Below are 57,671 nucleotides of genomic sequence, written 5' to 3'. Positions count from 1 at the left end.
CAGGGACAGGCCCGCGTGTGGGCATGAGGGGCGACATGAATACGATCTATCTGCGATTTTCCGACCGTGCCGATGCGCTGGCGGTGCTGGCGAGCGTGCTCAGTTATGAGAGCACGGCGCGGGTGCCGGGCGGCATGGAGGAAGGATCCGTCGGCTGGTGCGACGGCGTGCGCTATGACCTGTGTTTCCTGAGCGACCAGGGCGTGGCGAGCGCGGGCGAGGGGGACCTCGTCAATGTGCTGTGGTGGGGCGAGGGGGCGAGCGCACCCGACTTCGGCGGTCATGGCGTGACACCGTCGACGCCGCGCTGCGGCTTTGCGGCGTGACCGCGCGGCCGAGCCGGACGCGACATCAATAGAACCAATACAGCAGAAACCAGAACACAAGGGCCAATGTGAGCGCTGTGACCCGCATGTCGTCCATGGCGCTCTCCTTCCGCAACGGCGACGCGCGGCGACAGAAAACCCGTGCGCCCGGCGGGCCAAGTGGGGGCAAGGCCGTCCGCGGGGCGGGTGCAATCCGCAAAATTTACCCTGCGGCATGGTAGGGCGGTCCCGCCTGGAAGCCAAGCCTCCGTTGGATCCCCCCACGCCAGTGCATCCATGCGAGCAGGCCGCCGCCTCGGTGGCCTTTTTTGTTTCAGGCGCAAGTCCAAGGACCTATCATGGCACAAAGCTATTCCTTTGCCGCACTGGAGGCGGAGTATATCCGGCGCTGGCGCGCCATGGCCTTCGCTCCGGCGCGCGGCTCCGCCATCGACGCCATGGCGCGCAAGGTGGTCGCCGGGACGACGCGCTATCGGATGGTGGAGGCGGTGACCGGCGTGCCCTGGGCCTTCATCGGCGTGCTGCACGCGCGGGAAGCGGGCTGCGACTTCCGCGGCGTGCTGCACAATGGCGAGAAGATCCTCGGCACCGGTCGCATGACCCGGCAGGCGCCCGCCGGTCGCGGCCCGTTCCAGACCTGGGAGGAGGCGGCCATCGATGCGCTCCGCCTCAAGGGCTTTGCGCCGGGCTTCGCCTGGAGCCTGCCGCGCTGCCTTTACGAAGGCGAGCGCTTCAACGGCTTCGGCTATCGCATGCATGGCGTGCCGAGCGCCTATCTGTGGAGCGGCACGGACCAATATGCGCGTGGCAAATACGTGGCCGACGGCGTGTGGAACGCCGCCGTGGCGGACAAGCAGGTCGGTATCGCGCCCATCATGAAGCGCCTTCTGGAGCTTGAGCCCGAGGCGGGCTTCGGCCTTGCGGTGGAACCCGCCGCGGCGGCGCCCGTGGCTGGCGCGCCCGGCGCCGGCCTCGATCCGGGCGAGATCCGCGCGCTTCAGCAGCGCCTGCGCGATCTCGGCTATGCGGAGGCGGGCCGGGCGGACGGACTATGGGGCCCGCGCACCACCGCCGGTGTCGCGGCGTTCCAGGCGACGGCGGGCCTGCCGGTGAGCGGCGGCCTCGACACCGCCACCGCCGCGGCCCTGGCCACCGCCGCCCCTCGGCCCGTGAGCCCGATGCGGGCCGCCATCACCGCCGGCAACCTCGCGGTCGCGGGCGACGCGGTGGCGTGCGCGACCGGTTGGAGCAAATGGGGCGCCCTGCTGCTGGGCCTGCCGGCGGTGCTGCTCGGGGTCTTGGATCAGGTGCCGCTGGCGGTGGGCAAGGTGGCGGTGCTGCGCGACGCAGTGGGGGCGCTGCCGTCCTGGCTGGGACCGCTGGCGGTTGCCGTCGTGGCGGTGGCCCTCTACGCCCTCGCCCATCGCACCGAGGTGGCGCAGGTGGACGCGGTGCGGACCGGCCGTGACGCCGGCCCCGGCTGATCCCCGGCGCCGGTGTTTGACGGGCCATCTTTCCCCCTGACTTCCCCCCCCCTGACTTTCCCCCCCTGACTTGCCGCGCGACTGCTGGCATGCTGTCAGCCGACGGTGGGGGAGGGGGCGGTGCGGCTGCTGGTGGTGGAGGACGATCCCGATCTCAATCGCCAGCTTGCGGCGGCGCTCGGCGACGCCGGCTATGCTGTTGATCGCGCCTTCGACGGGGAAGAGGGCCATTTTCTCGGCAATACCGTCCCTTACGACGCGGTCGTGCTGGATATCGGCCTGCCCAGGATGGACGGGCTCTGCGTGCTGGAAAACTGGCGCCGGGCGGGCCGGACCATGCCGGTGCTCATCCTGACGGCGCGAGACCGATGGAGCGACAAGGTGCAGGGCTTCGATGCCGGCGCCGACGACTATGTGGCGAAGCCGTTCCACATGGAGGAGGTGTTGGCACGCCTGCGGGCCCTGCTGCGCCGCGCCGCCGGGCATGCGTCGAGCGAGCTGGTCTGCGGCCCGGTGCGGCTCGACACCCGCACCGGGCGGGTCAGTGTGGACGGCGCCCCGGTGAAGCTCACCTCTCACGAATATCGTCTGCTCGCCTATCTCATGCACCATGCGGGGCGGGTGGTGTCCCGCGCGGAACTGGTGGAGCATTTGTACGATCAGGATTCCGATCGTGATTCCAATACGATCGAAGTGTTCGTGGTCCGCCTGCGCCGGAAGCTCGACTGCAACGTGATCCAGACCGTGCGCGGCCTCGGCTATCTGCTGGGCCCGGCGCCGGAGATCCTTTGAGCCATGGGCGCGCACCATGACATCCGCCGCGACCGTCCCCCGGCGGGGGGCGCCGGGCGGCCATGAAGGAGGCTTCCGATCCCGGCTCCCTTGCCTTTCGGCTGGTGCTGTCGGCGCTCGCCATCATGGTGCTGGTGCTGGTGGTGGTGGGGTTGGTGCTCTCCACCCTGTACGCCCGTGCGGCGGAACGGGCCTTCGACCGGAGGCTCGACGTCTATCTGAAGACCATCGTCGCCGAGGTGGCGAATGCCCCCGGTGCCGGCATACCCGAACCGCAGGCCCTCGCCGATCCCCTGTTCGTGTTCCCCTATTCGGGCTGGTACTGGCAGATTGTCCACGACCGGGACGGCGCGCGCACGGTGCGAGCCTCCCGTTCCCTGCGCGACGACAGCCTGCCCGCCCTGGGGTCGGCGGTGGGCCGGAGCGGCTGGGGCGCCATGCGGCAGGGCTATGGCGCCGGACCCCAGGGCGAGAGGCTGCGCGTGGTGGAGCGGGAGCTGGATTTCGGCCCCGATGGTATCTATGTGGTCTCGGTGGGGGCGCTGTCCGGCGAGCTGGAGCGGGACATTTCCGGTTTCGACATCGTGCTGGTGGGCACCTTGATCGTGCTTGCCCTGGCGTTCCTGCTGGTGGTGCTGTTGCAGGTCCGGTTCGGGTTACAGCCGCTGTCACGGGTGTCGCAGGCGCTGGCCGATGTGCGATCCGGCAAGGCCGAGCGCCTCGAAGGGCGGTATCCGGTGGAGATCGTGCCCCTGGTGCGCGAGGTGAATGCACTGATCGAGGCGAACCAGGAGGTGGTCGAGCGCGCCCGCACCCATGTGGGCAATCTGGCCCACGCGTTGAAGACGCCGCTGTCCGTGCTCCTCAACGAGGCCGGCACCCGTGAGGATCCCCTCGCGGTTCGGGTGCGCGATCAGGCTGGGGTGATGCGCGACCAGGTGGCGCACCATCTGGAGCGGGCGCGCATGGCGGCGCGAGCCTCCATCGCGATCCATGTGTGCGACGTCGCGGCCACCGTCACCGCGCTCGCCCGCACCATGGAGAAGATCCACCGCGGGCGGGATCTCGCCATCGACGTGCGCCTCGCCGGGGCGGCGCGGTTCCGCGGCGAGGCGCAGGATCTCCAGGAAATGGTCGGCAATCTCGTGGAAAACGCGTGCAAGTGGGCCGCGTCGCGCGTGGAGGTATCGATATGTCGTGATCCCCCCGAAAGGGCGGGCGCGCGTGCCTTCTTCCGGGTGGTGGTCGATGACGATGGTCCGGGCCTTGCGCCCGCCCGCCGCGCGGATGTGGGTCGGCGCGGGCGCCGGCTTGATGAATCGAAGCCGGGGTCGGGGCTCGGCCTTTCCATCGTCCATGAGCTGGCGTTGCTCTATGGCGGGCGTTGCGAGCTTGGAACGGCGTCCATCGGCGGCCTGCGGGCCGAGCTGGTGTTGCCGCTGGTGACGGGCGCCGGCCCCTCCGGCGCGGACTGAGCCCGGCCATATGCCCCTGCGTGCGGCACGAGGCTGCGCCGCGGGTGCTTTTCCTTCCAGGAGAGTCCAACTAAGACTGTGCAGCGGCCTTTTTGCGGCTGCAATATGCTCCCGTAGCGTAAGGCTCAGGCGTCGAAAGATCACGCGCAATGTCCGTCCGCAAGGTGTCCGCCGCTCTCCATACCCTGGTTCTTGGAACGCTTCTGTCTGGTTGCGCCAGCGATGCCAATTCCAACCTGAAGGGGCCGGGCAACATCGCCTTGCCCACCGCCCCGGTGATGCGGGGCGCGGTGTCCGGTGGCCTCATCAGCGGAGCTATCGGCAACGGCCTTGATGATGCCGACCGCCAGAAGGCCTATGACGCGGAGATCGCCGCCCTCGAAACCGGCGGGCCGGGCTATCCGGTGGGCTGGAAGAGCGACGACGGCGCGCGGGGCACGGTCATCGCCGGGCCGCCCTATCACCGGCCGGGGTTCCAGACCTGCCGCGATTATTCCCACACCATCTATATCGACAACCGCCCGCAGATCGCGCGCGGGGCCGCCTGCCGCAATGCCGATGGCAAGTGGCAGGCGGTGAGTTGAGTGGGTGGCTCCGAGGGTGGGGCCGCCTCAATAGGACATGAACAGGGGAACCGTGCTGGCCTTGAGCAGGGATTGGGTGACGCCGCCGAGCACCCATTCGCGCACCAGGGAATGGTTGAAGGCGCCCATCACCAGCAGGTCGGCATTATAGAGAACCGCCTGTTCGCGCAGGGTGCCGGCGATGCCGTCGGGATGAATCACCAGATCCTTCACGGTCACGTTCACCCCGTGCCGCGCCAGATGGGGCGCGATGTCCGCCCCCGGAACCACGCCCGCCAATTCCTTTTCGCTGCCGATGGACACCACTTCTACCGCCGCGGCGGACTTGAGGATGGGCATGGCATCGTTGATGGCGCGCGCGGCGCGCGCGCTGGCATCCCAGGCGATGAGCACGCGCTCGTGCTTGAAGTCGTCCCATCCCGCCGGCACCACCAGGACCGGACGGCCGCTCTCGAACAGCAGCGCCTCGATCAGGCCGCGGTCGGTGTTGATGGCGGCGGATTCCGCGTCGAGCACGCAGAGATCGTGAAGCCGGGCCTGGGTGACGAAGGTGTCCACCAGTTCGTCATAGGGAAGCTGGGGCGTGATGACCGAGCAGGACACCCCCAGCGCCGCCGCGTCGCCGCGCGCCCGGTCGGCGAAGGTGGCCGCCAGGGCGCGCAGGCGCCGGTTGTGATCGGCGACGATGCCGGCGGCCATGTTGCTGATGAAGGCGGTGCCGAGCACCACCTTGAGCGAGGCGGCCTGAATGGTGGCGTGGGCGCCAGCCTGCCGGGCCAGGGAAAGGCCGTAGCCGAGGGCCGAGGAGGGCTCGTCGGTGCCTTCCTCCGTCATGCCGATGAGGACGCTTCTGATGTTCTGGAGCATGGGCTTTCCTCGCGTGTGACGTGCCGCAGGTGGCAGGACGACGCCGCGTGGGCATGACACTAGAACTCCGGCATCGCGCCGACGTTGCGTCACGTCAAGACTTGTTTCGGCCCTTGGGGGGCCTCACTCCGCCCGGCCCGCCAATGTGTGGTAGCGGCCGCGGTAATACAGCAGCGGGGCATCCTCGCCCTCCGCATGCATGTGCACCACGCGGCCCACGAAGATCACATGGTCGCCGCCGTCATAATGGGCATAGGGCACGCATTCGAAGCTGGCGTGGGCCGGAATGAGGCGCGGCGCGCCGCTGGGGCCGGACTCCCATTGCGTGGCGGCGAACTTGTCCTCGCCGGCGGTGGCGAAGCGGTTGGACACATCCTGCTGGCTCTCCAGCAGGATGTTCACCGAATAGGCCGTGACCTTTTCCAGCCGCGGCAGCGACTTGAGCGATCGCGCCATGCAGAACAGGATGAGCGGCGGATCGAGCGAGACGGCGGAGAATGAATTGACCGTCACGCCCATGAGACCTTCGGAATCGCGGGCCATCACCACCGCGATGCCGGTGGCGAAGCGGCCGAGGGCATTGCGCAATTCGCGCGGATCGAAACGGGCGTCGAGATCAACGGTCGTCATGGGGCAAGGCTCGCATGGGCATGAATCGGATTTCCCGGCGGCCATCTTAGCGCGCCGGGTTCCGCGTTTCGATGTCGGCGCGCGCGCTTCCCCCGGCGACGGGATGGCGCTAAAGGCATCGGCCCATGGCGTATGCAGTCAAAGAGATGTTCAAGACCCTCCAGGGCGAGGGCGCCCAGGCGGGCCGCGCGGCGGTCTTCTGCCGCTTTGCCGGCTGCAACCTGTGGTCCGGCCGCGAGGCGGATCGGGCGACGGCCGACTGCCGCTTCTGCGACACCGATTTCGTCGGCATGGATGGGGCCGGCGGGGGCCGCTTTTCAACCGCGGACGCTTTGGCCGCGGCCTTGGCTCGGGTCTGGGGCGAGGACAAGGGCCGTCGCTTCGTGGTGTTCACCGGCGGCGAGCCCCTGTTGCAGCTTGATGCGGCGGTGATCGCGGCCGCCCATGGGCACGGCTTCGAGATCGCCGTGGAGACCAACGGCACGGTGGCCGCGCCCGCCGGCATCGACTGGATCTGCATGAGCCCCAAGGCCGGCGCCCCCCTGGTGCAGCGCCAAGGCCAAGAGCTGAAGCTCGTCTTTCCGCAGCCGGGTCTCGACCCCGAAACCCTGGCCGGGCTCGACTTCGCCCATTTCTTCCTGCAACCGATGGATGGACCGGACCGGCTGCGCCACACGGAGGCGGCGGTGGCCTATTGCCTCGCGCATCCGCGCTGGCGCCTGTCGCTCCAGACCCACAAGATGATCGGCATTCCATGACCACACCCGCGCCCACCTTGCGCATCACCCAGGGCTTCACCTTCGAGGCCGCCCATTTCCTGCCCCGCGTGCCGGATACCCACCGCTGCCGGCGGATGCACGGCCATTCCTACAAGGTGGAACTGACGCTGGAAGGCGCGGTCGATCCGGCGACGGGCTTCGTGGCCGATTTCTTCGACATCGAGGCGGTGTTCGCGCCGCTGCTGGCGCGGCTCGATCATTATTGCCTTAACGACGTGGAGGGACTGGACAACCCCACCGCCGAGAATATCGCCGTGTGGATCTGGGCGCGCGTGAAGCCGGCCTTGCCACAGCTCGCCGGCGTGCGCGTCTACGAGACGCCCCTGTCGTTCGCGGAGTATGCGGGCGGCTGAGCGGGCCCGGCTTCGGGTCTCGGCCTCAGCTCGCGGCACGCGGCAGCGACACGGGTTTTCGCCCGCGCGCCGCGCGCGGGCTCACATCTGCCGCGCGATCGCCGCGTCCCCGTCGTGGACGTTGCTCTCCGAGCCGGCGGCGGCTTGCAGCGCCGGCAGGATGTCCTCGATGCGATCGGCGGTGAGGATCTTCAGCGGTCGTTCGGCGGGCAGGAAGCCGGCCGCCTGCATGTGCGACACGAGGTCCAGGAACGGGTCCCAGAAGCCGCCGAGATTGGCGAGCAGGATCGGCTTGCGGTGACGGCCGAGCTGCGCCCAGGTGAGCTGTTCGACCAGTTCCTCCAGGGTGCCGATCCCGCCCGGCAGCGCCACGAACGCGTCCGCCTTCTCGAACATGAGCCGCTTGCGCTCATGCATGCCGTCCACCTCGATCATTTCCGCAGTGTGGCGGAAGGCGCGCTCGGCGCGGACGAGGAAGGTGGGGATGATGCCGGTGACGCGCCCACCCGCCAGCGCGACCGCCGTCGCCACCTCTCCCATCAGTCCCACGCCGCCGCCGCCATAGACGAGACGGATGCCGTTGTGCGCCAGGATCTCCCCGAATCGGCGCGCGCCCGCCACCACCGCAGGGTCGCGACCGAAGGAGGAACCGCAATAGACACAGACACTTTCTATTCTAGCCATGGCCCCAACATACCATCGTTTCGCGCCGTGCGCGGCCTCAGCTTCACCGCGCGCCGCGACGGCCCGGTGACAGGGGTGCCTTGAAAAGGGGCGCCTTGAAAAGGTCATGGCCATCGTTTATCGTCGATGAACGATGATCGATCCACCTTTCCTGCCCGCTGGTGACGATGCCGCGCCCGATCCCGCCGCCTTCACCGCTCTGGCCGATCGGCTGCGCGCGCTGGGGCATCCGGCGCGGCTCGCGGTGCTGCACACCTTGGCGCGCGAGAACCGCTGCGTGTGCGGCGAGATCGTCCGCGAGCTGCCTTTAGCCCAATCCACCGTGTCGCAGCACCTCAAGGTGCTGGGGGAGGCCGGGCTGATCCGCAGTCGCGCGGAGGGTGCGCGAACCGCCTATTGCCTCGACCACGCGGCGCTCGCGGCGCTGCGCGCTGAAATTCATGCCGTGTTCGACCTGCTGCTGCGGCAGGGGGCGAACGAGCCTGCGGCGGAAAGCTAGGTTTTCATGTCTGACAGTTCCCCTGTGAACGGCGCCGGCCTCCCGGCCGCCGGACGGCCCGCCTCCAGCCCGGCGGAGGAGCGCCTGTTCGGGACCCTCGCCCGGCTGTGGCCCTATCTGTGGCCCGCCGATCGGCCGGATCTGCGCTCCCGCGTGGTGGTCACCACGGTGCTGCTGTTCGGCTCCAAGGGCGCCACCATGGTGGTGCCGTTCGTGTTCAAATGGGCCACCGATGCCCTCACCGCCGAGACCAACGGCGCGGCCGTGCCGTCCGGCTGGGTCTATCTCCTGGCGGCGCCGGTGGCGCTGACCCTGGCCTATGGTTTCGCCCGCATCGTCATGGCGGCGATCACCCAGCTGCGCGACGGCATCTTCGCCAAGGTGGCGCTCAACGCGGTGCGCAAGCTCGCCCTCGAAACCTTCCGGCACATGCATGACTTGTCCCTGCGCTTCCATCTGGAGCGCAAGACCGGCGGCCTCACGCGGGTGCTGGAGCGGGCGCGCAACGGCATCGAGACCATCGTGCGCATGCTGGTGCTCCAGCTCGCCCCAACGGTGGTCGAGCTCGTGATGGTGCTCGGCGTGCTGCTGTTCGCTTTCGACTGGCGCTATGTGGTGGTGGTGGCGCTCACCATCGCCGCTTACGGGGTCTTCACCTACCGGGCCAGCGAGTGGCGCCTCGCCATCCGCAAGGAGATGAACGACAGCGACACCGAGGCCAACACCAAGGCCGTGGACAGCCTGCTTAATTATGAGACGGTGAAATATTTTGGTGCCGAGCGCTGGGAAAACGCCCGCTATGACCGGTCCATGGCCCGCTACGAGACGGCGACCGTGCACACCTATACGTCGCTGGCGTGGTTGAATGCGGGGCAGGCAGTCATCTATTCCATTGGTCTTGCACTCATTATGGTGATGTGCGTGTACGACATCCGCGCCGGGCGGCAGACGGTCGGCTCGTTCGTCATGATCAACGTCATGATGCTTCAGCTCTACGTGCCGTTGAATTTCCTGGGCTTCATCTATCGCGAGATCAAGCAGGCCCTGCTCGACATCGAATCCATGTTCGCGGTGCTCGCCCGCGATCCGGAGATCAAGGACAAGCCGGGCGCGCCCGGCCTCGTGGTGCACGGCGGCACGGTGCGCTTCGAGAACGTGCGCTTTTCCTATGAAGGCGACCGGGAGATCCTGAAGGGGGTGTCGTTCGAGGTTCCGGCGGGGCGCACGCTGGCCATCGTCGGGTCGTCGGGAGCGGGCAAGAGCACCCTGTCGCGCCTGCTGTTCCGCTTCTACGACATCTCGTCCGGGCGCATCCTCATCGACGGGCAGGACATTCGCGACGTTACCCAGTCGTCGTTGCGGGCCGCCGTGGGCATGGTGCCGCAAGACACCGTGCTGTTTAACGACACCATCGCCTACAACATCCGCTATGGCCGCCAGGACGCCACCGACGCCGAGGTGGAGCAGGCGGCGCGGCTCGCCCGCATCGACGATTTCATCCGCTCCACCCCCAAGGGCTACCGGACCGAGGTGGGCGAGCGCGGCCTGAAGCTCTCCGGCGGCGAGAAGCAGCGGGTGGCCATCGCCCGCACCCTGTTGAAGGCGCCGCCCATCCTGGTGCTGGACGAGGCCACATCGGCCCTCGACAGCCACACCGAGCGCGACATCCAGGACGCTCTCGACACCGTGTCCCAGGGGCGCACCACTTTGGTCATCGCCCATCGCCTGTCCACCGTGGTGGGGGCGGACGAGATCCTGGTGATGGCCGATGGCCGGGTGGCCGAGCGCGGCAGCCATGCCGCTTTGCTTGCCCAGGGTGGACTTTATGCCGACCTGTGGCATCGCCAGCAGGAGGCGGAGGAGGCGGCCCTTGCCGCTTCTGATGTGGAAGCGACGGTGGAGACCGACGCCAGCCTCGATCCGGTGCGGTTGGAGGATGCCGTGGAAGACTACCAGGACAATGCCGCGCGCGCGGCCGGTTGAGTTAGGCCCGCGCGCGGCCTGGCTTGAAGAGAGGGTCAGAGCCGGGCGGCGCCCGCCGGTGGGGGATCCTCGAAGCGCTGGTACACGGCCTCGGCGATCGGCAGGAGCGCCTCCCGGCCGATCGGGCCGGTGACGGCGAACCCGAACCCCTGGTCGATCCAGGCGAAGGTGCGCGCCTCTCCGTCCTCATGGAAGCGGAAGGCGGTCTGGCTGCCACGGCTCGCCTCCACATAGAGCGTGAGCCGGCGGCCGCTGGGATCGTCGTACATGAGCTGCGCCGCGGCGCCACCGCTGCCCGGCAGCAGGCGCCCGCCCATCAAGCGGTAGCCGAAACGGGTCAGGTCGGGCGCCGCCAGCGGCCGCCCCAGCCGCTTCGACAGCCATTGCAGAAGATGGGCTTCGCGCGCCGTATCCACTTCCACCGGATGGGCCACTTCCACCACGAATGTGCGATAGGCGGTGGCGGCCTCGGTGGCCACCGTCACGACCGCGCCGGGGGCCGACGCCGGGGCGGACCGCGCCGCGAGCCAGCCGCCGATTGCCCCGGTCGCCAGTAGAGCGACGCCCGCCGCCACCGCGCGCAGGTGCCGCCACTGTCGTTCCCGCCGTTGCGCCCGCAGATGGTCGAGCCGCAAACGGTGCGGAATGGGGGCATCGGCGATGGCGGCGAGCTGGCGTCGCAGGGTGTCCGCGTGCGCCTGATCGAGGGCGACCTCCGCCGCGAGGGCGGGATCGGCCGCGAGGGTGGCGGCCATCCGCTCCCGCGCGGCAGCGTCGAGGCGACCATCGATGAAGGCCTGAATCTGGGCCTCATCCCGGGTGGCCGGGTCCTTGCTCATTTCACTCTCCGCAGAAGGGGGGCGTGCTCCCGGTCCATCAGCGCGCGCAGGCGGCGGCGGGCGCGCGACAGGCGCGACATGACGGTGCCGACGGGGATGCCGAGCACCCGCGCGGCGCCGTCATAGGACAAGTCCTCCACCGCGATCAGCAGCAGCAGGGATTGCTGCTCCTCCGGCAACTGGTCGAGCGCGCCCAGGGCATCGCGCGCCACCAGGGCGCGTTCCTGGTCGGCGGGCTGGCCGGGGTCCGTCTCCGCGTCGAGCGGGGCGGTCTCGCCCCGCCGCCGCGCGCTGCGCCAGGCGGAGATATGGAGGTTGCGCAGGATGGTGAACAGCCAGGCGCGTAAATCCTCCTCGTCCACGGGCCGGCGGGCGTGGGACAAGGCGCGCTCAAGGCAATCCTGCACCAGGTCGTCGGCCCGATCCCGGTCCCGCACCAGCGCGAAGGCGTAGCGGCGCAGGCCCGGAATCTGGGCTTCGATCCGCGCATCTGCGTCGCGTGCCATGCTTAATCCCCGCTGCCGCCTCGGCGTGACGCCGTCACGGATGGGCCACCGACCAGGCACCGTTGAGAAAACCGTCGCCGGTCACGTCGCCCGGCTTCTGGTCCTTGGTCCAGGTGTAGAGCGGCTTGCCCTTGTAGGCCCATTGGTGGGAACCGTCGTCGCGGGTGATGAGGGTCCATTCGCCCGCGGCCTTTGCGTCGGCGGCGGCCTTCAGGGGCGGCCAGTTGGTGGCGCAGGGGCCGGTGCAGGCGGATTTGCCGCCTTCGTCCTTGGCGAAGACGTAAAGCGTCATGCCGGCGGAATTCACCAGGGTCTTGCCCTTGGCGGTCTCGACCACCTTTGCCGGCTCGGCGGCGGCGGCAAAGCTGGTGGACAGGGCAAGGCTGGCGGACAGGGCAAGTGTGGTGGCGGCGGCAAGCAGGAACGTGCGCATGGGTGGGATCCTCCAGGGCCGGAGGCGTCATGGCGACCCTCCTGCCGGGATCAACGCCGCCGGGCGCAATTTATTCCCGTGCTCCACGCTCGTTTTTTTGGCCTGCGCTCCTCGCGGCGCTGTGAGCGACATTACCGAACCGTAATGCCCTCGCCAGGGAACCGTAAGGCACGGGCCTCTACCTTCACTCTCGAACCTGCCGGTGACGCAGGACCCCGATGGCAAGAAGTGAGACCTGATCGCATGACCCGCACTGACAAGACCCCCTCCGTGACGAAGCGTCGCCGCCAGGCTCTGCTCGCCGGCGTGTTCGGCCTCGCGGTGGCCGGCATGGTGGCCGGTGAGTTCCTGCCGGGCACCGCGACTCCGGCCTTCGCCCAGATCACCACCAGCCAGCCGGCCGGTACCTTCTCCTTCGCCGACATCGTCGAGAAGGTGTCGCCCGCCGTGGTCTCGGTGAAGGTGAAGAAGGACGGCGGCGACCAGGTGGCCATGAATGATGGCGAGGGCCTGGGCGGCGGCAACATCCCGCCCCAGATCGAGCAGTTCATGAAGCGCTTCGGCTTGGGCGAGGGCCGCGGCCCGATGGGGCCGATGGGTCCGCGCGGCCATCGCGGTCCGGGCGGTGAGCGCCCGGTGGTGGGCCAGGGCTCCGGCTTCATCATTTCCGCCGACGGCTATGTGGTGACCAACAACCATGTGGTGGACGGCGCCGACGAGGTGGATGTGACCACCACCGACGGCAAGGAACATGTGGCCAAGGTGATCGGTACCGATCCGCGCACCGACGTGGCGCTGTTGAAAATCGCCGACGCCAAGGATCTGCCGTGGGTGAAGCTGGCCGACAGCGCGCCGCGCGTCGGCGACTGGGTGATTGCGGTGGGCAATCCGTTCGGTCTCGGCGGCACGGTGACGGCCGGCATCGTTTCGGCCCGCGGCCGCGACATCGGCTCGGGTCCCTATGACGACTTCATCCAGATCGACGCCCCCATCAACCGGGGCAATTCCGGCGGGCCGACCTTCTCGCTGAACGGCGAGGTGATTGGCATGAATACCGCCATCGTCTCGCCCTCGGGCGGCAACGTGGGCATCGCCTTCGCCATTCCCTCCGAGACCGTGAAGACGGTGGTGAACCAGCTGCGCGAGAGCGGCGCGGTGGCCCGCGGCTATATCGGCGTGCAGATCCAGCCGGTGACCGAGGAACTCGCCTCCGGCCTCGGCATCAAGGACGCCGAAGGGGCCCTGGTGGCCCAGGTGCAGCCCAACACCCCCGGCGCCAAGGCCGGGCTCAAGGCGGGCGACGTGATCATCAAGCTCAACAATGAGCCGATCAAGGATGCCCGCGACCTCACCCGCAAGGTGGGCATGCTGAAGCCCGGCACCGAGGTGCAGCTCGCGGTGCTCCGCGACGCCAAGCCCCTCACCGTGGCGGTGAAGCTCGACCAGCTCCCCACTGAGCAGGTCGCCCGCGCCGACCAGGGGGGTGAGGATGCGGCCGGCAAGGACATGCCGCGCCTCGGCCTCCAGCTCGCCCCGGCCAAGGGTGTGGACGGCGCCGGCAACGAGGGTGTGGTGGTCACCGGTGTCGATCCGAACGGTCCGGCCGCCGCCCGCGGCTTCCGCACCGGCGACGTGATCCTGAAGGTCGGCGACAAGACGGTCGCCACCCCCAAGGATGTGCGCGACGGGCTTGCCGCGGCCAAGGCCGAGAACCGCAAGGCGGTGCTCATCCAGGTGAAGAGCGAGCAGGGCGTGCGCTTCGTCGCCATCACCCTGGACGGCAAGGCCAAGGGTTGAGCGCACCCGCGCGGCATTGAGTTCCCGAGCCGGTCGTGAACCGGCTCGGCCTGAGCCGACCGGCGGGGTTTTGCCCCCACCCCCCGCCCCGCCGGTCGGTCCGTTTCCGGCGCCGTGCCCGACGATCCCCGTCGCCCCCCATCGTCGGCCGGCCCGCAGGCGCGGGAAGCTCCAGAGGGCTTCCCGCGCTTTCTTTTTGGGTCGCCCCCTGGCGCCATGGGCTGCCTCCCACGGTGGCCAATTCCGGTGTTCGGCGGAGCCGGTGCCCTTTCGCTCGAAATCGCTTTAGAGTGACATGAACGCGAATCTCGATCCGGATACACTCACCGCCATGCGCCTCCTCCTTGTCGAGGACGACCGCGACGCCGCCGAATATCTCCGCAAGGCTTTCCGCGAGGCGGGCCATGTGGTGGACCATGCCGCCGATGGCGAGGAAGGGCTCGCGCTCGCCCTTGCCGACAAATACGACGTGCTGGTGGTGGACCGCATGCTGCCGTTGCGGGATGGCTTGTCCCTGGTGGCTGAACTGCGCGGCCGTGGCCATGCGACCCCAGTGCTGATCCTCTCGGCGCTCGGCCAGGTCGACGACCGGGTGCAGGGCCTGCGCGCCGGCGGCGACGATTATTTGCCCAAGCCTTATGCGTTCACCGAGCTGCTGGCGCGGGTGGAGGCGCTCGCCCGGCGCGGCGGGCCGCAGGCGACGGACACCCTCTACAAGGTGGCCGACCTGGAGCTGGACCGGCTTGCCCATCGCGTTACCCGTGGCGGCAAGGAGATCGCATTGCAGCCGCGCGAGTTCCGCCTGCTTGAATATCTCATGCGCCACGCGGGGCAGGTGGTGACCCGCACCATGCTGCTGGAAAACGTGTGGGACTACCATTTCGACCCGCAGACCAATGTCATCGACGTGCATGTGTCGCGGTTGCGCTCCAAGGTGGACAAGGGCTTCGAGGTGCCGTTGATCCACACCGTGCGCGGCGCCGGCTACATGGTGCGCGCGGGGCTGGCGTGAGGTGGCCGGTTGGCGCGGGGGTGGTTGCGGGGCGCGCGATGAGGATTTTCAGGCATCTCGCGCGACTGGTGCGCACCACCGCCTTCAAGTTGCTGGCGGCCTATCTCGCGGTGTTCGCTATCTTTGCCGTGTCGGTCATCGGCTATACGGCGTGGCACACCCGTGAGCTGATTCAGAACCAGGTGGCGGACGATCTCGACCGGGAAGTGCGCTATCTGGCGGAGCAATACCATATCGGCGGCATCCAGCGGCTCGTCTATGTGATCGACCGGCGGTCCCGGCGGCCGGGCTCGTCCATCTACATGCTGGCGAATTTTCAGGGCGAGGTGCTGGCGGCCAATGTGTCCGACCTCTCCCTTGGGCTGCTGGACGCGGCCGGCACCCGCTTCACCACCTACAATCGACAGGACGACAGCGGGGCCGGCCGCAGCCATGTGGCCTTCGTCCAGGTGTTCATCCTGTCCGGGGGCTACCGCCTGCTGGTGGGGCGCGACATCGAGGAGCGCGACACCTTGCGCGACCTCGTGGCTCGCCCCGCGCAATGGGCGGTGGTGCTCATCGTGGTGCTGGGGCTCGCCGGCGGCGTGTTCGTGACGCGTCGGGTGCTGAAGCGCATCGACGCCATGACCGCCACCACCGAGACCATCATGGCCGGCGACCTCACCGGCCGGCTCGCGGTGTCCGGGGCCGGCGACGAGTTCGACCGGCTGGCCCATTCCCTCAATGTCATGCTGGAGCGCATCGAAGCCCTGATGCAGGGGCTGAAGGATGTTTCCGACAATATCGCTCACGATCTGAAGACGCCGCTCACGCGTCTGCGCAACCGCGCCGAGGAGGCCCTGCGCACCGCCCGCACGGAGGAGGACTGGCGCGGGGCGCTGGAGACCACCATCGAGGAGAGCGACGGCCTGATCCGCACCTTCGACGCGCTGCTCATGATCGCCCGCGCGGAGGCCGGGCAGGCGCGCGACACCATGACGGACGTGGATCTTGCCGATCTCACCGAAAACGTCGCCGAACTCTATGAACCCCTGGCGGACGAGCAGGGGCTCGACCTGACGGTGACGTCGGAGCCGGTGGTGGTGCACGGGGTGCGCGAACTCCTGGCGCAGGCGCTCTCCAACCTCATCGACAACGCCATCAAATACGGTCGCGTTCCCGATGGCGGGCGCGGCCGCATCGCGGTGCGGCTGGCGCGGGCCGGGAGTGATGCCCTCTTGACGGTCGCCGATTCCGGTCCCGGCATTCCGGCCGCCGACCGGGAGCGGGTGGTGGAGCGCTTCGTGCGGCTGGAGGCGAGCCGGACCCGGCCGGGCTCGGGGCTTGGCCTTTCGCAGGTGGCGGCGGTGGCCCGGCTGCACGGGGGCGACCTCTCCTTCGCCGACAACGGGCCGGGTCTGGTCGCGGTCCTGCGCCTGCCGGCGAAGGCCGGGCGGGACGGCGGCGGGGCCGCGACCGACACGGCCAGCCGACGTTAACCCCGGTCGGGGCACAAGGAACGGGGTCGGCCGCCGATTCGGCTCCGTTTTCGAAGTGGCCGCCTCGCGTTCCTTTGTAGGGGCTTGCACATTGTGCGCCCCCGTGCCTTTAGGTCAGTCCATGCGCGCGCCCCAAGCTCCGGACCACGTGTCGGATTTATCCGAAGGACCCGCCCTTGCCGTCATGATGCGGGAAGCGCCCGTCATTCATGATGCGGCCGCGGCGGGGCTGCGTCTGTCTCATGCTCTGGAGCGGCTGGCGCCGGAGCAGCGGGAGGCGCTCGACGCTTTGTTCGCCGCCGGTCCGGCGGCCCGCGACGCGGTGCTCGGCGTGGCGGAGGGCTCCCCCTTCCTGCTGGAGCTGATCCGCTCCGAGCCCGCCCGCCTGCTGCGCATCCTCGCCAGCGCGCCGAGCGCGCATCTTCGGCGGTTGATCGCGGCCGGCGCCGGCGTGTGCCTCGCCACCACCGACGAAGGCGAGGCCATGCGGGCGCTCCGCCAGATGCGCAGCGAGGCGGCGCTGCTGATCGCACTGGCGGACATTGGCGGCGCCTTCGATCTGGTGGCGGTCACGGCGGCCCTGAGCGAGGTGGCCGACGCGGCGGTGCGCGGCGCGCTCGACTTCCTGCTGGCGGATGCCGCCCGCGCCGGGCGGCTGCTGCCGCAGGACATGACACAGCCCGCGCTGGGCTGCGGCCTCGCCGTGATCGCCATGGGCAAGCACGGCGCGCGCGAACTCAATTATTCCTCCGACATCGATCTGATCGTGGTCTACGACCGCGAGCGCGCGCCCCTGGCGGAGGAGGTGTCGGCCTCCCCCTTCTTCGTGAAGATCACCAAGGGCCTGGTGCGGATGCTCCAGGAGCGCACCGGCGACGGCTATGTGCTGCGGGTGGACCTGCGCCTGCGTCCTGATCCGGGTTCCACGCAGGTGGCCCTCTCCATTAACGCGGCCCTCGATTATTACGAACGGGAAGGCGCCACCTGGGAGCGCGCGGCCTATATCAAGGCGCGCCCCGTGGCCGGCGATCTCGACCTTGGCCGGCGCTATCTGGCCGATCTGCTGCCGTTCGTATGGCGGCGGGTGCTGGATTTCCAGGCGATCGCCGACGTCCATGCCATGAAGCGGGAGATCCACGCCTTTCGCGGGCACGACGTGGTGGCGGTGGAAGGGCACAATGTGAAGCTCGGCCGCGGCGGCATCCGCGAGATCGAGTTCTTCGTGCAGACCCAGCAGCTCATCGCCGGGGGGCGCGATCCCCTGCTGCGCACCTCACGCACCCTGGAGGCGCTGGAGGCGCTCACCGCCCACCGCTGGATCGCGCCCCAGGTGCGGGACGAGTTGACCGAGGCCTATCTGTTCCTGCGCCGGGTGGAACACCGCATCCAGATGGTGGCGGATGCGCAGACCCATGAATTGCCGGAGAGCCGGGCGGCGATGGAGGGCTTTGCCCGCTTCATGGGCTATGCCAGCCGCGACGCCTTCGCCGCCGCGCTGGTGGAGCGGCTGCAGCGGGTGCAGGGCCATTACGCCCAATTGTTCGAGGATGCGCCGCCCCCCGCCGCGCTCGACGCCGATCTGGTCTTTCCGCCGCAGGAGAACGATCGCCAGACCCTGGCCGCGCTTGCACGCCTGGGCTTTCGTGAGCCGGCCGCCGCCAGCGGCATCGTGCGCGGCTGGCTCGCCGGCGGCCCGCGCGCGCTCAAGGGGGAGACGGCGCGCGCGCATCTCGCCCGCATCGTGCCGTTGCTGCTGGAATCCCTGGCGCGCGGCGGCGATCCCGACGGCGCCCTCATCGCCGCCGACCGGTTCCTCACCGAGCTGCCCGGCCCGCATCTTTTGACCGCGCTCGACCGTCATCCGGATCTGGTGCGCCTGCTCGCCACCATCCTCACCGCGGCCCCCCGGCTGGGCGAGACCCTGGCCCGGCGCCCCTCTCTTGCCGACGCGTTGCTCGACCCGGCCTTCTTCGACGTGTTGCCGGACGCGAAAAGCCTCGAGACCCATCTCGATTTTCTGCTCGACGGCGCCGAGACCGACGAGGAGCAGTTCGACCGGGCGCGGCGGTTCCGGCAGGAACAGCATGTGCTCATCGGCGTGCGCATTGCCTCGGGCACCTTGCCGGCGGCGCGGGCCGGGGAGGCTTATGCCCGGCTCGCGGAGGTCATCATCCGCGCCCTGCACCGGCGGGTGTGGGCGCGCTTCGTGGAGGCTCACGGTCGCATCGCCGGGGGGCGCACGGCGGTGCTCGCCATGGGCAAGCTGGGCGGGCGGGAGATGACCGCCGGTTCCGATCTCGACCTGATCGTGCTCTACGATTTCGACCCCGCCGCCGACCCCGGCTCCGACGGTGCGCGACCCCTTCAGGGGGCGCAATATTTCGCCCGCTTCACCCAGCGCCTGGTGACGGCTCTCACCTCCCTGACCAATGCCGGCAAGCTCTATGACGTGGACCTGAGGCTGCGCCCCTCGGGCCGCTCGGGGCCGCTCGCCACCCGCCTGACCTCCTTTGCCACCTACCAGCGCGAAGAGGCCTGGACCTGGGAGCACATGGCGCTGACCCGCGCGCGCGTCATCGCCGCCGACGGGGATTTCCGCGCCCGCGTCGAGGCGGTGATTTGCGCCGTGATGCGCCAGCCGCGCGATCGCCGCACCCTTGCCCGCGACATCCTCGACATGCGCCGCGCCATCGCCGCCGAGAAGGGCGAGGGCGACAAATGGAACCTCAAGCATGCCGCCGGCGGGCAGGTGGATGTGGAGTTCCTGGCCCAATATCTGGTGCTGGCCCACGCCGAGGCCCATCCCGAGATCGTGGACACGGCCACCGCCCGCATCCTCGCCCATGCGGAGCGGCTCGATCTTCTGGAAGCCGAAGATGCCCATGTGCTCATCCGCGCCTGCCGGCTCTACCAGGACATGACGCAGGTGCTGCGGTTGGCGGTGGACGCCCATGTGGTGCCGGCGGATGCCAGCCCGGCGCTCCGGGCACTGCTGGCACGGGCCGGCGAAATGCCTGATTTCGCCACCCTCGAAGCCCATCTCACCGAGACCCAGGAGAAGGTGCGCGCCATTTTCGAGCGCATCCTGCAGGCCGGCGCGACCTGACGGCTCCCGTCCTCGTCTCGATCGCCCCCATTCGGCGCCGGTCGAAGACGGATGGCGGAGCCTGTCCGGTTATGTCGCACACATGGCACACCCATGGCACACCCATGGCGGGTTACCCCGCGCGGAGCGATGCTTCTATGATATTCCGCAACGTAACTTGATCCACATCAGGCGACGGGGCGCGGTTGGCGCGTCATCCTGACCTCATGATCTCATCAACGGGGATGGGTGCAGCGGCCGTGACAGATCAAAACCATCGCTTCGACGCGCGCGCGTCCGATAAAAATGGTGCAGATGCTTGGCATGCGTTGCCGCACGCAGAGGTTTTAACGGCGCTTGAAACCTCGGTGTCCGGAATCTCCAGCGACGAGGCGTTGCGTCGTCTTGATGTCTACGGCGCCAATGCGCTGCCTGAGGCGACCACACGCCATCCCATTTTTCGCTTTCTCGCCCAATTCAACAACGCGCTCATTTATTTCCTGCTCGCCGCCGCGGTGGCGGCCCTGGCGCTCGGCCACACCATCGACGCGGTGGTGATCGTCGCGGTGGTGACGGTCAATGCGATCGTCGGCTTCATCCAGGAGGGCAAGGCGGAGCGGGCCTTGAGCGCCATTCGCGACATGATCGCCCCCCATGCCGCGGTGATGCGCGACGGCGTGCGCACCACGATCCCAGTGAAGGAGCTGGTGCCGGGCGACCTGGTGCTGGTGGAGGCGGGCGACCGGGTGCCCGCGGACCTGCGTCTGGTGCGGGCCCGCAACCTGCTCATCGACGAAGCGATGCTGACCGGGGAATCGGTGACGGCCTCGAAGGCCGAGGCCCCCGTCGCCGTCGATGCGGCCTTGGGAGACCGTGCCTCGATGGCCTTTTCCGGCACGCTGGTGGCGGCGGGGCAGGGCGCTGGCATCGCGGTGGCGACCGGCCGCCTGACCCAGATCGGCCATATCAGCGCGCTGATCGCCAAGGTGGAGCCGCTCACCACCCCGCTGCTGCGGCAGATCAACGCCTTCGGGCGGGGCTTCACGGTCATCGCCTTTCTGGCGTCGGCGGCGCTGTTCGCGTTCGCGGTGCTGGTGCGCGGCTATGATTGGGTCGAGGCCCTCATTGCCGTGGTGGCGCTTGCGGTGGGCGCCATTCCCGAGGGCCTGCCGGCGGTCATCACCATCACTTTGGCCATCGGGGTGCGGCGCATGGCGGCGCGGAACGCGGTGATCCGCCGGCTGCCGGCGGTGGAGACGCTGGGCGCCACCTCCATCATCTGCTCCGACAAGACGGGCACCCTCACCCGCAACGAGATGACCGCCCGCCGGCTCATCACCGCCACCCATCGCCTGGAGGCGAGCGGATCGGGCTATGCACCGGAAGGTCGCTTCACCGCGCTGGGCTCCGACGACGACGTGGCGGCCCTGGAGGCGGCGGAGGAACTCATCCGCTGCGGCCTGCTGTGCAACGACGCCACCCTGGCCGCGGCCGGCGGGCGCTGGACGGTGAATGGCGACCCCATGGAAGGGGCGCTGGTGACGCTCGCGGTGAAGGCGGGGCTCGATCCCGATCACCTGCGCGCCGAATGGCCGCGACAGGATGAGATTCCCTTCGATGCCCTGCACCGCTTCATGGCGAGCCGGCACGGCCGCCCCCAGGGGGGCGCGGTGCTGTTCGTGAAGGGGGCGCCCGAGGCACTGCTGGCCCGTTGCGGCACGCAGGCCGAACCGGGCAGTGTGGCTCGGCTCGATAGCGCCTATTGGGCGGACGAGGTCGCCGGCGCTGCCCGCGAGGGCGAGCGCGTTCTCGGCTTCGCCATGAAGATGCTGCCGGAGGCGGCGTCGGACGGACGGCTCGACTTCGAGGATGTGGCGGACCTGTGCTTCCTCGGGCTCGTGGGCTTCATCGATCCGCCCCGGCCGGAGGTGATCGCGGCCATCGCCGAATGCCGCTCCGCCGGCATCGCGGTGAAGATGATTACCGGCGACCATGCCGCCACCGCCGCCGCTATCGCAGCTAAGCTCGGCCTTGCCGATCACCTGGAGGTGGCCACCGGCGCCGATGTGGATGCGGCCTCCGACCCCGAGTTGGTCGCGCTCGCCACCCGCGCCAGCGTGTTCGCGCGCACCAGCCCGGAGCACAAGCTGCGCATCGTGCGGGCGTTGCGCTCCACCGGCGCGGTGGTGGCCATGACCGGCGATGGGGTCAATGACGCGCCCGCGCTGAAGCAGGCGGACGTGGGCGTCGCCATGGGCGTCAAGGGCACGGAGGCCGCCAAGGAGGCCTCCGAGATGGTGCTGCTCGACGACAATTTCGTTTCCATCGTCTCGGCCGTGCACGAGGGCCGCACGGTCTATGACAATGTGCGCAAGGTCATCGCCTGGACGCTGCCCACCAATGGCGGCGAGGTGCTGGCGGTGGTGGCCGCGATCCTGTTCGGCTTCGTGATGCCCATGTCGGCGGTGCAGATCCTCTGGATCAATCTCATCACCACCATCACCCTGGGGCTGGCGCTGGCGTTCGAGCCGCCGGAGCCGGGCGTGATGGGCCGGCCGCCGCGCCGGAGCGATGCCCCGTTGCTGACGCCGTTCCTGTTGTGGCGCGTTCTGTTCGTCTCGGTGCTGCTCGCCGTGGGCACCCTCGGCATGTTTTTCTATGCGCTCGGGGAGGGACGGGACTTGGCCACGGCGCGCACGCTGGTGGTGAACACCATCGTGGTGCTGGAGATCTTCTATCTGTTCAACGTGCGCTTCATGCACATGACATCCTTCTCCTGGCATGGCGCGCTCGGAACACCGGCCGTGTTGCTCGCGCTGGTGGCGGTCCTGGCCGCTCAGTTCGCGTTCACTTATGTGCCGGCCATGCACGAGTTGTTCGGCACCACGCCCGTGACGTTGGCGGACGGGATGCGCATCGTCGGCCTGGGGGTGGTTTTCATGGCCGTGCTCGAAGGTGAGAAAATGCTGCTGCGCCGGTTTGGCGTGGTGGATTGAAGCACCCGTGGCACCGGTGCCAGCGGATAGCTTGGGGAGAGCGAAATGACGCAAAAGGCCGATCCGGGGGCGCCGCCGCGCCGCATCCTGCTCGCCACCGACCTCAGCGCCCGCTGCGACCGGGCCCTGGACCGCGCCGTGGCGCTGGCGGCGGCATGGGGCTCCGAGCTCGTGGTGGTTCACGCCCTCGATGCGTGCGACGGCCGGTCCGCCGCGTCGGGCGAACGCGATCTGCCCTTCTGGCAACGCGGGCCAGAGCCCGCCCGGATCGTGACGGAGGCGCTTCAGCACGACCTCGACGGGGCTCCCGTTCCGGTGACTGCGATCGTGGAGCCGGGCGATCCGGTGGAGCTGATCCTGAAGACAGTCGAGGACCACGGGTGTGATCTCATCGTCACCGCGGTGGCGCGCGACGAGATCCTGGGGCGGTTCCTGCTCGGCGCAACGGTGGACAAGGTGCTGCGCCGGGCGCGCGTGCCGGTGCTGATCGTGCGGCAGCGCCCGCGTCATCCCTACGCGGGCATTGTCGTGGCCGCCGACGTGTCCGCCTCCTCCCGCGCCGCCCTGCGCAAGACGGCGGCCTTCTTCCCGCGGACGCCGTTCCACGTCTTCCACGCCTACGATCCCCCGCTCGACGGTCTGCTCAGCGATCCGGAGGAGTACCGGGCCGCGTTCGGCGAGCTCGCCTCGCGGGATCTGGAAGCGTTCCTCGGCGCGGCGGGAATCGCGCCGGGCCATGTGGTCGATGTGCTGGTGGAGCGCGGCGATCCGGCGCAGCTCATCCAGCACTATGTGACCGCCTTCCGGGCCGATCTGGTGGTGCTCGGGACCGAAGGGCGCGGGCCGCTGCTGGAGCTGCTGGTGGGCTCCACTGCCAAGTCGGTGCTCGACGGGCTGAGCTGTGACGCGCTGGTGGTCCCGGCGGCGGCCGACCCGGCGTGACGCCGCCGCGAGGCCCGGCCGCGCGGGCTATTTGTGCCGTACGGCTTTCGAGGGCTTGGTCTTGCGGGCTGGCACCTCGCGCGTGAAGGTTCCAAGACCGTTCTCGTTGAAGAACTCCACGGTCATGGACGCCGCCGTCATGGTCGGGGCGGTTTTGCCGGTGATGGCGAAGGTGACTTCCGACAGGCTTCCGGGAGGAGCGCTTTCACCCGCCGGGGCGAAGGTGAAGGTGTCGCCGCTCCAATGGCCGAGGCTGGCCACCACCGGCTTCGGTCCGATGCTGAACACCAGATGGTCGCCCTCGACCTTCACCGTGGCGGGGCCGTAATAGGCGTTGGTGTAGGTGCCGGCGTAGATGTCCAGCGGGTGTGCCGGCGCCGGCTGGGCGGGGACGGGCAGGCCGGCGAGGGTCCCCAACGGGTGATAGAGGGGCGCCATCAGCCGGCTGTAGGCGTCGAACCAATCGCGGGTGATGGTGCCGAATTCCACATAGTCCATGAACTGCATGGCGAGCGCCTCGGCGGCGCCCACCGGCTGGGCGTTGGTCAGCACGGCGATCCCGAGCTTCTCCGAGGGCAGCATGGCGAATGTGGTGCCGGCGCCGAGAATGAAGGCGCCGGAATGGGACAGCACGACACGGCCAGAGGGGGCGATAGAAACACCGAAACCGTGGCCATAAAATCCCGGTCGCGCGGCGGTAATCGGCGAAGGCGTGGACACGATCTGCGCCGTCATCGCCGGCAGCAGCGCCGACGCGGGCACGATCTGCTTGCCCTCGAAGGTGCCGTTGCCGAGCACGAAGGCGAGCCAGCGCCCCATGTCGCGCGCGGAGGAGCTGACCCCGCCGGCCGGTGACTGGGCATCGGGCTGGCGCTGGTACTTGGCCACGAAGGCGCCATTCTCGCGCACATGGGGCAGCGCCCGGTTGGCATGGGCCATGTAGTCGGCGAACCGCGACGAGGTCGCGCTCATGCCCAGGGGCTTGTAGAGCACGGCGTCGGAGAGCGTCGCCCAGTCCTTGCCCGAGGCGGCGGCGACGCCCTCGGCGGCGGCGGTGACGCCGAAATTCGTGTAAGCGTAGGTGATCCGGAACGGCGCCAGCGGCAGCAGCTTCAGCCGCTCCAGGATCTGCCGACGGTCAAATCCCATGTCTTCCAGCTCGTCGCCGCCGTGGTCCGGCAGGCCGGAACGGTGGGTGTAGAGATCCGCGACCGTCACATGCGCGCTGACCCACGGGTCCTTCAGGGCGAACCAGGGCAGGAGCGTCTTCACCGGGGTGTCCCAGGTGACGATCCCCGCCCCCACCTGATGGGCCACGACGCTTGCGCCCACGGCCTTGGACAGGGACGCGAGCTGGAACACGGTATCGGCGTCCACGGCTTCGGGCGCGCCGACCTTGCGCACGCCGAACCCCTTCAGATACACGGTCTTTCCGTCATGCACGACCACCACCGACATGCCCGGAATGCCGGAGCGTTTCATGAGGGCGGTGGCGAAATCGTCGAGCTTGGCGATGGCAGCGTCGAGCTGTCCCTTGGGAATGCCGAGCGCGACCGATTCCGAGGGCGGGAGCTTCGGGTCGATGGCCAACCCAGTTTCCGCGCCGCGCGCGGGCTGCGACAGCACGGCCGCCGCGCACGCTCCCGCGCAGAGCAGGGCGCGCCAGCGGATGGATGTCGTGGGGGGCAGGCGGAGGAGCGGAGGCATGAGCATCGTGCGATCCCGTGGTGGCGCGCCGCGCGGACTACATGACCGCAGCGAGCTTCGGTGTCTCGTTTGAATTGGCGGCGCGCCCCTCCACCGGCAGGCGGACGATGACGGCGGTGCCCCGGCCCTCGGTGGAGCGGATGCGCATGGCCCCGCCATGCAGCTCCACCAGCGACTTGGCGATGGCGAGGCCGAGGCCGGACCCCTTGTGGGTCTTGGTGAACTGGCTTTCCACCTGCTCGAACGGGCGGCCGATGCGGGCCAGCGCGTCCTTGGCGATGCCGATGCCGCTGTCCTCGATGGCCACCACCGCCGCGGCCCCATTGATGCGCGCGCGGACCGAGATCGTCCCGCCCTCGGGCGTGAACTTCACCGCATTGGAGAGCAGGTTCAGGAGGATCTGCTTCAACGCCCGCCGGTCGCCCTTGATGTGGAGCTTCTCACCGGCGGCCACTGTCATGGTGATGCCCTTCTCATCGCCGTTCACCGCCGTCACGCGCATGGCGTCGGCGATGATCTCGTCGAGGGCGACATCTTCCACCTCGAGCTGCATGCGCCCGGCCTCGATCTTCGACATGTCGAGGATGTCGTTGATGACATCGAGGAGATAGGTGCCGGAGCCTTTGATGTCGGAGCAGTATTCCGAATATTTCGGCGAGCCGAGCGGGCCGAACATCCCGCTTTCCATGATTTCCGAAAAGCCGATGATGGCGTTGAGCGGCGTTCTCAGCTCGTGGGACATATTGGCCAGGAATTCGCTCTTGGCGCGGTTGGCGTCCTCGGCCTTGTTGCGCTCTTCCGAATACTTTTCCGCCAGTTCGGCGAGCTGCTGGGCCTGGTGCTCCAGGGTCTGTTGGGATTTGCGCAGGTCCGCGACCAGCGCCATCAGGCGCTTCTCATTGTCGAGAAGGCGTTCCTCGTGACGCTTCATGGTGGTGATGTCGGTGCCCACCGACACATAGCCGCCGTCCTTGGTGCGGCGCTCGGCGATCTTCAGCCAGCGGCCGTTGGAGAGCTGGGCCTCGTAGACGCGCGAGCCTTCCTCCGGCTTGTCCTCCGGCTTCAGGGGGGTCTGAGTGACCGGGTGGCGGCCCTCCGAGGCAATGACCTCGAACGGGGTGCCGGCCTGGATGGCCGCGTCGGGCAGTTCGTGCAGGGACTGGAACTTGGAATTGCAGAGCACGAGGCGGTTCTGGCTGTCCCACAGCACGAACGCTTCCGAGATGCTCTCGATGGCGTCGCGCAGGCGCATGTCGGCGGTGACCGTGCGTTCGGCCATGTGCTGCGCCTCGGTGACATCCATGGCGATGCCGATCAGGTGGGGGCCATCCTCGCCCGCCTGCTGTACCACCTCGGCCCGCATGCGCAGCCACACATAATCGCCGCGCGCCGTGCGCATGCGGAACACGCGATCCACCGCCGCGCCAGGGCGGTCGGCGAGATCCTTCGCCAGCTCGTAGAGGTCCACGTCGTCCGGATGCACCAGGCGCGCGATGTCGCCGAAGGAGATGAGCTCGTCCTTGCGCTCCAGCCCCAGGATCTCGAACATGGTGTCGGACCAGTACATGCGCCCACGGGCCATGTCCCAGTCCCACATGCCGCATCGGCCGCGGTTGAGGGCGGTGTCGATGCGCCGGCGCACGGTGTCGTAGATGTGGTCCGCCTCACGCGCGCGGCTGGCCTGCCAATGGAAGGAGAAGCCGAGGATCAGCAGCACCGCGCCGGTGGTGGTGAAGAGGGTGATGGTCAGCGTGGTGCTGTCGGACCAGGCGGCGAGCGCCTGGGCCATGGGCTGCACATAGACGATCTGGCCGAGGGGACCCTTCAGGTTGCGGACGGTGGCGAGCATGATCTCGCCGTCGGTGCCGCTGCCGGACATGGGGACTTCGAGCACGCCGGCATGCTCGGCGAAGATGACCAAAGGCTGGGCGGGGTCCAGCAGCTCGGCGAGGGTCGCCGGGGGCTTCGTCATGCGCGGCGCCATGGCGACGATGCGGCCGGTTCTGTCGGTCACATAGAGGCGGCGGCCGGAATCGGTGGCGCGGGGCGGCAGGCTGTCGGCGAGCGCTTGCTGGGCGCCTTCAAGCCCCGAGCCCATCTGCTGCGCGAGGCCCTCGGCGGTGGCGAGGGCGAGCAGCGCCAGGTCGTCCTTGGCGTTGTCCAGCACCGTGAGCCGGTGGCTGTGCACCTGCACCACGGCGCCAGCGCCGATGACCACCAGGAAGGTGACAATAAGTGCGGGGACAATCCTCCTGAGGACCGGCTCCGCATCGAGCAGGCGCTGGTAGGCAGGGCGCGCAATCGACCTTGCCAGACCTCGAATGGCTTGGTCGCGCGCGCCGACGCTCGCAGCGTTGGCGCGTGCCATCGCCGGTCTCCTCCGGGTCATTCGGAAGCCTTGAGCGGCCTAAGCCCAAGCCTTCCACGTCCTCGATCTGGAGGGACGTGCCGCATCTCTCCGAATCGTGACCATTGGAATCGAATCGGGGGTGATTTGTCCAGGGTGGAGGACCTGTCAAGAGTTAAAAAAACGCACAATCGGGCGGGTAAAAAAGGCGTTGCGCGAGTCGTGTCCGCCCCTTGCCGGGACGTGGGTATGTGGATGGCGCGTTCTGGGGAAAACGGGGACAAGTCGGGCTCTGAAGGCGGCCGACAGCTGCGGTTGGGGCCTGCCTTGCTGCAGGTACTGGCAGAAGAAAGGGAATTTTCTTCTCACGAATGTTAATTTACAAATACGAACCCGGGAACCGCCCGAGAGGACACCACATGACGGATATCTGGTTCAAGACCGGCGAGGCCACGGTGCTCGCCAAGGATGGGCAGGCGACGGATGCCATGCCGGAAGTGTTGATCGGCTCCGTGCGCGGGCCGGCGGGGCAGGCGTTCGCCTCCATGATGGGGCAGTCCGCCGGGCACACGCGTATGTTCGTGGTGCGTGACCTGAACCAGCAGGTGCGCCCGGCGACCATGATGACCTGCAAGGTCACCATTCCTTCGGCGGCCTATGTGGAACTGCTGGGCGGCGTGGTGCAGGGCGCCATGGGCGACGCCATCGTCGACTGCCTGAGCGAGGGCATCCTGCCGAAGGATCAGGCCGATGAACTGTGCATGATCATCATGGTGTGGCTCGACCCGCGCTGTCCGGAGGATCCGAACCTCGACCGGGCGGACCTCTACCGCACCAATTACGAGGCGACCAAGCTCGCCATTTCCCGCGCCATGACGGGCAAGCCGACAGCCGATGAGCTGATCGCCAACCGCAAGAGCGTGAAGCATTACGCCCTCGACGGCGTGGTGGAATACTGAGCGTTCGCCGCGCCGGCAGCCAAGGGTGCCGGCGCGGCGCGACACGATCGTCGCGTGCTCCGGCCAGGGCGTGAGCGCGCGCCAGGAACGGGTTGCGGTCCCGATGGACCCGAGCTGCCCGCAAGCGGGCAACTCAGCTTTCATCTCGTCGGATGCGAGCCGGCCGGGGGCTCCGGCCGGCCAGGATCTCAGCCGAGGGCGCGGGTGGCGATGTCGGAGACGTCCGCCGACAGGCCGGGGGTGTCGGCCACGCGGCGCAGCGCCGCCTCGGCGCTGGCGCGACGCACCGGCTCCAGTTGCCGCCAGGTCTTGAACGACGACAGAAGGCGCGAGGCCACCTGCGGGTTCTTGGGGTCGAGGGTCAGCACCACATCGGCGACGAAGGCGTGGCCGGCGCCGTCGGGACGGTTGAACTGGGTCGGGTTGCCGGCGGCGAAGGCGCCGACCAGCGACCGGACCCGGTTCGGATTGCCGAGGGAGAAGGCGGGATGCGCCATCAGCCCCTTCACCCGCTCCAGGGTATCGGAGGCGGCGATCTGCGCCTGGAGGATGAACCACTTGTCGATGACCAGGGCATCCGCCTTGAACCGCTCATAGAAGGCGGCGAGCGCCCGCTCGCGTTCGGGCACATCGTGCTGCACCAGCACCGCCAGGGCAGCGAGGCGATCGGTCATGTTGTCCGCTTGCTCGAACTGCGCCGCCGCGCGGGCGATGCCTTCCGCCGAGGCGGTCACGGCCAGATAGTCGAGCGCGAGATTGCGCAGCGATCGCCGGCCCGCGGAGGCGGCGTCGGGCGTGAACGGTCCGGCGGCGACAAGCGCGCCATACGTTTGCGCGAGGTCACCCGCCAGCGCGTTCCCCAGGGCGCTCTTCAGGGCCTTGCGGGCGGCATAGATGGCGTCAGGATCCACGTCGGCGGCAAGCTCACGGGCGATCTCGCCTTCGCCGGGCAGGGCCAGGGCCTGGGCCTTGAAGGCGGGGTCGAGGGCCGTGTTCGCGAGGATGTTCCGCGCCGCGCCGATGAGCGCCTCCGGCGCCACCGGAGCGCCTGCGCGCGCACCCTCCTTCAGCAGCCCCAGGGCCAGGCCCTGCAGCGCATCGAAGCGGTTGAAGGGGTCGGCGTCATGGGCCGCGAGGAACACGCGCTCGTCCGCCGTCAGGCCGCTCACCACGTTCACCGGGGCGGAGAAGCCGCGGTTGAGGGAGGGCACCGGGCGGGCGTCGATGCCGGTGAAGACGAAGCTCTGCTCGGCCTTGGTCAGCTCCAGCACGCCGCGCTCCACCACCGTGTTGCCGAGGGTGAGCGGCAGGTCGTCGCCGTTCGGACCTACCAGCCCCACCACCAGCGGGATCACCATTGGCGCCTTGGTGGGCTGGCCCGGGGTGGGCGGCACCGCTTGCGAGACGTCGAGCCGATAGGTGCGGGCCTCGGCGTCATAGCTGCCCTTCACGGTGACGACGGGCGTGCCCGACTGCTCGTACCAGAGGGAGAATTGGGTCAGGTCGCGGCCGGTGGCGTCGGCGAAGGCGGCCGCGAAATCCTCTATGGTCGCCGCCTGTCCGTCGTGGCGCTGGAAGTAGAGATCCATGCCGGCGCGGAAACCCGCCTCGCCCAGCAGGGTTTTCAACATGCGCACCACCTCGGCGCCCTTTTCGTACACGGTTGCCGTGTAGAAGTTGTTGATCTCCCGATAGCTCTGGGGGCGGACCGGATGGGCGAGCGGGCCTGAATCCTCGCTGAACTGCGCGGCCTTCAGGGCCCGCACGTCGGCGATGCGCTTCACCGGGCGCGAGCGCTGGTCGGAGGAAAATTCCTGGTCACGGAAGACCGTCAGTCCTTCTTTCAGGCAGAGCTGGAACCAGTCGCGGCAGGTGATGCGGTTGCCGGTCCAGTTGTGGAAGTATTCGTGGGCGATCACCCCCTCGATGCCGGAATAATCGGCGTCGGTGGCGACCTGCGGGCTGGCGAGGACATATTTGTCGTTGAAGACGTTGAGACCCTTGTTCTCCATCGCGCCCATGTTGAAATCGGACACGGCGACGATGTTGAACACGTCGAGGTCATATTCCCGGCCAAACGCGGTCTCGTCCCAGCGCATGGAGCGCTTCAGCGCGTCCATGGCATAGCCGGCGCGCTCCGCCTTGCCCTCCTCCACATAGATGCCGAGTTCGACCTCGCGGCCGGAGGCGGTGACGAAGCGGTCCGCCACCTTGGCGAGCTTTCCCCCAACCAGCGCAAACAGATAGGACGGCTTCGGCCAGGGGTCCTGCCACACCGCGTAATGGCGCGTGGTGCCCGGGAGCGGGCCGCTCTCCACCAGATTGCCATTGGAGAGCAGGATCGGCGCCTCCTCCCGCTCGGCCTCGATGCGGGTGGTATAGACGGCGAGCACGTCCGGCCGATCGGGGAAGTAGGTGATGCGGCGGAAGCCTTCCGGCTCGCACTGGGTGCAGTAATTGCCGGACGAACGGTAAAGCCCCATGAGCTGGGTGTTGGCGGTGGGGTCCACCAGGGTCTCGATCTCCAGCGTGAAGCTGTCCGCCGGTGGATGGGCGAGGGTGAGCCGGTCGGGCCCGGCCTCGAAGCTGGAGCCGGCGAGGGGGGCGCCGTCAATGGCGAGCCGCACCAGGGTCAGGCCGTCGCCATCGAGGATCACGGGCGCGCCTTGGGTGCCCTTCGGGTTGCGCCGCAGCGCCAGGCGGGCGGTGACGCGGGCCTGGGTGGGATGGAGCGCGAAATCGAGGTCCACCTTGTCCACCAGCCATTCGGGTGGGCGATAATCGGCAAGGCGGATGGGCTGCGGCTCGGCATCACGCATGGAAGGTCGCTCCTGTGGGCACCGGGGGCGTGGGCGGATGCGCGGGGCGCAACCCGCGGTGCGCTTCAGCCGTGAGACTAGTGCGCGATCGTGGCGGAGAAAAGCCGCATCGCCGGATGCAGGTTCAGTCGTGGCGCCAGAGCTTCACCGCCGACCAGACCAGCACCAGGGCCAGAAGCGGCATCAGCATGGCCGATGGCACAAGCCCCAGCAGCCGGCTGCCCACAAAGGTGCCGACCACGGAGCCCAGGGCCATGAAGGCCAGAAATCCCTTGTTTTCCGCCAGCACGCTGAACGCCTTGTGGCGGCTGTAGCGGGCGAAGCCCACCAGCATGGTGGGCAGGGAGATGACCAGCGCCAGACTGCCCGCGAGCTTGATGTCCACCCCGAACAGCAGCACCAGGGTGGGAATGAGCAATTCGCCGCCCGCGACCCCCAGCAGCGCGGCGACGATGCCGATGGCGAAGCCCGCCGCCACTCCGGCCACCATCTGCGCCGTCCCGGTCAGCAACGGGGTGGCGGCGGCCGGATGGTGCAGGGTCACCAGCACCAGGGCGATCAGCGCCAGCAGAGCGGCGATCAGGTGGAAGAAGGTGCGTGAGGCGAGGTGGGTCGCCCAGCCGGCGCCGAACCATGCCCCGAGCAGGCTGCCGGCCAAGAGGTTCAGAACTACGTTCCATTGCGTGGCAAGGTCCGCCAGCGGCACTGTGCCCATGCGGAAAGGCAACGCGGATGCCACCACCACCAGGCTCACCGCCTTGTTGACGATGACCGCATCCAGGGCCCCGAACCGGAATGTGCCGATGAGCAGCGGCAGACGGAATTCGGCCCCGCCAAGACCGATCAAACCTCCCAGGGCGCCAATGGCGCCGCCGGTCGAAAAGGCAAAAAAAGGGCGAGGAGCGGTGTGCATCGGGGTAACGACACCTGTATATCTGCTCCATATATATGTTTCATTTCTCAAATACAGTCTATCAGAATAGCAATATATGACCGTATACAGGACATCGCGCCGAAATAATATTAGTCATGAGCTGTATTTGCGTAAATATATTTAGATTTAGAATTGCGTACTGAGGGCAGGGACTTGAGCGCGCGGAAACGAACGTGGCGCCGCCCTGGGGAAGGCGGCCCCACGTCGTTCGGTCGAATGTTGCCTGAAGCGCGGGGCTCAGCCGCCGAGGCGCTCTTCCAGCGTCGCGAACAGGGGATTGTCGGAGGCGAACACGTATTCGATGGGCGCCACCGTCACCATGCCGGCGCCGCGCGCGCGCAGGAAAGTGGCGAGGTCGTGCAGGGTATCGGGCGGGCAGTGCAGGGTGAGCATGCCGGAGGAGGTCGGCCCGCCGAATGGCGCCACGCAGCGGAACCGCGCCACCGCCTCGTCCACCAGCGAGGCATCGCAGCTGGCGAAGCGGGTGCGCACCTCGCGCTTGGTGCGGGCGCGCTTTTCCGCGCCCAGCCGGTCGAACATGGAGCGGGCGGCCGCGCGCGCCTCCGTGCTCCAGGGGGCGGTGAGAGAGGCGACCAGATTGGCTTCCGATTTCAGGATGATGCCGTCGTCCACCACCTTGAGGCCGTTGGCGGCCAGGGTGGTGCCGGTGGTGGTGATGTCCACGATCAGCTCGGCGGTTCCAGCGGCGGGGGTGCCCTCGGTGGCGCCGGCGCTCTCCACGATGCGGTAATCGACGATGCCGTAACGGGCGAAGAAGCCGCGCGTGAGGTTCACATATTTGGTCGCGACCCGGATCCGTCGGCCGGTGCGGCCATGGAAATGGGTGGCGACATCGTCGAGATCGTCCATGGTGCGCACGTCGATCCAGGCCTGGGGCACCGCGACAACGACGTTGGCATAGCCAAAGCCCAGCTTTTCGAGCAGCGCGACGCGGGCGTCCGCATCGAGGATGTTCTCGCGCACCAGATCCTCGCCGGTCACGCCGAGATGGGCGGTGCCGGAGGCGAGCGCGGCGGCAATCTCGGAGGCCGAGAGATAGGCGACCTCCACATTGTCCACGCCTGCCAGGGCGCCGCGATAGTCGCGGGCGCCTCGGGCCTGGGTCAGTGGCATCCCGGCGCGGGCGAAGAAGGCGTGGACATTCTCCTGCAGTCGCCCCTTGGAGGGCACGGCGAGGATGAGCGGGCTGGAGGCGGTCATCGGATGGTCCCGCTGAAGGTGAAGGCGTCGAGAGCGGCGAGGCGGTCCACCCAGGCGGCAAGGCCGACCCCGGTTACCTCGGACGACGCCCCGAGGCGCGGCAGCAGCCGATCGTAGCGCCCGCCCGCCACCAGCGCGCCGGCGGCGCGGCCGGCCGGGTCGTGCAGCTCGAACACCATGCCGCTGTAATAATCCAGCGGCCGGCCGAAGGCGGTGGAGAAACGCACGTCGGCGAGGTTCACGTCGTGGGCGGTGAGGAAGCCGGTGCGCCGGTCGAACAGGTCGAGCGCCCGATCAAGGGCAATGCCCGCGTCACGCGAGAGCGCCCGCATGTCGGCGGAGGCGGCATCGGGCTGGCCGGTGATGGCAAGGTACCGCGCCAGGATGGCCGCAGTCTCGGCGGAAAGGCCGCCGGCCTCCAGCGAGGCTTGTTCCAGGAAGCGTTCGGCGATCTCCGACACCGTGCGTCCGCCCACGGTGGAAATGCCGGCGATGGACAGAAGGTCGGTGATAAGCGCCCGCGCCGCTTCCGGGTCGGCACCGGCCAGCGCGTTGAGCACGCCGGAATGGGCCGTCGCCGGCCCATCGGCCAGGGGGCGCGAGAAATCGGCGCCCAGCCGGCCTTGGCCGAAATCCTTCAGCAGCCGCCGGCGCAGGGCGGGGGCCAGCGGCAGTGCGTCGAGCAGCGCCGCGAACAGGCCGACATCGCCAAGCCGGATCTCGGGCTGCTCCACGCCGTAGAGCGTACAGACGTCGAGGCCCAACGCGAGGATTTCCGCATCGGTGGCCTCGATATCGGTGCGGCCGAAGGATTCGACCCCGGCCTGTCGGAACTCGCCGGAGCCCTCTCCGCGGAACCGGAACACCGGGCCGAGATAGCTCACCGCCGCCGGCAGCGGCAATTGATCGCCGAGGACCGCGCGGGCCACCGGGATGGTCAGGTCGGGCCTCAGGCACAGTTCGTGGCCTTCCGCGTCCGCCGTCAGGAACATGCTGCGACGGATGCTCTCGCCCGACAGGTCCAGGAACACGTCGGCGGGCTGGAGGATCGGCGGGTCGAGGCGCACATAGCCGGCCGCGTCGAAGCGGGCGATGAGGGCCTCTTCGAGAATGCGGGGGTCGTGCACGGTGAGGGACGCGGGCGCCGCGGCGGACATGGTTCGACTTTCCATCTGAATGCCGCGCTTCTAGCAAAGGGGCCGCGGTTGGGCCACCCCTCGAGACGCCTTGAGGCTGCCCGTTTCCGCGGCTTCATGGGCGCGTCTTCGCTCGGCTATGCTGGGCGCGACGGAATCACAAGGAGACGGCCATGGTTGGTTTGAACCCGCGCGGCTCGGGGCGCGGTACCAAGGAAGGGGCCGCGGACGCGGCAAGTGCGGCAAGTGCGGCGAACACGGCGGATGTGCCTTCCCTCAGCTTCGAGCAGGCGTTGGCGCAGCTCGAATCCATCGTTGCCAGCCTGGAAAAGGGCAATGTGCCGCTAGAGGAATCCATCGCCATCTACGAGCGCGGCGAGGCCCTGAAGGCCCGCTGCGAGGCGCTGCTCAAGCAGGCGGAAGCGCGCGTCGAGACCATCACCCGTGATGCGGAAGGCCAGCCCGCCGGCCTGATGCCCCTCGATCCGGAGGTTTGAGGCGCGGCCTGTCCCATTCCGGCACAGGAGTGGAGGGTCTCGGGAACGGGACGTGATCGAATCGCTTCGCCGCTTTCGTTCTATTTTTGTTCGCGGCGCGGCGGGGCTGTATCGCAATGGCACAGGCTCCGTCCGCCACGGGGGCGAATGCGGAACGAAGCGGGAGCGAATCAGGTCAGTCGGGATGTTCCGGTTCCGTGTCGCGGCGCGGTCGCTCCTGTCCCGAAACGGGACCGGAGCGGGCAAAACCGGGAACGCAGCGGGACCGAATCGCTGACAGTTCCGCTTCGCCCTTCGTTCCCTGGGGGCGCGCGTCAATAGATGCCGGGGATGACTCGCTTCGTGCGGCGCACATAGGCATCATATGCGGCGCCGAAGGCCTCGCGCATCATCTGTTCCTCCCGTCCCACACGGAAGAAGAACAGGATGCCGAAGCCGATCAACCCGGCCGGACCCGCGATCCAGTTCGGCAGAAGCAGCGCCTGCGCCAGTCCCCACAGGAAAAAAGCCGAGTACATGGGATGCCGCACCTGGGCATAGATGCCGGTGGTGACGAGCTCATGCTTTTCCTTGATCTCCAAGGTCACAGACCAATATTTTCCAATGGCCTTGTGGGTGCGCCAGAACAGCCACAAGGCGAACAGGAACACCAGGATGCCCGCCACCACCTGAATGACAGTGATGGGGTAGGAGGCAAAGCGCGGCAGGCCGGTGAGGGCGTAGAGGGTCGGCGTCACCCCAAGTCCCAGAGTGGAGATGGTGAGCAATGTCATGTCGCGCAGGTTGCGATGGCGGGCATCACTAACCTTCATACGGCGCGCCTTGCGCTCGAACGGGATCCGCAGCACATACCAGGCCACCACGCCGATGGCCCAGGCGATCTTGGAAAAGGCGAGCAGGGTCATCGCACTCTCAACGGTTGGAGGGGGCAGGCGCGCTCGTGCCCGCAGGCCGGGGCTTCAGCCGGCCGCTCTCGTCCACATAGGACAGAAGGCCGCCGGTGTCCGCAGCCAGCGCATCGAAAGGCAGCGGGCCGCAGACATAAGCATAGAAGTCGTGGGCTGCCCGCTTGTCGCCCGCAAGGAAGCACTGGCAGTGCAGTCGCATCACATCCAGGCTGAAGCGGCGGTAGGTGGCGGGGGTAATCATGTCGCGGATGGCGGCATGCCGGACCAAGGGGCGATGGGAATAATCCCCGCGCTTCAACTTGCGATCCACGATCTCGGCGGGGCCGAGGGTGACGGGATTCACCTTGTAGAAGCTGACGATATCGTCCCGCGACTGGATTTCCAGCCAGCCGATGGCGGGCGCCGCCGCCACCCGCCCGGCCGCCGCGCGCAGCCGCGCGCCGGCCGGGTGCAGGGCGAACTTGGCGGTGGTGCTGCCCAGGGTGAGGAGCCGCACCGGCACCGTGTGCCCGAATGCGGGATCGAGATCGAGCGCCTGGGCGAGGGCGCAGATCATATGCATGGCGCCGAGGCTGTGGCCGGCGACCACGATTTCGTCCACATCTCCGCCCGCCCGGGCCTGGGCCTCCACCGCGGCGATGCGGCGGGCGAAGGCGGCAACCCGCGCGTCCACTTCGGGATGGCGGCCATGGGCGAAATCCACGGAAAATTCAGCTAGGTCGAGGGACTGCTTCAAATGCAGTCGCCGCCCCGGCCAGCGCATCAGCGCGAAGCTGCAGGCCGTGGCGATGAGGACTCCGGCGATGCCGGCACCAAGCCCGCCGATGACGGGACCAAGCCAGAGCCCGGCCGCTGTGCCGAGGCTGGCGGCGATGATCCACAGGGTCGCCAGCAGCAGATAGGTGAAGAGGAAGAACAGACCGTAACGTCGGCTGGCGCGGAAATAGCGCGCCAGGGTGCCGCTCGCGATCATGTCCGCCACGGCGTTGATCTGGCCTTTCAGATGGGACCAGGGGGACCGCTGCATGTCGGCGGCGGCGAGGTCGTCCCAGGCGAGAATCTCGAAGGTCGCGCGGGTCTCCCAGCCCGGTCCGGCGGCGCGGGCGCGCCAGAGGGCGCCGGTGGGGGTGGGCTGCGGCGCATCGTCGAGCACGTTCGCATCGACCGACCACACCGAGCCGAACCGCTTCAGCTCGCGGCCGAACACCCGGAAATGATCCGCGACGGTCATGGGGTGGTAGCCCGCCGCGAAAAAGACATGACGACGCATCGCGCGCCCGCTGGAACTGTCCCGCATGGTCGCGCCTTCTAGAGGATTTTCACGTTTTGTTAAGCCGCCAGCCGGCTGGCCCGGTCGGAGCGTGCCGTGCCGAGGGCTTGTCTTCGCGGCCGGGGAAGGGCAGGAAAGGCGCGGCCGGCACGTTCCCCGGGGCGGGAGACGGCGCCGCCGGAAGCCGAGGCCGCCCTTGTCCGCCACATCCCTTGTCGCCACGCCGCGCCTGACGGTGGTGTTCGTGACCTACAACAGCGGTGCCGTGATTGCCCGCGCGGTGGCAAGCGTGCCGGATGACTGCGCCGTCATCATCGTGGACAATGCGAGTCCTGAAGGCACGCCCTGGCGCGAGAGCCTGTCGCGGCCGGCGGATGTGGTCCCCATGGGGCGCAACGCCGGCTTCGGTACCGCCTGCAATGCGGGTGCCCGCCGGGCGCAGACCCCTTACGTCATGTTTCTCAATCCCGACGCCGTTCTGGCGGGCGATGCGGTGGATGCGCTGTTCGCCGCCGCCCGCGCCTATGGCGACGATGCCATCCTGATGCCGGCCATCATGGGCGAGGACGGGCGGCGGATGCGCAAGGAGGGCACCATTTTTGACAAGGTGCCGCGTCGGGCCCGCCTGAACGCGCAGGAGATCGCCGGCGATTATTGCACCGGCTTCGTCCATGGCGCGGCCTTCATGGTGAAGCGCGACGCCTTCCTGGCTCTGGGCGGGTTCGACGAAGCCATCTTCCTGTACCACGAGGATGATGATCTCTCCCTGCGTGCCCGCGCCCGGAACATGCCCATCGTGGTGGTGACCGGGGCACGGGCGGTGCACGCGGGCGGGGGGTCGTCGACCCCCAGCTTTGCCCAGACCTTCGCCATCAACCGTTTCAAGCAGCAGTCCGAGCGCTATGTGCGGGACAAATACCGCCGCGAGCGCTCTCGGACTGCGACGGCACTGAAACTTTTGGCCGGATGCCTGCTGGCGGGCCTCCTGCTCGATCCCCACCGGGTGGCGGTGCGGGCCGGCAAGCTGCGCGGTCTGTTCGACGCTCTGCCCGCTCCAACGGGAAGGTGAAGGCCATGACCGCGAACCCGTCCGATCCGCCGGCCGCCCCCGCTCAGGAGGGGATCGATCGCCCGCGGGTGGCGCGTCATCTCGTGACCGCTGCGGCGAAGCTGCTGGCCCGGCGCGATCCCGCGCACAATTTGCGCAAGGCCTTGTCGCTGCTGCATGCCGGAGGCGCCTCGGCGGTGGTGGGCGGGGTCGAGGACACGGACGTGGAGGCGCAGCGCCTCGCGGTGTTGCGGTCGCTTCCCGATGGCGGCGGACCGGTCTGCCTGTTGGTGAGCTTCTCGCCCGATGGTCGCTTCTGGCCCCATCTCCTCAGCTATGGGCGCAGCCTGCGCGCCAGCGGTTGCCGAGTGGTTTTGATCGCCACCACCGACCGGGCGGATTTGCGTTGCCTCGATCCGGGGCCGGAGGTGGCCGATGCCGTGGTGGTGCGGGAAAACCATGGCTATGATTTCGCCGCCTGGGCGAGCGTGCTGCGCCTGTGGCCGCGGCTTTGGGACTGCGAAGCCCTGTGGTTCGCCAATGACAGCGTCTACCACGCGCCCGGCCTGTTTCCAGCCTTCGCCGCGCGCATCGCGGCGTCCCGCGCCGAGGTGGTGGCGGCCACCGCGTCGGCTCTCTTCGCTCCCCATGTCCAAAGCTATTTCTTCGTGTTGAAACAGGCGGCCCTGGCGCGACCCGCGACCCGCGCCTTTTTCGCTGGCGTGCGCGCCCTGGCCGACAAGAATGCGGTGATCCGCGCCTATGAAGTGCCGCTGGAAGCGGCGCTGGAGGCCGGCGGCGCCACGGTGGAGGTGTTGGCGCTCCAGGACGGGGCCGGCAATGCCAGCCTGACCCACTGGCGTGCCCTGGTGGAGGCGGGACTGCCCTTTGTGAAGGTTCAGCTGCTGCGCGAGAATCCCTACAAGATCGACCTTTCCGGCTGGCGTGGCGCGCTCGGCGGCTTCGGCTTCGATATCGCAGAGGTGGAATTGCACCTTGGGTCGTACGGCCAGCCGGCGGCGGCACTGCTGGTGGATTGAGGTTGCGCCGGGGCCGGCTGTGGACGGGCGGGGGCAGCGGCATTTTGGACCGCCTGAGCCGTTTCCCAATCGGCGATGCCTTCGCTATGCTGGCGCTACCTGACGGCAGGCCCCGGTGCCGTCGAGGATGGGCGGAGGCGCCCTGGGATTTGGTGCGGATCGCCGCGCGAAACCGTCAGATCGGGTGCTCACGCTCAGGTGACAACCCGCCGCCGACGGGTTCCGTGCACGTTTCGCCGCCCCATGGTTTCCGTGTTGGAAGCCGTGTCGGGCAGCACGCAGGGAATCGAGCTGTGCAGAACTTCTTTCAGTGGTTCGACCGTTTCGAGGAGCGCCGGGCCAAGCCCTGGCTCATCGTCGGCAAGGGGCCGACCTATGGGAATATCGGGACCTACGGCCCTGAAAAGTACCACCTGTTCGCGCTGAACCATGTGGTTCGCGACCGCAAGGTGATGCTCGCCCATGCGGTGGATATCGACGTGGTTGCCGACTGCGCCGACGCCATCGACGCCAATGCGCGTTTCCTGGTGGTGCCCTGGATCCCCCACAAGGACTTCCGCCCACGGGAGAAAACCCTCGCGGACTATGTGAGCGAGGTGCCCATCCTCGCCAAGCTGGAGAAGGAAGGCCGCCTTCTCACCTATGATGCCGAGACCGCGCCCGAGAGCCAGCGCCGGGGTGAGGGGCCGGTGGTGCCGCTCTCCTATTTCAGCGCCGAAGCCGCGCTCGGCCTGCTCGCGCTGGCGGGCGAGAAGGATATCTATACCATCGGCGTCGATGGCGGGACGGCTTATGCCAGCACCTTCAAGGATCTGGAGGGTAGCACCAAGCTGTCCAACGCGCAGCAGAGCTTCGATATCCAGTTCGAGAAGTTCGCGCAGATCCTCTACCGCACCAAGGCGCGGCTGCACCCGCTGGGCATCCAGTCGCCGGTGAAGGTGTTCGTGGGCGCCGAGCCGGAGCAGGAGCTCGCGGTGGCGGTGCTGGCCGATTCCATCCAGCGTTATTCCTCCATCGCCGTGGATGTGATTTCGCTCGCCGACGCCAACATCCCCATTCCCCAGGCCAAGGACCCCAAGAACCGGGGCGGGACGCCGTTCTCGTTCCAGCGCTTCCTCATTCCGCAGCTCTGCGGCTATGAGGGTTATGGCGCCTATGTTGATTCCGACATGCAGGTGTTCAAGGACATCCGGAACTTCTGGGCGGTACCGGACGACGACTTCGACGTGCTTACGGTGAAGCTCCGCCCCGGCTCCGCCCGGGTGGCGCAGAATTCGGTGATGCTGCTCAATTGTGGCCGCCTCAAGTGGGAGATCGGCGACATCATCGACCGGCTGGATCGGGGCCAGTTCACTTACAAGACTCTCATGGAAGAGATGGTGGTGAACAATCGTCCGCCGGAGCGCAGGATTTCCCACGTCTGGAACGATCTTGAATATTACGAGCCCGGCGTCACCAGCCTGATCCATTATACGGACATGATTCATCAGCCCTGGGTGTCGCACAACAATCCGCTGGGCTGGGTCTGGTTCGAGGCTCTGTTCCAGGCGGTGGACGATGGCGCGGTCTCGCCGGAGCTGGTGGAGCGATCCATTCGCCTCGGCCATGTGCGCCCCACCCTGGGCATCCAGCTTGATCGCCGTCTTGCCGATGGCCGTAAGCTGAAGGTGTCGGAACTCGCCGCCGATGAAGATTTCATCGCGCCCTGGCAGTATCTCACCGGCCACATGAAACCGGGGGCGCATCTGCCCTCCGGCTTCAAGTGGCAGATCCAGCGGCAGATCTCGAAACTCCTGCCGGGCGTCTGACGCCCTCCTTCCGGCGCCCGGACCCCTGATCCGGGCGCCTTGAAGCCGCCTCACCCAGGCGCGAAGAGTTGCGCACGCCACAGGTCTAATGGTGTATGCGGCGCGTTGCGCCGTATCATTTCCCTGTGTAAGCCTCGCTTGTCGCCGGCAGGTCCGGCGCGGAGTGGTTCCGTGACGCCTTTGCAGACCCCGTTGCTCGATACCATTAAGGATGCCGCCGACGTGCGGCGCCTGCCCCCGGAGAAGCTGGCCCAGCTCGCCGCGGAATTGCGCGCGGAGACCATCGACGCGGTGTCCGTCACCGGTGGGCACCTCGGGGCGGGGCTGGGCGTGGTCGAGTTGACGGTAGCTTTGCACCGCGTTTTCAATACCCCCCATGACCGGCTGATCTGGGACGTGGGGCACCAGTGCTACCCTCACAAGATTCTCACCGGCCGGCGCGATCGTATCCGCACCCTGCGGCAGGGTGGCGGCCTTTCCGGTTTTACCAAGCGTTCCGAGAGCGTCTACGATCCGTTCGGCGCGGCCCATTCCTCCACCTCCATTTCGGCCGGGCTTGGCATGGCGGTGGCGCGGGACCTTTCGGGCGGGGACCGCAACGTGGTGTGCGTCATCGGCGATGGCGCCATGTCCGCCGGCATGGCCTATGAGGCCATGAACAATGCGGGCGCCATGGATAGCCGCCTCATCGTCATTCTCAACGACAACGACATGTCCATCGCCCCGCCCACGGGAGCCATGTCGGCGTATCTGGCGCGGCTGATTTCCGGGCAGACTTATCTGTCGCTGCGTGAGATTGGCAAGCAGCTCGCCGGCCGCCTGCCCAAGTTCGTGGAGCGCGGCGCCCAGAGGGCCGAGGAGTTCGCCCGCGGCTTCTGGACCGGGGGCACCCTGTTCGAGGAACTGGGCTTCTATTATGTGGGCCCCATCGACGGGCACAACCTCGACCACCTGCTGCCGGTGCTGAAGAACGTCCGCGACGCCAAGAGCGGGCCGATCCTGGTCCATGTGGTGACCCAGAAAGGCAAGGGCTATGCCCCCGCCGAGGCCAGCGCTGACAAGTATCATGGTGTGGTCAAGTTCGATGTCTTGACCGGCGCGCAGCAGAAGGCGAAATCCAACGCGCCGTCCTATACGCGCGTGTTCGCCGAAAGCCTGATCGCGGAGGCCGGGCGCGACGACAAGGTGGTCGCCGTGACCGCCGCCATGCCCACCGGCACCGGGCTCGACCTGTTCGGACAGGTCCATCCGCAGCGCACCTTCGACGTGGGTATCGCCGAGCAGCATGCGGTGACGTTCGCCGCCGGGCTGGCGGCGGAAGGCTTCAAGCCATTCTGCGCCATCTATTCCACCTTTCTCCAGCGCGGCTATGACCAGGTGGTGCACGATGTCGCGCTCCAGGGCTTGCCAGTGCGCTTCATCCTTGATCGCGCGGGCCTTGTGGGCGCCGACGGGGCGACCCATGCCGGGGCGTTCGACGTCGCCTTTCTCGCCTGTCTGCCCGGCATGGTGCTGATGGCGCCCGCCGATGAAGCGGAGCTGACCCATATGATGGCGACTGCCGTGGCCTACAACGACGGGCCGCTCGCCATCCGCTTCCCGCGCGGCGAAGGCGTGGGGGTGGACCGGCCGGAGCGGGGCGCGGTGCTGCCCATCGGCATGGGCCGGCTGGTGTCGGGTATGGGCGAGGGCGACCTCGCCCTGGTCGCCCTGGGCACGCGCCTCGCCGACTGCCTGAAGGCGGCCGAACGGCTGGAGGCCAAGGGGCTGAAGGTGAGCGTGGCCGATGCCCGTTTCGCCAAGCCCCTCGATCGCGATCTGCTTCTGAGGCTTGCCGCCGGTCACCGCGCGCTCATTACGGTGGAAGAGGGGTCCGTGGGCGGCTTCGGCAGCCATGTGCTTCAGCTTCTTACCGACGAGGGTCTGCTCGACCGGGGGAGCCTGAAGGTGCGGGCCATGGTTTTGCCCGACATCTACATCGACCAGGACACGCAAGCCCGCCAGCTCGCGCAGGCCGGCCTCGACGCCGACGCCATCTGCGCCAAGGCGGAAGGATTGCTCGGTGCGGTGCAGGCTGGGCGGGGGCTGGTCAAGGCGGGGTGACGGCGACGCGCGCCATCCTCACCCGGTTTCACTCCCACCGGAAGAGCCGAGCGGGCGCGGTGCGCAAATGGGCGATGTCATCGCTCAGCGGCTGGAAGTTTTCGGAGCAGAACAGCGTTGTTCCAGCGTCAGGCGTTCAGCGTCCCTGAAGCTCTGTGGCGGATGGCCGCACAGCGCTTCAGCCGGTCCATTCTGTCCCCCACGTCCAGGTGTGTCCACAGGTGTGGCGTGGCGGCCGGTGGCGGGTCATCGCGAATGGAGCATGGCCTCCACATTGCGCCGGTGCACGGCCTCGTACGGCTCGAAATAGGTGATGGCGCCGGTGGCGAAGGCGTCGGCCGCGAAGGTGCGCAGGTCGAGCGCGGCCAGCTCGGGTTCCGCCTTCAGCCGCAATAGTTTGGAGACATAGAGCCTGGTCGCCGCGATCAGCTCCGGTCCGTACCCCTGGGCCGCGATCACGTCCGGCGCGCCATGATTGGGCAGGATGTGTGTTGCGCGCAGCGCCGCGAGCGCGTCGAGGTTTTGAAGGTGCACCGCGAGGCGGTCCGCCTCGTCCACATAGGTGATGGGGTCTTCCAGCGTGTCGCCGGCCAGAAGGATGCCGCCGGGCAGCAGCGCCACCACCCCGTCGCGGCTGTGGATGTCCATCTGGTGAAGCGTGACGGAAAGGCGGCCCACGGTGAGATCGAGCCGTCCGCGGAAGATGCTGTTGGGCCGGATCAGGGGGGTGATGGGCGGGTCGCCGCCTTCGAGCCGCGCCCGGTGCTGTTCGAGCAAGGTCGCGGTTTCGGCGCTGGCGATGATTTCGCAATCGGCGAACACCGCGTTGCCGGCCACATGGTCGTCGTGCCAGTGGCTCAACACGAGGCGCACGCGCCGCGCCCCCCGCTCCTCCACCGCGGCGCGCACGAGCCGCGCATGGGCAAGCGAGATGTGCGGATCATAGACCAGCGCCTCCCCGCCATCGATGAGGGCGTAAGTGGCGATGCCGAGGGCGTAGGCGCCATCGTCCAGCCAGTTTTCAGCGGCGCTGTGGAGCCGCGTGCCGGCAATGCGCCCGTCGTAGAAGGCCACGAGCCGCCCGCGGGGCGGCTGCGCCGCCGGCTCCAGGATGCGCAGGGTGGAGCCGGGTGGCGCAAAGGCCGGAGCGCCGGCGGAGGGGGGGAGCGCGCCGCCGGGCATGGGGGGCGTCACTCGGCCGCTTCGAGAGTGTGGCCGAGGCGCTGCGAAAGGGTTTTGAGCAGCTCCGTGGCGGCATCGGCGATGACGGTGCCGGGCGGGAAAATGGCTTCGGCGCCGAACGCCTTGAGGGCGTCGTAATCCTGCGGCGGCACCACGCCGCCCACCACCACCATGATGTCGCCGCGGCCTTCCGCCTCCAGCGCCTTTTTCAGCGCCGGCACCAAAGTGAGATGGCCGGCGGCGAGCGAGGAGATGCCCACCACGTGCACGTCGTTCTCCACCGCCTGGCGGGCGGCCTCTTCCGGAGTGGCGAACAGGGGGCCGATGTCCACGTCGAAGCCGAGATCGGCGAACGCGGAGGCGATCACCTTCTGGCCGCGGTCGTGGCCGTCCTGGCCCACCTTGGCCACCAGGATGCGCGGCCGGCGGCCTTCCGCATGCTCAAACGCTTCCACCAGCTTCTGAACCTTTCCGACCTTGTCCGTCATGGCGGAGGCCTCCCGCTTGTAGACGCCGGAAATGGCGCGGATCTCGGCGCGATGGCGGCCGAACACCTTCTCCAGCGCATCGGAAATCTCGCCCACGGTGGCTTTCACGCGGGCGGCGTTGACGGCGAGCTCCAAGAGGTTGCCGTTGCCGGCGGCGCCGTTGGTAAGGGCGGTCAGCGCCGCCTCTACCTCGACCGGGTTGCGCTCGGCCCGAAGACGCTGGAGCTTCTCGATCTGGGCGGCGCGCACGGCGGCATTTTCCACCTTCAGCACGTCGATGATCTTGTCCTTGAGCGGCTTGAACTTGTTCACGCCGACCACGGTCTGGGCGCCGCCGTCGATGCGGGCCTGGGTGGTGGCCGCCGCCTCCTCGATGCGCAGCTTGGGGATGCCGGCCTCGATGGCCTTGGCCATGCCGCCCAGAGCTTCCACTTCCTGGATGTGGGCCCAGGCCTTGGCGGCCAGATCGTGGGTGAGCTTCTCCACATAGAAGGAGCCGCCCCACAGATCGATCTGTCGGGTGGTGCCGCTTTCCTGCTGCAGCAGGATCTGGGTGTTGCGGGCGATGCGGGCGGAGAAGTCGGTGGGCAGCGCCAGCGCCTCGTCGAGGGCGTTGGTGTGCAGCGACTGGGTCTGGCCCTGGGTCGCCGCCATCGCCTCGATGGCGGTGCGCATGACGTTGTTGAACACGTCCTGGGCGGTGAGCGACCAGCCCGACGTCTGCGAGTGAGTGCGCAGGGGCAGCGACTTCGGGTTCTTGGCGCCGAGATCGCTCATCAGGCGCGTCCACAGGAGGCGGGCGGCGCGCAGCTTCGCCACCTCCATGAAGAAGTTCATGCCGATCGCCCAGAAGAACGACAGGCGCGGCGCGAACACGTCGATGGGAAGGCCCGCGGCGGCCCCGGCGCGGCCATATTCCACGCCGTCCGCGAGGGTATAGGCCAGCTCCAGGTCCTGGGTCGCGCCGGCTTCCTGCATGTGGTAGCCGGAAATGGAGATGGAGTTGAAGCGCGGCATCTCCTTCGACGTATAAGCGAAGATGTCGGAGATGATGCGCATGGAAGGAGCGGGCGGATAGATATAAGTGTTCCGCACCATGAATTCTTTGAGAATATCGTTCTGGATGGTGCCGGACAGCTTGGCGTGGGCTACGCCCTGTTCCTCGCCGGCGACCACATAGAGCGCGAGGATCGGCAGCACCGCCCCGTTCATGGTCATGGACACGCTCATCTGGTCCAGCGGAATGCCGGAAAACAGGGTGCGCATGTCGTAGATGCTGTCGATGGCGACCCCCGCCATGCCCACGTCGCCGGCGACACGCGGGTGGTCGCTGTCATAGCCACGGTGGGTGGCGAGGTCGAACGCCACCGACAGGCCCTTCTGGCCAGCGGCGAGATTGCGCCGGTAGAAGGCGTTGGAATCCTCCGCCGTCGAGAAGCCGGCATATTGGCGAATGGTCCACGGCTGGGTGGCATACATGCCGGCATAGGGGCCGCGCAGGAACGGGGCGATGCCGGGATAGGTGTCGATATAGCTCAAGCCGGCGATATCGGCGGGGCCATAGAGCGGCTTCACGTCGATGCCTTCGGGCGTGGTCCAACTCGGGGCGGCGCTCGCCGGCTGCGCCACGTCCGGGGCGCGCCAGTCGATGGCGGCGAAGTTCGGGATCTGGCTCATGGTTCTATCCCCTTGAATGCTCGGGCTTTCATGCGGTCCGCGGCGCGCGTGCCGGGACCTGCCCTTGGATCTGTGGTGGCGCCGTCAGGCGCGCCGTGCTCTTCCCCGCGCTCGCGCGCACTCTTTTCTTAATTCGGAGCCGGTCTTCGACCGGTGCCCAGCTGCCTTGCTCACGCGCGTTTGGCGAACCAGGCGCCGGAGCACTTGGGCTGCGGCGATGTCCACTTTCCGGAGGCGGCGTTGCCCTCCGCCAGCCCCTTCGCGATTACGCGTCGGCGGCCGTGGACTAGGGTCATGTTCACCACGCCGAGTTTGCTGATGCCGCCGGTGGCGGTCACCGGCCAGAAGCCCGCATAGGTGACTTTGCCATCCTTCACCCTGAGCTTGAAGTCGAAATTGGTGTCGCAGCGGCCCTCTTCCGCCGATGTGGTGATGCTCCAGATGCCGTCATGGCGCGAGGCGGCGCCGGCTGTCGCCGCGGGTGCGAGACTCGCGGCGACAAGGGCAAGGGTGGTCAGCCGTGACGACATGGAAGTGCTCCCGGCGCGCGTCTCACTTCAGCCCGGCGGCGCCCTGGGCGGCGGCCAGGGCTTCGAGCACGTTGCAGCCGGCGAAGATGAAGCCGGACACGCCGGCCGCCTTCAATTCCGCCTCGATCGCGGTCGGCTTGCCCGCGAGCCAGACCGCGCCGGCACCCGCCGCCGCCAGCGCCTTGGCCGCCGCGGCCGCGTCCGTGCCGTAGACCTCGTCGGAGGAGGCAAGGCACGCAAACGGGGTGCCGGCTGCCTTGAAGGCGCGCACCAGGGCATCGAGATCGGCAAAGCCCTCCGGCACGGGGGCGGCGATGCCGCCGGCCTCAAAGAAGTTCTTGGCGAAGGTCGCGCGGGCGGTAAAGGCCGCGACCGGGCCGAGGGTGGCCAGGAACACCTTGGGCGGCTGAGCCGCCGCGTCCGCCGCGTCGCGCAGGGCCTCGAAAGGCTCCGAGATGCGGTGCGGCTGGAGCGCGCCGTCGTTGACCGGGGCTGGTTCGGCGGCCAGCGGCGCCAGCACCTCGGCGGCGGCCTGCACCAGGATGGGGAATTCGGAGGTACCGGTGATGGGCGCCTTGCGGGTGGCGACATCCTTGTCGCGACGCCCCTTCACCTCGGCGATCTCGCCCTGGAGCCAGCGGTCGGACAAAACGTCGGCAAGCCCGCCGCGCCGCTCGATGGTGCGGAACAGATCCCACGCCTTTTCCGCGAGGCCGTCGGTGTGGGCCTCCACCGCGCCGGCTCCGGCGGCCGGATCGGCCACCCGGTGCACGTTGGATTCCTCGATCAGCATCACCTGGGTGTTGCGGGCGAGGCGGCGGGCGAAGGCATCGGGCAGGCCCAGCGCCTGGGTGAACGGCAGCACGGTGAGGCTGTCCGCGCCGCCAACGCCGGCGGAGAACGCGGCAACGGTGCTGCGCAGCAGGTTCACGTAAGGATCGCGGCGGGTCATGGAGCGCCACGCCGTGGTGGCGTGCACCTTCAGCGCGGTCTCGGGCAGTCCGCACTCGCGCAGCACCGCGCCCCACAGCAGGCGGATGGCGCGGAACTTGGCAATGGTGGCGGTCTGGTTCACATCGGCCACCAGGGCCACATCGATGCGGGGCGCCGCCTCTTCCAGGGACACGCCGGCGTCCCCATAGGCCTTGAGATAGGCGACGGCGGAGGCGAGCACCGCCGCCAGCTCCTGCGCGTCGGAGGCGCCGGCCGCGTGGAAGACATGGCCCGAGGCGCGGGCGATGGGACCCTTGAAGCCCTTCGCCGCGAGGATGGCGGAGGTCTCGGTGAAACGCTTGGCGAGCAAGCCCCAGGTGATGGGCATGGTGCCCGCCGCCGCGAAATCGCCCAGCGGATCGAGGCCGAAGGAGACCGCAACGCTCCTGGGATCAAGCCCGCGCTTTTCCACCAGCGCGGCGAAGGCGAGCGCGTCCTCCCGCCCCGTGAACGCCCCGCTCTCGATCCGCGTCTCGATCAGGTCGAGCATCACCCCTTCCAGCACCGCATCGAGGTCGGCACCGTCCGGCAGGCCGAAGCCATGAGCCTCGGGGCTAGAGGCGAACACCAGGGAGAGGCCGGAGGCGCCGCCGTCGAGATCCTCCAGCGCCTGGGCATTGGCGGCCGCAAGGTCCGGCTGGTCCACCCGCATGGAAATGGTCCAGGGGGCGGCGGCGGCGCGACCGGCGAGGATCGGTGCCGTGCCCTTGCGCGGCGGCAAGGCGTCGAGGGCGAGGCCCTCATAGGTGGCGGTCACCATCTTCTTGTCGTAGGGCGCGCCCTTGAGCACGCCATCCACCAGCTTCAGCCAGTCCTCCCGGGTGACGGGGGGAAGATCGGTGGCGAAGGGCAGGGTGGTCATGGCTGAGCCTCCGAAGGGACGAGACAGGGAGTATGGCGGTGCGCGACGATGGCCGGGCACCCGGCATCGGGGACGGGCCAGGCGCGCCGCGTGAGGTCGGGGGACCGTGGCGCCGCCACGGGCCGCGCCGGAAAGAGGGGGCCGCAACTGCGGGTGCGAGGGGCGGTCATGTTCCGCCCTCCCGCGCGGCGAGGGCGCGCTCGGTGTCAAACATGTAGTCGCGCAGCACCGGCACGTCGTCGCGCTTGTCCGAAAGCAGCAGCTGGAACACCATGTTGGAGCCGTGCAGGAAGCCGAGTTCCACGGCCGCGAGGTAGAATTCCCACATGCGGCCGAAGCGCGCGCCCATCATGGCGTCCACCTCGGCGCGCTTGGCCATGAAGTTTCGCCGCCAGGCGCGGATGGTCCAGTAATAATGCAGCCGCAGCACCTCGCAATCGTCTACCCACAGGTGGGTGCGTTCGGTTGCGGCGAGGACTTCCGACAGCGCCGGCACATAGCCGCCGGGGAAGATGTATTTGCGGATGAAGGGCGCGGTGGTGCCGGGCGGCGACATGCGGCCGATGGCGTGCACCAAGGCGAAGCCGCCCTCGCTCAGAAGGTCGCGGATGGTGGTGAAGTATTCATCATAGTGGGCGACCCCCACATGCTCCATCATGCCGATGGACACCACGCGGTCGAACTTGCCCTTCAACTCGCGATAATCCACCTCGCGGAAGTCGATGCTGTCGGCGACGCCGGCAAGCTGGGCCAGCCGCCGGCTCTCCGCGAGCTGCTCGGGCGAGACGTTGATGGCGGTGACTTTCGCCCCGCACGCCTGCGCCATGTAGATGGCCAGCCCCCCCCAGCCCGAGCCGATCTCGGCCACCCTCATGCCGGGTGCGATCTTCAGCTTGGCGGCGATGTGACGGAACTTGTTGCGCTGCGCCTCCGCCAGCGGCTCGTCGGGCTCGCGGAAATAGGCGCAGGAATAGGTCATGGTCTCGTCCAGCCACAGCCGGTAGAAGGCGGCCGGGTGGTCGTAATGGCTGGAGACGTTTTCCTTCGCCTTGCCGATCGGGTTCGCCTGCTGGAAGCGTCGCACCGAGCGCCACGCCTGCCTGAGCGCCTGCTGCACCGGATGGCTGCCGAGGCCCTTGCGGTTCACCGAAAACAGATACAACAGCTCGAACGCGCCGGCCTCGTCCTCGAACGACAGGCGGCCGTCCATATAGGCTTCCGCGGCCACCAGCTCTGGATTGAAGAACAGCTCCTTCTCCAGCTTCTTGTCGTGCATGCGCACGGTGACGGACGGGCCGCCCTCGCCCGAGCCGAACACATGGCGCGCGCCGTCGCTGGTGAGGACCGTCAGGCGTCCTTTTTCCACGAAGCGCTTCAGCAGATGGGAGAGCAGGCGCATGGGTCAGGTGTCCTTCCGCAGGGGGGCGGGCAGAAGGTAACCTCCCGCGTCGGGCTTGTCCCGGGCGTCGATGTCGAACAGGCCGCGCCCCGAAGCCCGGCGCAGGCCGGGGACCGGGGCGGGAGGGCCCGGAACACGTCCGGGCATGGCGGCGCGCAGGCGCATGGGGAGAGGGGCCTTGCGCGCCGGGGTCATCACGCGAATTCCAGGATCACCGCGTCGACCGCGAGGCTGTCGCCGGCCTTGGCGTGGACCGCCTTGATGATGCCGTCGCGCTCGGCGCGCAGCACGTTCTCCATCTTCATGGCTTCCACGATGGCGAGGATCTCGCCGTTCTTCACCTCCTGGCCGGGGGTGACGGCGACGGAGACCACGAGGCCGGGCATGGGGCAGAGCAATTCCTTGCCGCCGCCGGCGTTTTCCTTCTTGGGCATCAGCGCCGCAAGGCCGGCCGACAACTCGGTGTAGACCCGCGCCTTGGTGGCGATGCCGCGATGGGCGAGGGCATAGCCATTGGGAATGGTGCGCACCTGCACCGCCACCTGGTCAGCATCGATGGTGCCGCTCCACACCACGTCGCCCGGCTTCCAGGCGGAGCGCAGCAGGTGGGCGTGGCCCGGATTGCCCTCCTTGTCGAAGATCTGGACCTTGTAGCCGCCGTCCACCGCCTCAACCTCGCACGCCGTGGCGATGACGTCCTCGCCGGCGGAAAGATGCGCGATGCGGCGCTTGGCGAAGGCCACCGGGACCCCCGAGGTCTGGCCGGAAATCTGCCGCTTGCGGGTGTTGTGGATGTGGTCGATCACCGCTGCCACCGCCGACAGCGTATGCACTAATTCACCGTCCGGCACGCGGGGGAAGAAGCCGTCCGGATATTCCTCGGCGATGAAGCCGGTGGACAGGCGGCCCTCCTGCCAGCGCGGATGCGCCATCAGGGCCGAAAGGAACGGAATGTTGTGGCCGATGCCGTCGATGGCGAACGCGTCCAGCGCCACCGCCTGAGCCTCGATGGCCATGGCACGGGTGGGGGCGTGGGTGACGAGCTTGGCGATCATCGGATCGTAGAACAGCGAGATCTCGCCGCCCTCATAGACGCCGGTGTCGTTGCGCACGGTGATGGGGCCGGTCTTGCCTTCCACCGGCGGCCGGTAGCGCACCAGGCGGCCGGTGGAGGGCAGGAAGTTGCGGTAGGGATCTTCCGCATAGATACGGCTTTCCACCGCCCAGCCAGTGAGCTTCACGTCGTCCTGGGTGATGGAAAGGGGTTCGCCCGCCGCCACGCGGATCATCTGCTCCACGAGGTCGATGCCGGTGATGAGCTCGGTCACCGGATGTTCCACCTGCAGGCGGGTATTCATCTCCAGGAAGTAGAAGCTCTTGTCCTGGCCGGCGACGAACTCCACCGTGCCGGCGCTGTCGTAGCCGACGGCCTTGGCGAGGGCCACGGCCTGCTCGCCCATCTTCTTGCGGGTGGCCTCGTCCAAGAGCGGGGAGGGGGCTTCCTCGACCACCTTCTGGTTGCGGCGCTGGATGGAGCATTCGCGCTCGCCCAGGTAGATCACGTTGCCGTGCTTGTCGCCCAGCACCTGGATCTCGATGTGGCGCGGATCGACGATGAACTTTTCCACGAACACGCGGTCATCGCCGAAGGAGGACTTGGCCTCCGAGCGGGCGCGATCGAAGCCGTCCTGCACTTCCGAGCGGGAATGGGCGATACGCATGCCCTTGCCGCCGCCGCCGGCGGAGGCCTTGATCATCACCGGATAGCCGATCTCGTCGGCGATGCGGGCGGCTTCCACGCCATTCTCGATCACGCCGAGATAGCCGGGAACGGTGGAAACCCTGGCCGCGGCGGCCGCCTTCTTGGACTCGATCTTGTCACCCATGGCGTCGATGGCATGGGGGTTCGGGCCGATGAAGACGATGCCGTGCTCGGCCAACAGCTTGGGGAACGAGGCGCGCTCCGACAGGAAGCCGTAGCCCGGATGCACCGCCTCGGCGTGGGTGAGCATGCAGGCTTCCACGATCTTCTCGGCGATGAGGTAGGACTGTGCCGCCTGGGGCGGGCCGATGAACACGGCCTCGTCCGCCATCTCCACATGGAGGGCGTCCTTGTCCGCCTCGGAATAGACGGCCACGGTCTTGATGCCCATCTTGCGCGCCGTCTTGATGACGCGGCAGGCGATCTCGCCCCGGTTCGCGATCAGGATTTTCGAGAACATTGCGTGCGGTTCCTTGAAGCGCCTGTGGCAGTGGCGCTGAAAATCTAAGGGAGCTGTTCCCCCTCCCAACCCTCCCCCGCAAGCGGGAGAGGGCTTCAGCGCACCGCTTCCCACCGGCTCCCTCTCCCGCTTGCGGGGGAGGGCTGGGGAGGGGGCAGGCGCGACCTCGGCGGGGAGAGGCCTTTGATCGGTCCCAGCCGCTCAGAGCGGCATGTTGTCGTGCTTGCGCGGGGGCTGCTCGAGCTTCTTGGTGCGCAGCATGGCCAGCGCCCGGGCCAGCCGGCGCCGGGTGGAGTGGGGCATGATGACCTCGTCCACATAGCCCCGCTCCGCCGCCACGAAGGGCGAGAGAAACCGCTGCTCGTAATTCTTGGTCTGGGCGGCGATCTTCTCCGGGTCGTCCATGTCGGCCCGGAAGATGATCTCCACCGCGCCCTTGGCACCCATCACCGCGATCTGGGCGGTGGGCCAGGCATAGTTGACGTCCGCGCCCACATGCTTGGAGGCCATCACGTCATAAGCGCCGCCGAAGGCCTTGCGGGTGATGACGGTGACCAGCGGCACGGTGGCCTGGGAATAAGCGAACAGCAGCTTGGCGCCGTGCTTGATGAGGCCGCCATACTCCTGCGCGGTGCCGGGCAGGAAGCCGGGCACGTCCACGAAGGTGACGATCGGGATCTCGAACGCGTCGCAGAAGCGCACGAAGCGCGCCGCCTTGCGGGAAGCGTCACTATCGAGCACGCCGGCCAGCACCATGGGCTGGTTGGCGACAAAGCCCACCGTGCGCCCCTCAATGCGGCCGAAGCCGGTGACCATGTTCTTGGCGTAGGCGGCCTGGATCTCGAAGAAGTCGCCCTCGTCCACGACTTTGAGGATCAGCTCCTTGATGTCGTAGGGCTTGTTCGGATTGTCCGGAACCAGGGTGTCGAGGCTCTCGTCAAAGCGGCCGGGATCGTCGAACGAGGGCCAGGTCGGCACGCCTTCCTGGTTGTTGGAGGGCAGGAAGTCGATGAGCCGGCGGGTCTCCAGCAGCATTTCGACATCGTTCTCGAACGCGCCGTCGGCGACCGAGGACTTGGAGGTGTGCACCTTGGCGCCGCCCAGCTCTTCCGAGGTGACGGTCTCGTTGGTGACGGTCTTCACCACGTCCGGGCCGGTCACGAACATGTAGCTCGTGTCGCGCACCATGAAGATGAAATCGGTCATGGCCGGGGAATAGACGTCGCCGCCCGCGCACGGGCCCATGATGAGCGAGATCTGCGGGATCACGCCGGAGGCCAGCACGTTGCGCTTGAACACCTCGCCATAGCCGCCGAGCGCCGCGACGCCTTCCTGGATACGGGCGCCGCCGGCATCGAACAGGCCGATGATGGGGGCGCGGGTCTTCAACGCCATGTCCTGGATCTTGGTGATCTTGCGGGCGTGCTCCTCGGAGAGGGAGCCGCCGAACACCGTGAAGTCCTTGGCGAACACGAACACCTTGCGGCCGTTCACGGTGCCCCAGCCGGTCACCACGCCGTCGCCGGGAACCTTCTGGTCCTCCATGCCAAAATCGACGCAGCGATGCTGTACGAAGGTATCATATTCCTCGAACGTGCCGCGGTCGAGCAGCAGCTCAATGCGCTCGCGGGCGGTGAGCTTGCCGCGGGCGTGCTGGGCCTTGATGCGGCGCTCGCCGCCGCCCAGCCGCGCGATCTCGCGCCGGCTCTCCAGCTCTTCGAGGATTTCCTTCATGCGACGCCCCCCAGTTGTGGGTTTTGTATGGACACGGAGTGTAGCGGCGGCCGGAACGAAGGAAAGCGCAATGGGCGCTTTCCTTCGAACCCTGACCGGCGTGTTGCCGGCTTGGTGGCTAACAGCACTCACAAAGGATTTGAATGTGTAAAAGTTTTGTGTTGTGATTTGTGAAGGCTTCACAAATACGATGTGTCGAAGGGGGCCGGGGAGGACGGGGTTGCGTCAGAAGGTCTATGCCGGCCATGCGGTGCGGCGCCTGCGCGAAAAGCTCGACCTGAAGCAGGGCGAGCTGGCCCAAAGGCTCGGGGTGTCCCCCTCCTATGTGAACCAGATCGAGAGCAACCAGCGACCGCTTACCGCCTCGGTGCTGATCGCCATTTCGCGCACATTCGCTGTGGATATCACCACCTTCGGCGCGGAGGATCTCGACCGCCTGGTGGCCGACCTCAGGGAAGTCACCGCCGATCCCTTGTTCAGCGACCTTGGGCTTGGCCTTCAGGATGTGAAGGCGGTGGCCAATCTTTCGCCCGCTTTCGCCCATGCCTTCCTGCGCATGCATGTGGCGCTCCGGCGCACCGCCGAGTGGCGCGCGTCCCTGGACGACATGCTCACCGCCGGGGTGCCGCCGCGGGCCGACGAGGCCAAGCTCATTCCCTATGAGGAAGTGCGCGACTTTTTCCATTATATCGACAATTATGTGGACAGCCTGGATCGCGCGGCGGAATCCACGGCCATTGCCCTTGGGCTGCTCGACCGGGCGGACCCGGCGGGTGCCTTCGCGGGCCACCTTGCCCATCGCCATGGGGTGACGGTGGAACTCGGCCATGCGGACCCTACAGCGCCGCTGTCTCAATATGATCCGCGTCTGCGGCGCCTGACCCTGTCGGGGGTGCTTTCGGCACCGACGCGGGCGTTTCGCATGGCCGCCACCATCGCCCAGCTCGAGCATGCGGACCTGGTCGCGGAGACCGTGGCCTCGGCCCGCTTCCGCAGCCAGACCGCGGCGGACATCTGCCGGCTTGCCTTGTTCAATTATTTCGCCGGCGCGGTGATGCTGCCCTATCGGCGCTTTCTGGATCTTGCCCGTTCGCTCCGCCACGATCTCGACCGGCTGGTGCTGGAGACGGGGGCGAGCCTGGAACAGGTGTGCCACCGCCTTTCCACCTTGCAGCGGCCGGGCGCCAAGGGGGTTCCCTTTTATTTTGCCAAGGTGGACCGGGCCGGCAACATCACCAAGCGCCATTCCGCAACGCGCTTTCAGTTTGCCCGCCATGGCGGCGCCTGCGCGGCCTGGAACGCGCACGAGGCCTTCGAGATGCCGGGCCGTACCCTGGTGCAATTGGGCGAGATGCCTGACGGCGTGCGCTACATCTGCCTGGCGCGGGCGGTCACCGCGCCGCCGTTGCGCCATGGGGGGCCGGTGCGCGCCTTTGCGCTGGGGCTGGGGTGCGAGGTGTCGTTCGCCCACGACATGGTCTATGCGGACGGGCTGGATCTGAAAACGGCGCCGGTGGCGCCGCTTGGGGTCTCCTGCCGCATCTGCCCGCGGCGCGATTGCGACCTTCGGGCTTTTCCTCCGCTCGACCGCGATATCCGCATCGACGAAAATGTGCGCGATATCATTCCATTCACCATCTCGTGACGCAATTCGGCCGCGCTCTCGCTCGTGAAACGCCGCGCCTTCGCACATGAAACGCCATGCGTCGGCGTTTAGATTGCGTCATCGGCTCGTTTGAGTCGAAAGGGAGTGCTCCATGAGGATGCTGAGACTTGCCGGCGTGTTCGCCGGCTTGGCCGTGGCGGGCATCGGGGGGGTGGCGCAGGCCGCGGCACCGGGTTTCTCCACCGCGAACGTGAATATCCGGACGGGACCGGACACCGAGTTCCCGTCGCTGGGGGTGATCCCTGACGGCTCGCCGGTCCAGATCGAGGGCTGCCTGCAGGACGAATCCTGGTGCGATGTCGAGTGGAACGGCTATCGGGGCTGGGTCTATAGCGAATATCTCGGCTATGAGGCGCCGGCCACGGTCGCCGTTCCCGTCGCCGAACGCCGCATCGAGGTGGTGCCCGACATAGGGCTTGCCGCCATCGGCGTTCCCATCATCGCCTTCGCGGCGGCGGATTATTGGAACCGCAATTACGTCAACCGTCCCTGGTATGTGAATCAGCCCTGGTATGCGGATCGCTACCGCTGGGAAGGCTATGCGCCGCCGCCCCGTCCGGGCTGGCGTCCGCCGCCTCCGGGGCCGCGCGTGCCCGGCTGGTGGCGTAACAATTATGCGCCGCCGCCCAATATGCCGCCCCCGCCGCCGCCCGGCGGCTGGCATCGTCCGCCCCCGCCGGTTCAGCCGCCGCCCGGCCCCGGCTGGGCGGGTGGTCCTGGCGGTCCTGGTGGCCCCGGCGGTCCGGTTGTGAACCCGGGCGGTCCTGGTCGTCCCGTTGTGCCCGGCGGTCCTGGTGCTCCTGGCGGTCCGGTTGTGAACCCCGGCGCGCCGGGTCGTCCCGTGGTCCCCGGTACGCCTGGTGGCCCTGGTGCTCCTGGCGGTCCGGTTGTGAACCCCGGTGCGCCGGGTCGTCCCGTGGTCCCTGGCACGCCCGGCCGCCCTGGTGCTCCTGGTGCTCCTGGCGGTCCGGTTGTGAACCCCGGTGCGCCGGGTCGTCCCGTGGTCCCTGGCACGCCGGGTGGCCCTGGTGCTCCTGGCGGTCCGGTTGTGAACCCCGGTGCGCCGGGTCGTCCCGTGGTCCCTGGCACGCCGGGTGGCCCTGGTGGCCCTGGCGGTCCGGTTGTGAACCCCGGTGCGCCGGGTCGTCCCGTGGTCCCCGGTACGCCTGGTGGCCCTGGTGCTCCTGGCGGTCCGGTTGTGAACCCCGGCGCGCCGGGTCGTCCCGTGGTCCCTGGCACGCCCGGCCGCCCTGGTGCTCCTGGCGGTCCGGTTGTGAACCCCGGTGCGCCGGGTCGTCCCGTGGCCCCCGGTACGCCGGGTGGCCCTGGTGCTCCTGGCGGTCCGGTTGTGAACCCGGGTGCTCCCGGTCGTCCCGTGACCCCCGGCGCTCCTGGTGCTCCGGCCGTGAACCCGGTCGCTCCCGGTCGTCCCGTGACGCCCGGAGCGACCCCTGCGCCCGGCGCGCCGAATCGGCCCGCGGCGCCCGGTACGCCGAATGCTCCTGGTGCCCGTCCGGTGACACCGGGTGCTCCGGCACGTCCGGCCGCGCCTAACGCTCCGGCCGTCGCTCCAGGTG

At 68.3% G+C, this 57,671-nt stretch carries 45 protein-coding genes (1 of these 45 running past the window's edge); 24 read left to right on the top strand and 21 right to left on the bottom strand.

The genetic code is table 11. The features are described from left to right. From HUW53_RS13410 to HUW53_RS13385, 6 genes are all read left to right on the top strand, one after another. Positions 1-27, top strand: the end of a protein-coding gene (locus HUW53_RS13410) for a DUF2793 domain-containing protein (RefSeq protein WP_237346275.1). The gene continues 1,935 nt to the left of window position 1, outside the view; the window shows 27 of its 1,962 coding nt (coding positions 1,936-1,962); the start codon falls outside the window, past its left edge; its stop codon occupies positions 25-27. Between the two features lie 8 nt (positions 28-35). Beyond that, entirely contained in the window at positions 36-326 is a 291-nt protein-coding gene (locus tag HUW53_RS13405; RefSeq protein WP_237346274.1) for a hypothetical protein, read from the top strand. A gap of 338 nt (positions 327-664) precedes the next feature. After that, a complete protein-coding gene (locus tag HUW53_RS13400) occupies positions 665-1,810 on the top strand; it encodes a peptidoglycan-binding protein (protein WP_237346273.1) in 1,146 nt (381 codons plus the stop codon). A gap of 120 nt (positions 1,811-1,930) precedes the next feature. Further along, positions 1,931-2,602: a response regulator transcription factor gene (locus HUW53_RS13395; RefSeq protein ID WP_237346272.1), complete on the top strand. Its 672-nt coding sequence runs from the start codon at positions 1,931-1,933 to the stop codon at positions 2,600-2,602. Positions 2,603-2,664: 62 nt separating this feature from the next. Beyond that, positions 2,665-4,077 (top strand): sensor histidine kinase, encoded by a 1,413-nt coding sequence (locus HUW53_RS13390; RefSeq protein WP_237346271.1) that lies wholly within the window; start codon positions 2,665-2,667, stop codon positions 4,075-4,077. A gap of 149 nt (positions 4,078-4,226) precedes the next feature. Beyond that, positions 4,227-4,661: a hypothetical protein gene (locus tag HUW53_RS13385; RefSeq protein WP_237346270.1), complete on the top strand. Its 435-nt coding sequence runs from the start codon at positions 4,227-4,229 to the stop codon at positions 4,659-4,661. 27 nt (positions 4,662-4,688) lie between these two features. Here the strand turns inward: HUW53_RS13385 and HUW53_RS13380 are convergent, their stop codons facing one another. Both HUW53_RS13380 and HUW53_RS13375 read right to left on the bottom strand, forming a co-directional pair. After that, on the bottom strand, positions 4,689-5,528 hold the full coding sequence (locus HUW53_RS13380; RefSeq protein WP_237346269.1) for a universal stress protein: 840 nt from the start codon (positions 5,526-5,528) through the stop codon (positions 4,689-4,691). Positions 5,529-5,651: 123 nt separating this feature from the next. After that, positions 5,652-6,158: a flavin reductase family protein gene (locus HUW53_RS13375; RefSeq protein WP_237346268.1), complete on the bottom strand. Its 507-nt coding sequence runs from the start codon at positions 6,156-6,158 to the stop codon at positions 5,652-5,654. A gap of 125 nt (positions 6,159-6,283) precedes the next feature. On the opposite strand from HUW53_RS13375, the gene queE reads away from it, so the two are divergent. Together queE and queD are read left to right on the top strand one after the other, a co-directional pair. Beyond that, a complete protein-coding gene (gene queE / locus HUW53_RS13370; RefSeq protein WP_237346267.1) occupies positions 6,284-6,916 on the top strand; it encodes a 7-carboxy-7-deazaguanine synthase in 633 nt (210 codons plus the stop codon). 17 nt (positions 6,917-6,933) lie between these two features. After that, the gene (gene queD / locus HUW53_RS13365; protein WP_237346327.1) at positions 6,934-7,290 is read left to right on the top strand and encodes a 6-carboxytetrahydropterin synthase QueD; all 357 of its coding nucleotides are present in this window, start codon (positions 6,934-6,936) and stop codon (positions 7,288-7,290) included. Positions 7,291-7,371: 81 nt separating this feature from the next. Here the strand turns inward: queD and HUW53_RS13360 are convergent, their stop codons facing one another. Continuing rightward, positions 7,372-7,974 carry an LOG family protein gene (locus HUW53_RS13360; RefSeq protein ID WP_237346266.1) on the bottom strand — a complete coding sequence of 201 codons (603 nt, stop codon included), beginning with the start codon at positions 7,972-7,974 and terminating at the stop codon, positions 7,372-7,374. A gap of 133 nt (positions 7,975-8,107) precedes the next feature. Between HUW53_RS13360 and HUW53_RS13355 the strand changes: the two genes are divergently transcribed. Beyond that, positions 8,108-8,473, top strand: a complete 366-nt coding sequence (locus HUW53_RS13355; RefSeq protein ID WP_237346265.1) for an ArsR/SmtB family transcription factor — start codon at positions 8,108-8,110, stop codon at positions 8,471-8,473. Positions 8,474-8,479: 6 nt separating this feature from the next. Beyond that, positions 8,480-10,456 (top strand): ABCB family ABC transporter ATP-binding protein/permease, encoded by a 1,977-nt coding sequence (locus HUW53_RS13350; RefSeq protein WP_237346264.1) that lies wholly within the window; start codon positions 8,480-8,482, stop codon positions 10,454-10,456. A 35-nt stretch (positions 10,457-10,491) separates the two neighbouring features. Here HUW53_RS13350 and HUW53_RS13345 read toward each other — a convergent pair whose 3' ends face one another. The 3 genes from HUW53_RS13345 to HUW53_RS13335 are packed head-to-tail and all read right to left on the bottom strand — an operon-like array spanning position 10,492 to position 12,234. After that, on the bottom strand, positions 10,492-11,295 hold the full coding sequence (locus tag HUW53_RS13345; protein WP_237346263.1) for an anti-sigma factor family protein: 804 nt from the start codon (positions 11,293-11,295) through the stop codon (positions 10,492-10,494). Then, positions 11,292-11,801, bottom strand: coding sequence for an RNA polymerase sigma factor (locus HUW53_RS13340; protein WP_237346262.1), 510 nt, complete (start codon positions 11,799-11,801; stop codon positions 11,292-11,294). The genes HUW53_RS13345 and HUW53_RS13340 overlap by 4 nt, the downstream gene beginning before the upstream one ends. A gap of 34 nt (positions 11,802-11,835) precedes the next feature. Then, positions 11,836-12,234 (bottom strand): COG4315 family predicted lipoprotein, encoded by a 399-nt coding sequence (locus tag HUW53_RS13335; RefSeq protein ID WP_237346261.1) that lies wholly within the window; start codon positions 12,232-12,234, stop codon positions 11,836-11,838. A 243-nt stretch (positions 12,235-12,477) separates the two neighbouring features. On the opposite strand from HUW53_RS13335, the gene HUW53_RS13330 reads away from it, so the two are divergent. From HUW53_RS13330 to HUW53_RS13305, 6 genes are all read left to right on the top strand, one after another. Further along, positions 12,478-14,031: a Do family serine endopeptidase gene (locus HUW53_RS13330; protein WP_237346260.1), complete on the top strand. Its 1,554-nt coding sequence runs from the start codon at positions 12,478-12,480 to the stop codon at positions 14,029-14,031. 295 nt (positions 14,032-14,326) lie between these two features. Further along, positions 14,327-15,043 (top strand): winged helix-turn-helix domain-containing protein, encoded by a 717-nt coding sequence (locus tag HUW53_RS13325; protein ID WP_272904233.1) that lies wholly within the window; start codon positions 14,327-14,329, stop codon positions 15,041-15,043. A gap of 38 nt (positions 15,044-15,081) precedes the next feature. Beyond that, positions 15,082-16,521: an ATP-binding protein gene (locus HUW53_RS13320; protein WP_237346259.1), complete on the top strand. Its 1,440-nt coding sequence runs from the start codon at positions 15,082-15,084 to the stop codon at positions 16,519-16,521. 121 nt (positions 16,522-16,642) lie between these two features. Next, the gene (locus tag HUW53_RS13315) at positions 16,643-19,627 is read left to right on the top strand and encodes a bifunctional [glutamine synthetase] adenylyltransferase/[glutamine synthetase]-adenylyl-L-tyrosine phosphorylase (RefSeq protein WP_370877839.1); all 2,985 of its coding nucleotides are present in this window, start codon (positions 16,643-16,645) and stop codon (positions 19,625-19,627) included. Between the two features lie 224 nt (positions 19,628-19,851). Then, on the top strand, positions 19,852-22,602 hold the full coding sequence (locus HUW53_RS13310; protein ID WP_237346257.1) for an HAD-IC family P-type ATPase: 2,751 nt from the start codon (positions 19,852-19,854) through the stop codon (positions 22,600-22,602). A gap of 45 nt (positions 22,603-22,647) precedes the next feature. Then, positions 22,648-23,544: a universal stress protein gene (locus HUW53_RS13305; RefSeq protein ID WP_237346256.1), complete on the top strand. Its 897-nt coding sequence runs from the start codon at positions 22,648-22,650 to the stop codon at positions 23,542-23,544. Between the two features lie 27 nt (positions 23,545-23,571). On the opposite strand, the gene HUW53_RS13300 is transcribed toward HUW53_RS13305, so the two are convergent. Then, positions 23,572-25,251, bottom strand: a complete 1,680-nt coding sequence (locus HUW53_RS13300) for a serine hydrolase (RefSeq protein ID WP_237346255.1) — start codon at positions 25,249-25,251, stop codon at positions 23,572-23,574. A 37-nt stretch (positions 25,252-25,288) separates the two neighbouring features. Beyond that, a complete protein-coding gene (locus tag HUW53_RS13295; protein WP_237346254.1) occupies positions 25,289-27,619 on the bottom strand; it encodes a sensor histidine kinase in 2,331 nt (776 codons plus the stop codon). Positions 27,620-28,017: 398 nt separating this feature from the next. Between HUW53_RS13295 and fae the strand changes: the two genes are divergently transcribed. Continuing rightward, entirely contained in the window at positions 28,018-28,557 is a 540-nt protein-coding gene (gene fae, locus HUW53_RS13290) for a formaldehyde-activating enzyme (protein ID WP_237346253.1), read from the top strand. A 188-nt stretch (positions 28,558-28,745) separates the two neighbouring features. Here the strand turns inward: fae and pepN are convergent, their stop codons facing one another. The 4 genes from pepN to HUW53_RS13270 form a co-directional block, all read right to left on the bottom strand. Beyond that, positions 28,746-31,376: an aminopeptidase N gene (pepN, locus tag HUW53_RS13285; protein ID WP_237346252.1), complete on the bottom strand. Its 2,631-nt coding sequence runs from the start codon at positions 31,374-31,376 to the stop codon at positions 28,746-28,748. A 124-nt stretch (positions 31,377-31,500) separates the two neighbouring features. Next, the gene (locus tag HUW53_RS13280; RefSeq protein ID WP_237346251.1) at positions 31,501-32,289 is read right to left on the bottom strand and encodes a sulfite exporter TauE/SafE family protein; all 789 of its coding nucleotides are present in this window, start codon (positions 32,287-32,289) and stop codon (positions 31,501-31,503) included. 258 nt (positions 32,290-32,547) lie between these two features. After that, complete coding sequence (gene hisG, locus HUW53_RS13275; protein ID WP_237346250.1) at positions 32,548-33,531, bottom strand: ATP phosphoribosyltransferase; 984 nt, start codon at positions 33,529-33,531, stop codon at positions 32,548-32,550. Beyond that, positions 33,528-34,688 carry an ATP phosphoribosyltransferase regulatory subunit gene (locus HUW53_RS13270; RefSeq protein ID WP_237346249.1) on the bottom strand — a complete coding sequence of 387 codons (1,161 nt, stop codon included), beginning with the start codon at positions 34,686-34,688 and terminating at the stop codon, positions 33,528-33,530. The genes hisG and HUW53_RS13270 overlap by 4 nt, the downstream gene beginning before the upstream one ends. A 152-nt stretch (positions 34,689-34,840) precedes the next feature. Here HUW53_RS13270 and HUW53_RS13265 point away from each other — a divergent pair, with 152 nt between their 5' ends. After that, positions 34,841-35,164 (top strand): exodeoxyribonuclease VII small subunit, encoded by a 324-nt coding sequence (locus HUW53_RS13265; RefSeq protein WP_237346248.1) that lies wholly within the window; start codon positions 34,841-34,843, stop codon positions 35,162-35,164. 314 nt (positions 35,165-35,478) lie between these two features. On the opposite strand, the gene HUW53_RS13260 is transcribed toward HUW53_RS13265, so the two are convergent. Beyond that, positions 35,479-36,069 carry a protein-S-isoprenylcysteine O-methyltransferase gene (locus HUW53_RS13260; protein ID WP_237346247.1) on the bottom strand — a complete coding sequence of 197 codons (591 nt, stop codon included), beginning with the start codon at positions 36,067-36,069 and terminating at the stop codon, positions 35,479-35,481. Between the two features lie 7 nt (positions 36,070-36,076). Continuing rightward, the gene (locus tag HUW53_RS13255) at positions 36,077-37,369 is read right to left on the bottom strand and encodes a hypothetical protein (RefSeq protein WP_237346246.1); all 1,293 of its coding nucleotides are present in this window, start codon (positions 37,367-37,369) and stop codon (positions 36,077-36,079) included. 169 nt (positions 37,370-37,538) lie between these two features. On the opposite strand from HUW53_RS13255, the gene HUW53_RS13250 reads away from it, so the two are divergent. The 4 genes from HUW53_RS13250 (at position 37,539) to dxs (ending at position 43,341) form a co-directional block, all read left to right on the top strand. After that, entirely contained in the window at positions 37,539-38,411 is an 873-nt protein-coding gene (locus HUW53_RS13250; RefSeq protein ID WP_237346245.1) for a glycosyltransferase family 2 protein, read from the top strand. Positions 38,412-38,416: 5 nt separating this feature from the next. Continuing rightward, positions 38,417-39,430 (top strand): rhamnan synthesis F family protein, encoded by a 1,014-nt coding sequence (locus HUW53_RS13245; RefSeq protein WP_237346244.1) that lies wholly within the window; start codon positions 38,417-38,419, stop codon positions 39,428-39,430. Between the two features lie 293 nt (positions 39,431-39,723). After that, on the top strand, positions 39,724-41,238 hold the full coding sequence (locus HUW53_RS13240; RefSeq protein ID WP_237346243.1) for a hypothetical protein: 1,515 nt from the start codon (positions 39,724-39,726) through the stop codon (positions 41,236-41,238). A gap of 171 nt (positions 41,239-41,409) precedes the next feature. Beyond that, a complete protein-coding gene (gene dxs / locus HUW53_RS13235) occupies positions 41,410-43,341 on the top strand; it encodes a 1-deoxy-D-xylulose-5-phosphate synthase (protein WP_237346242.1) in 1,932 nt (643 codons plus the stop codon). 246 nt (positions 43,342-43,587) lie between these two features. On the opposite strand, the gene HUW53_RS13230 is transcribed toward dxs, so the two are convergent. The 7 genes from HUW53_RS13230 to HUW53_RS13200 form a co-directional block, all read right to left on the bottom strand. Next, on the bottom strand, positions 43,588-44,535 hold the full coding sequence (locus tag HUW53_RS13230; RefSeq protein ID WP_237346241.1) for an MBL fold metallo-hydrolase: 948 nt from the start codon (positions 44,533-44,535) through the stop codon (positions 43,588-43,590). Further along, on the bottom strand, positions 44,532-46,688 hold the full coding sequence (scpA, locus tag HUW53_RS13225; RefSeq protein WP_237346240.1) for a methylmalonyl-CoA mutase: 2,157 nt from the start codon (positions 46,686-46,688) through the stop codon (positions 44,532-44,534). Before scpA ends, HUW53_RS13230 begins: the two co-directional genes overlap by 4 nt. A 170-nt stretch (positions 46,689-46,858) precedes the next feature. Beyond that, the gene (locus HUW53_RS13220) at positions 46,859-47,218 is read right to left on the bottom strand and encodes a hypothetical protein (RefSeq protein WP_237346239.1); all 360 of its coding nucleotides are present in this window, start codon (positions 47,216-47,218) and stop codon (positions 46,859-46,861) included. 22 nt (positions 47,219-47,240) lie between these two features. Next, positions 47,241-49,073, bottom strand: coding sequence for a methylmalonyl-CoA mutase subunit beta (locus HUW53_RS13215; RefSeq protein WP_237346238.1), 1,833 nt, complete (start codon positions 49,071-49,073; stop codon positions 47,241-47,243). A gap of 166 nt (positions 49,074-49,239) precedes the next feature. Then, complete coding sequence (locus tag HUW53_RS13210; RefSeq protein ID WP_237346237.1) at positions 49,240-50,472, bottom strand: SAM-dependent methyltransferase; 1,233 nt, start codon at positions 50,470-50,472, stop codon at positions 49,240-49,242. A gap of 194 nt (positions 50,473-50,666) precedes the next feature. Then, positions 50,667-52,694 carry an acetyl-CoA carboxylase biotin carboxylase subunit gene (locus HUW53_RS13205; RefSeq protein WP_237346236.1) on the bottom strand — a complete coding sequence of 676 codons (2,028 nt, stop codon included), beginning with the start codon at positions 52,692-52,694 and terminating at the stop codon, positions 50,667-50,669. Between the two features lie 201 nt (positions 52,695-52,895). Further along, positions 52,896-54,428 carry an acyl-CoA carboxylase subunit beta gene (locus HUW53_RS13200; RefSeq protein WP_237346235.1) on the bottom strand — a complete coding sequence of 511 codons (1,533 nt, stop codon included), beginning with the start codon at positions 54,426-54,428 and terminating at the stop codon, positions 52,896-52,898. Between the two features lie 190 nt (positions 54,429-54,618). Between HUW53_RS13200 and HUW53_RS13195 the strand changes: the two genes are divergently transcribed. Next, on the top strand, positions 54,619-56,073 hold the full coding sequence (locus tag HUW53_RS13195) for a helix-turn-helix domain-containing protein (RefSeq protein ID WP_272904232.1): 1,455 nt from the start codon (positions 54,619-54,621) through the stop codon (positions 56,071-56,073). A gap of 112 nt (positions 56,074-56,185) precedes the next feature. Continuing rightward, a partial coding sequence (locus HUW53_RS22100; RefSeq protein ID WP_419836127.1) for an SH3 domain-containing protein occupies positions 56,186-57,671 on the top strand: 1,486 nt, incomplete at its 3' end.

This window comes from Xanthobacter agilis (assembly GCF_021730435.1).
GTDB lineage: Bacteria > Pseudomonadota > Alphaproteobacteria > Rhizobiales > Xanthobacteraceae > Xanthobacter > Xanthobacter agilis.
Note: the sequence above shows the minus strand (reverse complement) of the source record. Positions and strands in the feature narration are given on the sequence as shown.

What these genes read in the sequence shown, in the direction of transcription:
- HUW53_RS13320 (WP_237346259.1), top strand. Translation starts at nt 15,082, where the DNA reads ATGAGGATTTTCAGGCATCTCGCGCGACTGGTGCGCACCACCGCCTTC.
- HUW53_RS13335 (WP_237346261.1), bottom strand. Translation starts at nt 12,234, where the DNA reads ATGCGCACGTTCCTGCTTGCCGCCGCCACCACACTTGCCCTGTCCGCC.
- fae (WP_237346253.1), top strand. Translation starts at nt 28,018, where the DNA reads ATGACGGATATCTGGTTCAAGACCGGCGAGGCCACGGTGCTCGCCAAG.
- HUW53_RS13385 (WP_237346270.1), top strand. Translation starts at nt 4,227, where the DNA reads ATGTCCGTCCGCAAGGTGTCCGCCGCTCTCCATACCCTGGTTCTTGGA.
- HUW53_RS13330 (WP_237346260.1), top strand. Translation starts at nt 12,478, where the DNA reads ATGACCCGCACTGACAAGACCCCCTCCGTGACGAAGCGTCGCCGCCAG.
- HUW53_RS13205 (WP_237346236.1), bottom strand. Translation starts at nt 52,694, where the DNA reads ATGTTCTCGAAAATCCTGATCGCGAACCGGGGCGAGATCGCCTGCCGC.
- HUW53_RS13325 (WP_272904233.1), top strand. Translation starts at nt 14,327, where the DNA reads ATGAACGCGAATCTCGATCCGGATACACTCACCGCCATGCGCCTCCTC.
- hisG (WP_237346250.1), bottom strand. Translation starts at nt 33,531, where the DNA reads ATGACCGCCTCCAGCCCGCTCATCCTCGCCGTGCCCTCCAAGGGGCGA.
- pepN (WP_237346252.1), bottom strand. Translation starts at nt 31,376, where the DNA reads ATGCGTGATGCCGAGCCGCAGCCCATCCGCCTTGCCGATTATCGCCCA.
- HUW53_RS13310 (WP_237346257.1), top strand. Translation starts at nt 19,852, where the DNA reads ATGGGTGCAGCGGCCGTGACAGATCAAAACCATCGCTTCGACGCGCGC.
- HUW53_RS13300 (WP_237346255.1), bottom strand. Translation starts at nt 25,251, where the DNA reads ATGCCTCCGCTCCTCCGCCTGCCCCCCACGACATCCATCCGCTGGCGC.
- HUW53_RS13295 (WP_237346254.1), bottom strand. Translation starts at nt 27,619, where the DNA reads ATGGCACGCGCCAACGCTGCGAGCGTCGGCGCGCGCGACCAAGCCATT.
- HUW53_RS13315 (WP_370877839.1), top strand. Translation starts at nt 16,643, where the DNA reads ATGCGCGCGCCCCAAGCTCCGGACCACGTGTCGGATTTATCCGAAGGA.
- HUW53_RS13220 (WP_237346239.1), bottom strand. Translation starts at nt 47,218, where the DNA reads ATGTCGTCACGGCTGACCACCCTTGCCCTTGTCGCCGCGAGTCTCGCA.
- HUW53_RS13215 (WP_237346238.1), bottom strand. Translation starts at nt 49,073, where the DNA reads ATGACCACCCTGCCCTTCGCCACCGATCTTCCCCCCGTCACCCGGGAG.
- HUW53_RS13405 (WP_237346274.1), top strand. Translation starts at nt 36, where the DNA reads ATGAATACGATCTATCTGCGATTTTCCGACCGTGCCGATGCGCTGGCG.
- HUW53_RS13270 (WP_237346249.1), bottom strand. Translation starts at nt 34,688, where the DNA reads ATGTCCGCCGCGGCGCCCGCGTCCCTCACCGTGCACGACCCCCGCATT.
- HUW53_RS13350 (WP_237346264.1), top strand. Translation starts at nt 8,480, where the DNA reads ATGTCTGACAGTTCCCCTGTGAACGGCGCCGGCCTCCCGGCCGCCGGA.
- HUW53_RS13260 (WP_237346247.1), bottom strand. Translation starts at nt 36,069, where the DNA reads ATGACCCTGCTCGCCTTTTCCAAGATCGCCTGGGCCATCGGCGTGGTG.
- HUW53_RS13345 (WP_237346263.1), bottom strand. Translation starts at nt 11,295, where the DNA reads ATGAGCAAGGACCCGGCCACCCGGGATGAGGCCCAGATTCAGGCCTTC.
- HUW53_RS13195 (WP_272904232.1), top strand. Translation starts at nt 54,619, where the DNA reads ATGTGTCGAAGGGGGCCGGGGAGGACGGGGTTGCGTCAGAAGGTCTAT.
- HUW53_RS13380 (WP_237346269.1), bottom strand. Translation starts at nt 5,528, where the DNA reads ATGCTCCAGAACATCAGAAGCGTCCTCATCGGCATGACGGAGGAAGGC.
- HUW53_RS13200 (WP_237346235.1), bottom strand. Translation starts at nt 54,428, where the DNA reads ATGAAGGAAATCCTCGAAGAGCTGGAGAGCCGGCGCGAGATCGCGCGG.
- HUW53_RS13255 (WP_237346246.1), bottom strand. Translation starts at nt 37,369, where the DNA reads ATGCGGGACAGTTCCAGCGGGCGCGCGATGCGTCGTCATGTCTTTTTC.
- scpA (WP_237346240.1), bottom strand. Translation starts at nt 46,688, where the DNA reads ATGAGCCAGATCCCGAACTTCGCCGCCATCGACTGGCGCGCCCCGGAC.
- queE (WP_237346267.1), top strand. Translation starts at nt 6,284, where the DNA reads ATGGCGTATGCAGTCAAAGAGATGTTCAAGACCCTCCAGGGCGAGGGC.
- HUW53_RS13305 (WP_237346256.1), top strand. Translation starts at nt 22,648, where the DNA reads ATGACGCAAAAGGCCGATCCGGGGGCGCCGCCGCGCCGCATCCTGCTC.
- HUW53_RS13360 (WP_237346266.1), bottom strand. Translation starts at nt 7,974, where the DNA reads ATGGCTAGAATAGAAAGTGTCTGTGTCTATTGCGGTTCCTCCTTCGGT.
- HUW53_RS13390 (WP_237346271.1), top strand. Translation starts at nt 2,665, where the DNA reads ATGAAGGAGGCTTCCGATCCCGGCTCCCTTGCCTTTCGGCTGGTGCTG.
- HUW53_RS13245 (WP_237346244.1), top strand. Translation starts at nt 38,417, where the DNA reads ATGACCGCGAACCCGTCCGATCCGCCGGCCGCCCCCGCTCAGGAGGGG.
- HUW53_RS13210 (WP_237346237.1), bottom strand. Translation starts at nt 50,472, where the DNA reads ATGCGCCTGCTCTCCCATCTGCTGAAGCGCTTCGTGGAAAAAGGACGC.
- HUW53_RS13280 (WP_237346251.1), bottom strand. Translation starts at nt 32,289, where the DNA reads ATGCACACCGCTCCTCGCCCTTTTTTTGCCTTTTCGACCGGCGGCGCC.
- HUW53_RS13340 (WP_237346262.1), bottom strand. Translation starts at nt 11,801, where the DNA reads ATGGCACGCGACGCAGATGCGCGGATCGAAGCCCAGATTCCGGGCCTG.
- HUW53_RS13265 (WP_237346248.1), top strand. Translation starts at nt 34,841, where the DNA reads ATGGTTGGTTTGAACCCGCGCGGCTCGGGGCGCGGTACCAAGGAAGGG.
- HUW53_RS13355 (WP_237346265.1), top strand. Translation starts at nt 8,108, where the DNA reads ATGATCGATCCACCTTTCCTGCCCGCTGGTGACGATGCCGCGCCCGAT.
- HUW53_RS13375 (WP_237346268.1), bottom strand. Translation starts at nt 6,158, where the DNA reads ATGACGACCGTTGATCTCGACGCCCGTTTCGATCCGCGCGAATTGCGC.
- HUW53_RS13400 (WP_237346273.1), top strand. Translation starts at nt 665, where the DNA reads ATGGCACAAAGCTATTCCTTTGCCGCACTGGAGGCGGAGTATATCCGG.